Genomic DNA, 57,671 nt, shown 5'->3' with positions numbered 1-57,671 from the left:
CTGGGCCAGAATGTGTACATCGACGCGAGCGTACAGATCGGGAGCGGCGTGAAAATTCAGAACAATGTTTCGGTTTACAAAGGTGTTTCCGTGGCCGACGATGTGTTCCTCGGCCCTTCGGTCGTGTTCACCAATGTAATGAACCCCCGTGCGTTTATTGAGCGGAAGCAGGAGATGCGCCCCACGGTGATCGAAAAAGGGGCCAGCGTTGGCGCCAACGCCACCATTATCTGTGGCATCACCATCGGGGAATACGCGATGATCGGCGCCGGCGCCGTGGTAACGAGGGATGTTCCGCCCTTCGCCCTTATGACCGGCGTGCCCGCGAAAAGGGCCGGAACCGTTGACAAAGAAGGAAACATCACAGGGTAATATCCCTATATTTGCAGCTAGCACGATGAACTTATCCAGGAACTGGTACGCCGTTTACACCAAGCCCCGATGGGAAAAGAAGGTGAATCAACTTTTCCGTCAGAACGGATTTGAAACCTATTGTCCCCTTTCCAAATACCGCCGCAAATGGAGCGATCGCGTCAAGATCGTGGAAGAACCACTTTTTAAAAGTTATGTCTTTGTCCGCCTTGCGGAAAACGAGCATGCCCGGGTGCGCACCATTGATGGGGTGGTGAACTTCGTGTACTGGTGCGGCAAGCCCGCCATTGTTAAAGATGAAGAAATTGTGATCATCCGTAAGTTCCTGAACGAGCACCAGGGCGCCGAGATTGTGCAGGTGCAGTTGAAGGAAGGGGTGAAAGCAGTGGTGCAGCAGGGCATCTTCATGAACGAGGAAGGACTGGTGGTGAAGGTGCGCCACAAAACCGTGGAACTCCGGCTGGAAAGGCTGGGCGTGGCGCTGATCGCCACTTTGGACCGGAATAACGTGCTACCGATGGCGAAATAGCGCGCTTGATATCCCTCAAAACATTTCATTCCGGTGATTTCCAAATACTTCTAATACAATCAATCCGTTATATTTGCGCAAAGTAGCGGGCCTTAACATCTCATTAACGGATATTATTTTTTATCAATATATATAATTGATTAATATTTCTTTGATAGAGAAAAATGGGTCCGGTATTTGCTTACTGGGTCGCAAACTTAGCATGTGACTGAGGTGGCGAAGCTGTGTTTTGAATGTTTTGCATTGAATTGTTGCGCTATCTATTTTTAAGCGTTTGAAATAATTGCACATTATATATGAATATCAGAATTATTGTTGCGGCTTTCGGCACAATGTTGTTGTTGGTCTCATGTGGAGTAAGTAAAAAGGCGCATCAGGAGCGCCTTTATCTGCAAGGGATAGATTCTACTCTTGCAAAAGACGTTGCATTTCCTGAACCGCTTATCCAAAAAGGAGATTTGCTTACGATCATGGTGTATAGTGATAACAAGGATGCTTCTGATATTTATAATCAGCAACAGACCGGGGGCAGCGCAAATGCTAATATGAATGCGGGAAATACTTCTAATTTGCCGGCTACCGGCAGGGGGTATCAGGTGGACAGGAATGGCATGATCTATTTTCACGGCTTAGGCGATATCAAGGTAGAGGGGAAGACTAAACAAGAGGTTGCTGAAATGTTGAAACATTCCCTGGATACCTTATTAAGGAATCCATATGCTGTTGTAAGATTTACCAATAAAAAAATTACAGTGGTGGGCGAGGTTGCCAGTCCTGGGATGATCAATTTGCCCGACCAGCAGGTGTCTATTCTTGATGCGATAGGTTTGTCAGGAGATCTTACCGTTTTTGGGAGAAGGGATAATATTCTTGTTGTAAGAGAAGAAAACGGCGTTCGTACAACTGGCCGGATTGATCTGCGCAGTCCGGATATTTACAAGTCGCCTTATTTTTTCTTAAAGCAGAACGACCTTGTATATGTAGAGCCCAATAGAAGAAAGTCTGCCGGAAATGACCAGATATTTGTCAGGAATGTAAGTATTGCGGCAAGTCTGCTATCCGTTGTAACTGTTGCGATCACATTGCTAACACGCTAATAATTTTATTTAGTTCATGAGTAGTAATATCATAGATAAGAGTCTTGTTAATACCAGACAAACAACTCCTATGGAGTTTTTCCTTCGATACAGAAGGTACCTGCCCTGGATATTGGTTTCCTTGCTGCTGGCTTTTCTAGCATCTTTTCTCTACCTCAGGTATACCCCCAAAAGGTATTCTGCGAAAGGGATGATGATTATAAGGAATGATAATTCAAAAGGGGGAGGTGAAGACAAGTTTGAGAGTCTTATAACCGGATTCGATGGCGGGGTGAACCTTAATAATGAGATTTTGGTGTTAAAATCCGTTTCTCTTGTTAAAGATGTGGTGAAGCGCCTTGGTCTTGAGGTGAATTATTCAGCCGTGGGGGATATTAAATCCACTTTGCTTTACAGGGAGAAACCGATTGCGATTGAAATGCTTAGCCCACTGGAAACCACGGGATTTCAGTTTCAGGTAACTGTTTTGACTGCGAAGGAATTTCAACTTAATAAAGGAAAAACCACCTATTTGTTCGGGCAACCGTTCAAAAATGAAAAAGGAATTTTCCGAATTAATTTTGATTCGTCATGGCTTGCTTCCAGTCAAAACACACGGGAATTCATTATTTCAGGCGCTCCTTTAAATGATGCGGCGGAAAGATATATCTCTTCCCTTTCTGTAGTCAGGTCCAATGAGCGTGCGGACATAGTTGAAGTGTCATTTGTGTCAACTGACAATCTGCTTTCTTCGGATTTTGTCAATATGGTGATGAAAGTATACGCGGAAAGATCAATTGAGGATAAAAACCGGATTGCGTCGAACACCATAAGTTTTATTGAAGACCGCCTTGATTCGATACAAACGGAACTTTCAGGCGTAGAAGGCGATTTACAGGTTTTTCAGGAAAACAGCCAGGCGGTGGGGCTTGATGTTCAAACCAGCCAATACTATTCAAATATTACGGAAATTGATAGTCGTATTAACGAACTGCTGGTAAAGAAAAAAATACTTGCCTGGTTAAAAGACTATGTAGCGAATAAGAAAAATCAGACCGATCCGGTTCCGGTGAATCTTGGCCTGGAAGAGCCTACTATTCTTAGTCTGATTGCCGCGTATAATCAACTTCAGTTGGAAAGGACGGCATTGCTGAATACGGTTCCTGAAAAAAATCCCGTTATAAAAGATGTTGATTCGAGGTTGGAGAAATTGAGAGGGGACATTCTGGAAGGGTTAAAAAGTATCAACAACAGCTATGATATAAGTCTTAATCTGCTACAGCAGAATATGAGCAAACTTCAGGGGAATGCCAGGAGTGTACCCGGCAAAGCAAGAAAGTTATTGAATATTGAAAGGCAACAGAAGATAAAAGAAGAACTTTATTTGCTGCTGCTCTCCAAAAGAGAAGAGGTGGCTATTGGCGCAGCCGGCGTTTTACCAACTTCTGATGTACTCGAAGAGGCTACAGCAAGGCCAAGGGTAGTGGAACCCATTGCTTTGTCTGTTTATTTGCGTTTCCTTCTCGTAGGACTTGTGTTGCCGCTATTGATTATCGCAATAAGGGAAATGCTGAATGATAAGGTAACCACTAGGAACGATGTTAGTAGTAATACATCAACACCCGTGATAGGTGAAGTAGGAAGATCTTCAGAGCAACAGACCTTGATCGTTACGCGGAACAACAGGAGTTATATTTCAGAACAGTTCCGTTCCATCCGGACAAATATGTCGTATGTGCTGGGACAGGTGGATCATTCCGTTATCCTCATCACCTCGTCCATGAGTGGGGAAGGAAAATCATTTATCAGTACCAATGTGGGAGCAGCGTTTGCATTGAGCGGGAAAAAAACTTTGGTATTGGAGTTCGATATCCGGAAACCTAAGGTGGCCGTAAACCTTGGCATCCAAACAAAAAGAGGGTTGAGTTCATACCTTATTACAGAAGAAAATCTGGCATCGTTAATTGTGCCGGTAAAAGAAGTGGATGGGTTGTTTATTCTTCCCTGTGGCATAATTCCTCCGAATCCCGCTGAAATGTTGCTGATGCCTAAAATGCAGGAGTTGTTCAAGTGGGTGAAAAATGAGTTTGATGTGGTGTTGATTGATTCCGCGCCGGTTGGAATGGTGAGTGATGCAATAACCCTTGCACAGTATGCGGATGCGACCTTATACATCGTTCGGCAGAAATATACTTTTAAACGGATGACAGAACTGATTGAAGGGCTGTATTCAGGCAAAAAGCTTCCCAAAATGTCTGTTGTCGTGAATGACGTTAAGGCTGAAGGCGGCTACGGTTACGGCTATGGGTATGGCTATGGTTACGGCTACGGGTATGGAAAGTCATCCGGCTATTTTGATGAAGAGAAGCAACAACGGAAGTTGCGCTGGTCTTTGAGAAGAAAGTAAGTATTAATACACAGCTGAATATATTTTAATTTATGGAGCGGTATTTTTCTTTCATCCGGCGCCTTATCAATAAAAAAACAGGTGGAGAAGGACTCGGCGTATTCAGGATTGTGTATTCAATGGTTTTTCTCTGCGAAGTAGCACAACTCTTTAATTTTCGCCACCTTATTTTCGATAAAGTGCCTTTTATTGAGCCATCAGACATGGATACAACACCAGCTATGATCTGCTGGATGATTGCGATAGTATTCCTGATGTTTGGCTGCTTCACCAGGCAGGCCGCTCTTTTGAATTATTTGTTTTCCATAGTTTTTATAGCGACTTTAAAAACGTATGAGTATCATATGTTTTATCTCTATATGGGGATTAACGCTTTGCTGATCTTTGTTAATACTTCTTCCTGTTATTCGATTGACGTATTAAGAACCCGACTAAAAACTTCCTGGTCGCCAGCTTTTCCACCCAACAACTCCAGGGTTTCAGTCCTCAATTACCATGCACTCGTTTTGATTGGGATCGCATTCGTTTATTTTGATTCCGTGTTCTTTAAATTTGATTCTTCTCTTTGGAGGAATGGCTTAGGTCTTTGGCTTCCCGCATCCGTGCCTCAGGTCGCTTTTTTGGATTATCAATGGCTGCTGGATCAAAAGGCAGTCGTTATTTTTCTTGGATATCTTACCCTTTTCTTCGAAGTCGTTTTTCTCTTCCTGTTTGGATTTAGAAAGTTCTGGCCATATCTTTTTGTGATTGGGATCTGTCTGCATCTGGGCATTTTATTGGTATTCCCTATTCCATGGTTTGCATTAGGCGTTATCGCCTTTTATCTCTTGCTTATTCCGGCTTCATTCTGGAGAAGATTGTTTGCTCGTTTAAAGGCTGATACTCCGAAATTTTCACTCACTTTCAAGGAACAAAATACTTTTTTGCGCAAATGCGCGATTACTTTGTCCTTTTTCGATGTATTTGATGTTTTTAAATTGAATGTGGCGCAAAATGGCGCATCGCAGGAAGTCGATGACGGGGACGGGGGCAAGAGCAACCCTGTTTTTATCCTGTCAACGGTTTCGAATGGTCATACGTTGTCCGGATTCAAGGCATTCAGAAAAGCTTGTCTTTTTGTACCCGGCTTGTTCTTGCCGGGCCTCCTATTATTTCTACCTGGAGTAGCTCATGTTGCCGGTTCGATTTTCTGTAAACTTGGTCAATCTTCCAATCCGCCCGCTGGCAGCAACTTCTCCCGTAAGGAGGTTGTCCCAGCAGATCAAATAGCTGTTGCTGATGTTGCAATATGGAAGACTTATCTGGTAGGATCAGCATTCCTTGTGCTTACAATGCTTCAGGTAATATCCACGTACAGGTCTCCTCTTATTACAAGGGTCGTGAAGAGCGCAGGAATAGAAAATACTTTTGTTGGCAAATTATTAAAGAATATAAGTTGGGAAAGTCAGAAATTTTCGAAAACATATTTCGGTATTACTGGTCATTCCGTTTTTCTGGATAGCCATTTTGAAGGGTACAATCATATTATTGCACTTGAATTTATCGGAGAAAACGGAGAACGGAAATGGCTCCCCATTATCGAAAAAGACGGCAGACCAGGATGTCTACTTTCAGGACCAACATGGGCCAAATGGTCTTTTAGGATCAACGGCCCTTCCGTAAATGAAGACAATCTGTTGAGTGGATTCCGGGATTTTACGGCTTATTGGCTGATTAAAAATGACATGCCGGTTGATGGCGCAAAATTTATTGTATGGGTAAAAAAAATACGTACCCCGCAATCGTGGGAAAAGGGCTTTCTTAAATCGCAAAGAAACCAGCAATGGATAGAGGCTGGAACTGGATTTTGGGAGAAGCAGAAGTTTATTTTAAAAGTAAAAGATGTAGAAAGCATATAGTTTAATGTATAACTCACCTCTTCATGACAATGCGCTCAAAGAAACTGTACTGATTACTGGTGCGGGAGGTTTTCTGGCGCGTAATCTTAGAGCAGCGCTCATAGAGGCGGGCTATACCAATATTCTTACCCTTGGAAGAAAGCCATTGGAAAGCACTGAAACTGATTATGGCCTGCATTTTACAGATATTAAGTTACTGAAAGCCGGTTTTGAACAGATTGATATCATCTTCCACCTCGCTTCTTTTGTACCATACGGAAGGTTTCACTTGCCTGATCCTGAATTTTACTTATCCAACATCTTGCTGACGGGCGAACTGGTAAGTCTTTACCCCGAAGCGCGCTTCGTTTTCGCCTCCAGTGTTTCCGTTTTTGGTCAGCCATTGTATTTGCCGATATCCATCAGTCATCCATTCAACAATCCGGATTATTACGGGCTTTCAAAAATAGCTGGTGAAGTAATTGTAAGAAACCACCGGAATTATGCCGTGATCAGGTTTTCTTCAATTGTAGGAAAGGGAATGAGGCCGGTCTCAATGCTGCCCAAAATGGTGCAACAGGCGAAAGGAAATGGCATTATCAATATCTGGGGCAGTGGTGAAAGGAGGCAGAATTATATTGATGTGCAGGATGCTGTGCGTTTATGTATGAGGTGTGGTACTTCAGCGATGTGCATAGCAACACTTGGAGTGGGTGCCAGGGCTTATTCGAACCTTGCTGTTGCGGAATACATAGCTTCACTAACCGGCGCGGACATTGAATTTTCCGGAGTCGACCATTCTCCTTCCTTTGAGTACGATGCTGAAAAAGAATATGAATTACTGGGCTATAGCCCAGAGATAACACTTGAACAAACCATAACATCTATGTTGGTATGAAAAATATTTTGATTACAGGAATTGGTGGTGTAGTTGGACAGGGAATTCTAAGAAACGTCCTTGATTTGGGTTTAGGGACAAAGTTGATCGGGGTAAATGTTGTTCAGGTTAGTGCGGGCAATTACATGTGTGATCGCGTGTACACGGTTCCCTATGCCTATGAAGAAAGCTATATTCAGGCCATCAAGGATATTTGTCTTAAAGAGGATATTGGTATTATTATTCCTTCAACGGATTATGAGGCTTTCTATCTGGCGGAGGCACAACACGAATTTGATTGTCCTGTTGCTGCTTCACCGGCGGTAGTTACGAAAATGTGTTTAGACAAGTTTCTTAATTTTAAGGCCTTTGAACAGTTCAATATCCCTTTTGCCGCTTCATGTTTGCCTTCTGAATATAAGGGTCAGTTTAAAGGGTGTGTGCTTAAGCCACGGGAAGGACGCGGATCCAGGAACATTTTTGTTAACCCACCTCAGCCTGCAGGGTTTGATGACACCTATGTAGTTCAGGAATACCTGGATGGCCCTGAGATTACCACTACTTTTTACACGAAGAAAGATGGCCAGCTTCATGGGTTTATCACTTTTGTCAGGGAACTGGAACAGGGAAATACCGCGAAAGCGGAAGTGACAACGATGTATGATCCTGAACTCAAGCCTTTGATCGAGAGAATGTTGCGTCATTTCCCTTTCAGGGGTTCGTGCAATATTCAATCCAGAGTAACCGATAAGGGAATCATTCCTTTTGAGATAAACTGCCGGATTTCCGGCACGAATTCCGTAAGATCACAATTCGGCTTTAAAGATGTGGCTTATACTGTTCAGGAATATCTTCTGAACGAGGTACCAGCGCAGCCTGAAGTTGTTGCCGGCACGGCGCTCAGGGTGATCCTCGATATTATCTATCCCGGTATGAAACTCTCGGACATCACGAATAAAGAAGATAAGTTTTATATCCGTTAAGATGAGCAAAGTCGTTTTTTTTGATGTGGCCAATACGCTTCTCTACAAACCTGACCTTTACCCCAGGATGGAAGAAGTATTAAGAAAGCATGGTTATAATGTTTCTCATGAGGAACTTGAGCGAAAGCACAGGTTGCTGTCAGAAGTTATTATTTTTCCGGACCAGACTTCCAGAGCCTTCTATATGCACTTTAACACGGAGTTGCTTTATCTGCTGGGGATCGTTCCCGACGAAAAAATAGTGACGGAACTGTTTGAAGCCTGCACTTACCTGCCCTGGGCAGGATTCCCGGATATTGATGCGCTGCGTGAAATCAATTTGCCCAAAGGGATATTGTCTAACTGGGACATTACGCTTCCTGAAAAACTAAAAGAACACGTAAATTCTCATTTTTCCTGGATACTTGGGTCTCAGCTTAAGGGGATTCGGAAGCCCGACCCTGCTTTCTTTAAAATCATGGTTGAGTCAGCAGGGTGTGAACCCGGGGAACTGGTATATGTGGGGGACTCTGTTCGGTTAGACATTGTTCCGGCCCTACAAATGGGTATCAGGGCCATACTCATTGATCGGCCGGGGATTTACCCCAACAGTGGTTTAACCAGAATTTCAAACATGAAACAACTGATAAACCTGATATGAAAAGACTGGCTATTATAGGATCAGGTGACCTTGGGCAGCAAATCGCTTATCATGCCAGTTCGGATAACCACTACCAGGTAGCAGGGTTTTTTGATGATTTTCAGCAAAAGGGTATCCTGAAGCATGGGTATCCGATATTGGGAGGTGTTGACGATGTTGAACAGGTTTTCAGGGAAAATGGATTTGATGTGCTGATGATAGGAATCGGATACAAACATTTTGCTGTAAGATCTGGTTTATATGACCGGTTTGCGGCATCTGTTCCATTCGGGACAATTATTCACAGCAGTTGTTATGTGGACAGGAGTTGTAAGGTGGGGACCGGCTCGGTTGTTTACCCCGGATGCACGTTGGATATGGGCGTGGAGATTGGAAACAATGTTGTGCTGAATACAGGCTGCGTTATTGCGCATGATAGTAGTATTGGCACACACTCTTTTTTATCACCAGGTGTTCGGGTAGCAGGGTTTGTTCATGTTGAAAGAGGCGTGAGTTTGGGAATAGGTACAATTTTAATTGATAATATCCGTGTTGGTGCAGGCATCAGGACAGGCGCCGGGGCAGTTGTTATCAACGATATATTAACCCCGGGTCTGTATGTAGGCGTACCCGCTAACTTTAAAAAACCAATATGATTCCATTTAACAAGCCATATTTAACTGGGTTAGAAACGCAATATATTCAGGAGGCGGTACAATCGGGCAAAATTTCAGGTGATGGAATATTCACCAAAAAATGCCACCGGTTTTTCGAGGAGCGTTATGGCTTTGGAAAGTGCCTGCTCACTACCTCTTGTACTGATGCATTGGAAATGGCGGCGATATTGATAGATATTCAGCCGGGTGATGAGGTGATTATGCCTTCCTACACTTTTGTTTCCACCGCTAATGCTTTTGCCCTCAGAGGCGCTAAGATCATTTTCGCAGATAGTGGAAGCGAAAATCCTAACATGAATGTTGCCTTACTTGAACCATTGATTTCGGACCGCACAAAAGCCATTGTGCCGGTGCATTATGCGGGCATAGCGTGCGAAATGGACGGCATTATGGATCTGGCGGATAAGTACGGTCTTTGGGTAGTGGAAGATGCGGCGCAGGCCATAGATGGTTACTATAAGGGGAAGCCTTTGGGAGGAATAGGCCACCTTGGCGCTTTCTCGTTTCATGAAACTAAAAATATTATTTCGGGCGAAGGTGGAATGCTGATTATTAATGATGAGCGTTTCAGGGAGAGAGCTGAAATTATCCGGGAAAAAGGGACTAATCGTTCGGCATTTTTCAGGGGTGAAGTGGATAAATACGGATGGGTGGATATAGGCTCCTCGTTTCTTCCTTCTGAAGTGATTTCCGCGTTTCTGTATGCACAGCTTGAACAACTGGATGCCATACAGGAAAAAAGAAAGGCTATCTGGCAAAGGTATTGGGATGGATTGTACGGGCAGTTGCCCCAGAAAGGAATAAAGTTCCCTCATTTCATTGAGGGCAGTACGAACAATGCACATATGTTTTACCTTGTGTGTTCGGACCTGGAGCAGAGAGGGCGGTTAATTGAAGCTTTGAAAAGTGCCGGAGCCTGGGCCGTTTTCCATTACCTGAGCCTGCACAAAAGTCCATATTATACTTCTAAACATACTGGTGCTGAATTACCCTGGTCTGATTTTTATTCCGACACTTTACTCAGGCTTCCTTTATTCTATGAGCTCACCGCGCAGGAACAACAGCTCATTATCGAGACTATATTAAAAGCCGCTTAAGATTGAGTGAGCATAATATAAAAACGAAGGCTGGGATCAAATGGTCTTTGATCGATCAGGTAGTACGGCAGATTGTGGTGCTTGTTATTTCGGGAATACTTTCCCGGTTACTGACCCCTTCGGAATACGGCTTGCTGGGTATGGCTACAGTTGTAATCGGATTTCTTCAGGTGATGAAGGATGCAGGATTAGGAGCCAGTATCATCCAAAGAAGGGAGATTACGGATGCGGAAGTGTCTACCATATTCTGGTTCAATGTAATGGCGGGCTTTGCGCTTGCCATTGTATTGGCTTTGGTATCACCACTGCTCGCGGTTTTTTTTGGGGAAAGCAAGTTGGTAGTGCTTACAGCTGTGCTGGCATTGAATTTTGCCCTTAGCTCATTCGGAATTGTACCCGACATATTAATACGAAAAACACTCGACTTTAAAAGTTTCTTTTTCCGGAACCTGGGAGCTGTCTTAGTCGGAGGAGTTGTTGGTATTGCACTCGCTTTTAAAGGAGCAGGAGTATGGGCTTTGGTCGCGCAAAGTTTCGTAACTACCCTCATCAATATTTTTATAGGCTTCCGGATGATTACCTGGCGACCTTCTCTTGTTTTTAGGATATCCTTACTGAAATCGCACCTGAAGTTCGCGCTGCCCTTACTTGGAGACAGTTCCATTAACTACTGGGTGAGGAACATTGATAATCTTTTGGTGGGAAGAATGCTCGGCTCCACAGCGCTGGGGCTTTACACCAGGGCATACACACTTATGTTGCTGCCGGTTCGGCAGATTTCGGGGACGCTTTCAAGAGTGATGTTCCCGTCGTTCTCTCTTATACAGGAAGATGAACAAAAGATTCGTGACCAATACCAGAAATTGGTAGCGCTGATTGCTGCAATCTGCTTTCCGCTTATGGCGTTCCTCGGTGTTTATGCGCAAGAAGTCATTTTGGTAGTGTATGGAAAGGGGTGGTTGGATGTTGTGCCCATATTCAGGGTGCTTTGTCTGCTTGGAGCGCTTCAGTCAATTGGCACGCTGTCCGGCGCTGTTTTTTCTGCAAAAGGAAAAACGTTATTAATGATGAAAGTAGGGCTGGTAGCCAAAGCCGTGATGATAGCAGGAATTGTTATTGGTCTTGTTAAAGGCGGATTGGTTGGTATGGCATGGGGATATTTATTTTCCAGCATGGCCTCATTTGTAATGGAAACTTTTTTTGTGGCAAGAGTACTTGGCGCATCGCTATGGTCCTTTTTAGGTTGTTTTAAAAAAGAAACGCTTGGCGCGCTAATATTTCTCTTTACACTTATTGGAGGAAAATATTTTTGGACGGGGGATAGTGCTTTATCGCTGATTTTAGTTTTGAAGCAACTGGCGGTATGTGTTGTAGCCTTCTTGCTTTACGTTTTAGCGCTTTCATGGTGCAGGAGTTCAGGATTAAGTATTATTCGAAACAACATATATGGCCGGAGAAAAAAGCATTCTTCACCTGATGCCGGATGACAAGTTTATCGACTATTTCATTGAACAGTCGGAAACAGTGGCGCCAGGGAAAAGTGATTATTGGATTTTATCTGCTTCAACAGACAACGCTTTAAAATATGTTAAGTATCAATCAGCAAAAAGGGTAGTTTCCACAAAAAGCAGTCTTAGGGTACTGAAAAAACAGATCAGGTCGTACAGGAAAATTGTACTGCACAGTTTTCTCATGCCTGATGTAAAAGTTTTAGTCGGACACCTTAAAAAAGAGCAGGAACTCATCTGGATGTTTTGGGGTGCGGATGGATATCGTTTTACCCATGTACGAAGAAGATGGTATCAGCCGCTAACATGGAAACAACAGCGGGCCGGGAAATTAAAGAATGTGGGCGTTCTAAGAAGGCTATACAGGGGAGGATTCGCTTTGTACAAGGCAGTTTTGGCTGAACGCGAAGCGAGGGCTATAATCCGTCGCGTTGATACTTGCGCTACCTGGGTGCAATACGATTATGAAATGTTGCGGTTTATTAATCCGCACATGAAATGGGTGTATTATTCCTACTTTACCGCGAATCAGATGGGGCTTGAGCATGTACCCGTTGTCCGAAACGATTACACTAAATTATGGCTTGGTAATTCCGCGACCGACACGAACAACCATTTTGATGCCATAGATTTTTTGTCAAAGCATTTTGAAGGAGAGGTATTTGTGCCGCTTTCTTATGGAGATGCAGCTTACGCGGAGCGTTTGCAGACATACGCCAAAGAGCGTTTGGGAGATCGGTTCGTTGCGGTAACAGCGTTTATGTCTTTAAACGAGTACCATTTGAAAATGAATTCATGCGGTATTGTATGGATGAACCATATAAGGCAACAGGCGGGAGGTAATGTCCTGGCCGCACTTTACATGGGGAAGGCTGTAATCATGAACAAGCAAAATAACCTTTACAAAACGTTGCAGGGGTGGGGGGCAAAATTGATGGAACAGGAAAGTATCCTCAATATCAAAGAACTGGCTCAACAGGAATTTGTATTAAACAGAAACATTATTACAGAAAACCTCTCAATTGAACGTAGTCTTCAGGGGATAGCTGAATTATATCAATGAAAAAATGTATTTATCTGGTAACCGAAGCGGGGTGCATGAGGCCTACTACCGGTGCTTTCCGGCATATTTCTGTGGGGGTGGAAGAGTTGACGAAGTATTTTGAGGTAAGTCTTTACAGCCCTTCCATTCCTTCAAACAATTATTCTGCAGGAAATGGGAGTAAGTCCAATGTTTCTAAAAGGAGAAAAAGTAAACTTTGGGGCGCGTTACGGGATATAAGGACGTTCATCTCAAATCATTCAAATTTGCTGAAGCTTTACCGCTATGTGAAAAAGGAAAACCCTGATTTTATTTATGAGCGCGCAGCATACCTGAACTTCAGCGGATTGATAGTTTCAAAATTGCTGCGAAAAAAGCATTTTTATGAGTTGAATGGAGCACCCCATTTTGCGATCAGGAAGTTTTATACCTCGTTCCTGAACGGTGTGGTACGTAAAATGGAGCAACTGGCTTTCAGCAAGGCGGATTTTCTTTTTATTGTGGGTTCCTGGCATAAAGTTCTTTCACTAAAAAAAGAAAACTGGATAAGTATTGAAAATGGCATTGAAGAGGAGTTTCTCTCTTACTATGCTGCAAGGCAGAAGCCCATGCCACCGCATAAGATAGAGATTGTGTTTATAGGCCACCTGATGAAAGGAAATCATAATCCTGAACTTCTGATGAATGGTTTAAATAGTCTTGAGGATAAAACAAAAATAAGGTTGAACCTTGCAGGCTCACAAATGGACGCACTTGAAGCCTTCTGCGTGGAAAAAGGAATTGAAGTGGTGAACCATGGATTTTTAAACAGGAGCCAGTTATTACCATTTCTTGAACGAATGCATGTGGGCGTAATACCTGGCGGAGAAGAATACCCATCGTTCATGAAAATTTTTGAGTATGGTGGAAGCAAATGCCTGGTGATAGCACCTGACCTTTACAACCTTAAACACTGGTTTAGCGATGCCGATGTTTTGTTTTTTAAAAAAAATGACCCGGATGATTTCCGTAAACGCCTTGAGCATGTAATGGCGGAAAAAGAACTGATCCGGGAATACGGTGACCAGATATTTGATACCATAAAAAACAATTTCACCTGGCATCATATATTTTCCCAGATTCATTCAAAAATTCTATCCGTATAAAATGACAGTGTTACGTGTGCATGAAAATCCGGGAATTAAAGGGGGGAGTGAGGTATATATAAGGGATGTAATGGCTGAACTGGAAGACCGCGGTATAAGGAATCAGTTATTAATTATTGAACGGAAGGAGTCGGGTTTCCGCTTGCATTTTCAAGGGGAAGAACAGGATTGTAATGGAGGAGAAGAACTCGTTGCCGCATTGGAGAAGATGCTTAAAGGCATTGTGGTGGATCTGGTTCATATTCACGGATTGTCTGAAAGAACAGCGGTGCGTTTTTTTCTTTCCCGGTTTAAGACGGTGAGAACAATGCACGAGCCGAGAATGGTTTGCCCGGGTTATAGTAAGTTCTGGACGGTCTCGGGAGTGCCCTGCACAAAAAAGTTCGGCTTACATTGCTTCTGGCGTGCTTATTCCGAAAAGTGTATGAGAAGCAGGAAACCTGCTAATGTGCTAGATGCATACCTGAATACGGTTTTTGAAGCCAGAGAAGCTTCCTTACAGTATGCGGCGGTGTTAACCATGTCTGAATATATTCGCAATGAAGCTATTATAGGGGGGGTGCCTGAGGAAAAAGTTATTTGTAACCCCCATTTTACGAAATTTAAACTACCTTTTATTCAGTTTAAAGGGGAGAGAAAGAACTTTTTGTTTGTTGGAAGGCTTTTGAAACATAAGGGCGTACTTGAACTTATGCAGGGTATGCTGCCTGTTCTGCAGGCTGAAAGTTCCGTTACGCTTACAATTGTTGGAGATGGCCCGCTATACCGGTATGTACAGGATTTCGTTGACCAGCATAAAGTCCGGTCTAAGGTGGAAGTGCTTAAATGGAAGCCGTCTGACGAAATCAGTGCTCTTATGAAGGAGGCTTATGCGGTCTTGTTTCCTTCAATTTATCCGGAAGCTTTCGGGTTGGTGGGTATAGAGGCCGCGATGCATTCAAAGCCTGTTATCGCATTCAATACAGGTGGGGTGTCAACATGGCTTGAGGATGGGAAAAATGGATTTCTGCTGAATGAGGTGTCTTCATCTGCACTAACAGCGGCAATAAAGAAACTGCTTGATGCCCCGGATGAATACGCGCGTTTGGCATACAACGCATGGGAAAGGGCGAATGCATATTTTACTCCGCAACGCCATGTAGATAGATTGATTGAAGTTTATGCGGGGTGCTTGTCTGCGGCGATTTAAGCACTACATATAAAAACCATCACCACCCAAAAACCCATTTCATGAAAAGAAAGCTTTCCCGCTTAATTAAAAAAATGTTGGTTTCAACAGGTTTGGATAATTATATCGCCGATCTGCATCATAAAACGCACTGGTGGCTCCTTCAAAAGCTACTGCCAGACAGAACATTCTACAATGCGGCCGATAAAAAAACAATTACAAGATATGGTGTGAATTTTGTTGTTGCACCTGCTGATTTTTCCCAATGGTTACTGTTTGTTGACCGGACGGATACCCATGTAAACGCTGCGTTAACTTGTCTAAAAGACGGTGAAAATGCGGGGGTGATTCTTGACGTAGGGGCGAACTGTGGAAATTTCTCGTTGATAATGGCTCAAACAATAAGAAATAAAGGCTGGAATAAGGAGGTGGTAGCCTTTGAACCTAATCCTATTGTATTTTCCAGATTTATGGCTAATCTGGCGCTTAACCCACAACTCACCTCTATTGTTAAGGTCGTGAATAAGGGGGTGGGGCATGAACAGTCCCAACTTGAACTTCAGTTGCCATTAAGAAACAGCGGCGCTGGTTCTCTGGTAAGGAATTATGAGCATGAACCCCATGAGAAGCATCTTGTGGATATTGTTAAATTGGATGCTTTCTTTGAAGGCAACAGCCAGCCGATTGAGTTTATAAAAATAGACGTTGAAAATTTTGAATACTTTGTTCTGCAAGGGGCAAACCAGATTATAGGGAAACATAAGCCTGCCATTTATCTCGAAATGGGAAACGGGCAATTGAATCAGAACGAAATATTCAATTTTTTTCATCAGCACGGCTACCTGCTTTACGGAGAACAAGGTTCCGGGTTTATTAAAATTGCTACTATCCAGGCTTATCAGCCGGATATTCACAGGAATATATTAGCCAGGGCCGAAGGCAGCAATGAACCGGACTCAGGCCGAACGAAAAACCAATTATGAGGATAGCCCTTTTGACGGATGGCATATATCCAAACGTTATCGGAGGAATGCAGAAACATTCCTTTTATCTGGTTAAGTACCTTGCAAAACGTGGTGTTCATGTTGAGCTGTACCATACTTCAAAGAATGCTGATAATCACATCAGGTTAGACCTTTTTTCGGAGGAGGAAGTTAAGTTTATACATCCCCATTTAATTTCATACCCGCGGGTAAAATTTCGGTTTCCAGGCCATTATATACTTGCGTCTTACTTGTACTCCAAGAGAATATGGGACGCGCTGAGCAAAAACGCAGCGGTGGATTTTGTTTACGCCAAAGGGTTATCAGGATGGGAAACCATACGGCAGAAGAAGAAGCTGAACGGAATAAAAGTTGGGCTAAAAGTGCATGGGTATGAGATGTTTCAGTATGCCCCTAATTTAAGGGTTAAGCTGCAACACTTATTGTTACGGCCTTTTTTCCGTTATGTGAACAGGCGTGCGGACCTGGTTTTTTCCTACGGCGGAAAGATTACGGATATTATTACTGAAAAGCTTAATGTGCCGGAGTGGAAGGTCGTAGAGATTCCCACGGCCATCGATAGCGATTGGATTACGAAAGAAGAAGATGCTGATGTGAATGATATCCGGAAATTCGTTTTTGTTGGCAGGTATGAACGGCGAAAGGGGATTGAAGAGTTATCGCGCGTAATAGAACGCAATAACCGGGTAGCGCCCTTCCATTTCATTTTTGTTGGGCCGGTGCCTGAACACCGAAAATTGAACCTTCCTAATGTTTCGTATGTAGGCGCAGTAACAGATACAGAGGTTTTGAAAAATGTTTTGCGAAACGCTGATGTGCTTGTTTGCCCAAGTTTTTCAGAAGGAATGCCAAATGTAATTCTTGAAGGAATGGCAAGCGCCTGCGCCATCATAGCCAGCGATGTTGGCGCCGTTGGGAAAATGGTCGACGACAGGAACGGATGGTTGTTGCAGCCGGATAAGCTGGAAGAAGACCTTGAAGCCGTTTTCAACAAAGTATTGATACTGGAAAAAGCGGAATTGAAAAAAAAGAAAGTAGCCAGTATTGAGCGTGTACAAGAAGAATTTAAATGGGAAAGAATAGCGGAAATGCTGCTGAGTAACTTGGATAAAAATCTTACCAGTGAATAGGAGAATATGGGTGATAGGATTATGGGCGTGCATTTGCAGTATAAGGACTTTACATGCACAGGCTCCAGTCAGTTATTGGACTTTTGATCGTGGTGATGGAACCAAAGATGAGGTTGGCGGTAAAATCGTCAATGTCACCAACTATAAGCCGGCTCCCATTAAAGGAGCCGCTGCAAAGGGTAATGGATGGCTTGGTTCGGGAAACGCTATCATACTCACCAATATTCTAAAAACGAATGCTCCTCTCGGGGACTTTTCAATTGAATTTTTTTTTAAGGGAGAAAGTTTTTCTTTTTCAACATTCCCATCAGTAGATTTTCGTTTCAGGTGTATTCAGGGGGCATTTATAGTTGATTACACCCCCGTGAGAAAAGGAAAGCCTGTAAAGGAACAATGGAAAATTGACTTGAATGGTTCAGGTATTGGCAGTTACAGCAACCTGGCGAATAATGAATGGCATCATATAGTACTTGTAATGAGCAAGACAGGGCAGCTGACTATATGGATTGACGGTCAGACACAACCATTGCTCAATAAGAAAATCGAGCATTATGTTCAACTTTCTGTGAATTCCCCCGATAGGTTTACGTTCAACGGAGCTCTTGACGAACTGGCGTTTTATGATAAGGTACTGGATGCACGCCTGATTGCGCAACACCATTTTGAAGTCCTGCAGGGAAAGTCATATAGCTTTGAAATAAACGGTAATACGTTGCAAAAAGCGGTTAGTAAACAACAGGATGCGGGAGAGGGTAAGCCAGACCCAATGGAATTTGCCCCGGGCTTTCCGAACTACACCATTCAGGCTTATGAACAGCTACGCTCTTTTCCCCTTCCAAGGTATAGTAAAAGCAAGCCTCTCCCCAGGAACTTTCCCTGGATGGATATCAATTATCTGTGCAGAGAATTACCGGGTGCAGGTGGCAAGGGATTTGGTAAACAAATACCCGCTAAGGCTGTGGCTATTTCCCGGGAACTTGCAGTGAATTGGAATTATTTTCTTGAAATACCATGTTTCAGAGTTGATTCAATAGCCGCAATGAACCGGTATACAACCGGCGTGGCTCAGGCATTGATAGCGCATGCAAATGAAAATGCGGCACTTCCCGTTGCCACGATTCTTTTTCACGTTCAGAATAAACCGCTTCATATTGGCCTTGCAGGCGCAAAGCCTAATGTGCTTAGCCAGACACTTCCCAATAAATACTACATCCGGAATGCTTCCGGGCAACCTGTGATTCTGTCTGGTAAAAAATGGCTTAGCCCACTCGCCCCGCAGGATTTTATCGTACAAGATGGTCTCAATGCCGCTTTCTACCTTAAACAACTTAAAAAGCATCTTAAACGTCCGTTCGGTGCCATTAATGAAAATGGAGAGTGGTTCGGGCACATGCGGCCTGCTTCACTTCTGAACAGGGATCCAGCCATTGAAGCGTTTCGCATAAAAAACGGATATACAAATGAACAGCTGAACGGATGGATGCAAAACAGGTTCGACTCTGTTTATAAAGCAACTATTTTAAGAGAAATCGGACAATCTGAAAAAGATTTAATCTTTAGTTTTTATAATGTCAGCGCTTATAATCCCAGCTATTGGCCTGATTACGCCATGCGTATTCGCACCAATAGTAGCGTGAACGGCTCACCGCGTTCCACACCCTCATTCTACCCTGCCAGACCCGATAATTGGAGAATGTCCTCCGGCCCGTTAAACGGATATGGCAGAGTGGCGGAAGGACGAAAACGCGAAATTGAATTAGGGGTGAAGTTCTTTTCTCCTTTTGTTGCTGCCGGTTGGAGTAATGAAGAAAAGAATATCCGACCTGCTCAATGGCTGGGGTTACTGAAGTCGATGGTGATGCTTGGCGCTGATTTCTTTTATACCGGCTATTTTAATGTTACAGGCAAAAATGGTAAATGGCCGGATGGCGTTGGTCCTTATGATCCCAGAGGGTATGCTTACCAGGCTGTAATGCCATCTTATGCGCAAGCGGTAGCTTCATATTTTTCCGATTTTCTGGAAAAAGGAGCGCTGGTAGGTGAAAACAGGCCATTGCCTTACAACCTGAGTGACAATTACGGGCATCTCGTAATGGTGCGGAAATTAGGAGCCAAATACCTTATTTTCGGCGCTGTTCAACCAACTTCAAACCTTAAAGGAAATGCGCCGATTGAAGATGTGGCCTCCTTTAATTTAGACAATAAGACTTACAGGATTAAAATAAGACGACAGGGAAGCATGTACCTGCTGGAAGAAAAAGAAACAGGAAATCCTGTAATATCTCAGTTAGATGAATGGCATCAATATGAGCATCCCTATTTTTGGTCGCCTGATTTGAAGATTGAAGCGGAATCTTCAGAAGAAATAACGAATGGTAAAATTGTGACGGATAGAAACGGTAAACCTGCCAATGACTTTTCAGATTTTGTCACTTTTGTGAAATGTGTGAATGGAGGCCGCATCACCTTTGAGGTTCCTGAAAAAAGGAATACAGCTTACAAATGTGTGGTCCGTATTAAAGGAAACCGGGAAGGCGCTATGCTGAAAATTTCCGCGAATGGCAAAAGCATAGAAAAAATAACAGGAGGATCTGGCTGGACAGAAATAAGTTTGTCCTTTGAAGAACTCCAAAGGCTGGCCATAAAAAAAGGAAGCGAAGTGAGCCTTTCCGGGAGTATGGATATAGATTGGGTGAAATTTTAGCAAACTAAATTCGAGTATGAGAGCGTTGTTCCTCCGTAGTGTTCCTGTATCTGATACCAAGCTCTACCTTGCTTCTTTTGCTGAAGTTATGTTGGTGCTTTCTGTTTTTACCAAGGAGATTGGCTCTTCCAGGGTTTTTGGAATAGATTTCGATTTCGTGGCTTATACATTTGCCATCGGTTACTTCGTCTATAACTTCAGGTCGCTTGTGGCTACAGCAATCGTTCCATGGAAATTGTACTTGTATTTCGTAGTCTCCTCTCTCATTTCAATAGTGTTTTTAAACCTTGGCTACGGAGGTTTTCTTAAACAGATCATCCCTATTGTTATCATATATTCCGTAAATTTTTATGTTATATGGAAATACGACTGGCATTATATTTTCAGGCTTTATGTGAAATTTGCTTTCTTTAGTGCCGTTTTTGGTATTGTACAGGTAATTCTTTCTTTTCAAGGCATCAATGTTCTGGTAAAAATACCGGGAAGGCTCGATTCCATTTCTTATGAACCTTCGCATTATGCGGCTATTCTATTGCCCGCGTTGATCTTTACCTTTTTTCACTATAAAGAATATAAGGCGTATTTTATCACGATGCTGCTCGCCCTGATACTTACTTTTAATCTTACAGGATACCTGACACTTCTATTGGTGTTGAGCATCGCCTATGTGAATATTATTTATCTCGTTATATCGGTTCCGTTATTGTATTACCTCGTTTTTCACGTGTTGGTGAATTTTAATGAAAATTTTAATACCAGAATAGTTGAAACACAGCAAGTGTTCAGCGGAAATTTGAGTGCTTTATCTAGAGATGTTGATGCGAACGGAACAACAACCTCACTTTATTCCAATCTTATGGTTGCGCAAAACAACCTCAAAAACTGGAACATTATTGGGAGCGGAGTGGGGGGGCACGAAGAAATGTACCACCGCTTTTATCAAAATTCTCCCTTTGTATACAATTGGTACTATGGACTAAATGCGCCTTCTGCCCATTCGTTAACCATACGTGTTTTTTCAGAACTGGGAATTGCAGGGCTCCTTTTTTACATTGTGTCCATCGCTAAAAGAATAATACTTCTGGATAAAGGAAAATACAGGAATATTTCGCTTGCGTGTCTTAGTCACTTTATCAGTAAGTCGTTTAAGCTGGGAGGAATAATAGATTATGGGACTCCATTTTTTGTAGCAATGCTTTGTCTTAATTTCTGGCACTACAAATCTCGAAACGCTGAGAGCCATTCATCCTAGGTTTTTAATGTACCTAACGTAAAGAGATTTTTCAAAAAGCCGCAAACATAATTTGAATATAATAGCCTGTACGTTACTATTCGATATCTGATTGTTCCCGCTTAAAGTAGTTGACATTTTTGGTATGAAGAATATCGAAATATATTGTGACGAAATAAGATAGAAACCGACATGAAAAAGTGTTATGGCTAAATGGATTTGTATGACGAACGCTGAACCACGTAATTTTTTGTTTTTGTACACACGGCTTCCGGACTACTTTTTCCAATGTGTCTGTTATCTCGTGAGGAATAGTCCTGCGTCTACGGCCACGGTGGTATACTATAAGGCTGACGAAAATGCACCATACTCTTACCCGGATGTAGAAAGGGTTACTTTACTGGAAAAAAGTGTTTTCCTAAATGAGTTTTCGGCTACTATCGCGCCTGAATTGATCTATGTAGCAGGATGGGGAGATAGGGATTATCAGTCTTTCATGAAAAAATGGAAAGGTAAAATCCCCATTGTTACTGGGCTGGATAATCCATGGAAAGGAACATTAAGGCAGAAATTGGCATCAGTGCTGGCCCCTTTACTTTTAAAGGGGAAGACTGATTATATCTGGGCGGCGGGTTACCCCCAATATGATTTTGCAAGAAAACTTGGTTTTCCGCATGAAAAAATTCTGAGAGGGCTTTATTGTGGCGACATTGGTAAATTCGGCAAATTGAAGAGCAGAAAGGAAAAAATAATCCTGTACGCAGGCAGATTGGTTGAATATAAGCGTCCTGACTGGCTTTTAGAAACTTTTACTACGCTTGCAGAAGATAATCAGTTCCCGGAATGGAAATTGATTTTAATAGGGCGTGGCCCCATGAAAGAAAAGCTAACCAACAAATATGGTAGCCATGCACAGGTGGAAATGTACGATTTTATGGAACCATCTGAACTTGCCCGCTTTTATGACAGGGCTGCTGTTTTCTGTCTGCCGAGTAAACAGGAGCATTGGGGAGTGGTGGTGCAGGAGGCTGCAGCTGCAGGAAGTGCACTTCTGTTGTCTGACACCTGTGGAGCCGCCAGTGAGTTTCTTATTAACGGATACAATGGATATTCCTTTAATTCCGGGAAAAAGGAAGACTTAAAAGGGAAATTACACAAGTTGCTCCTGCAGGATGATATTGGTTTATCTGGAATGAGTGAACGAAGCAGAAGACTATCTGAACGCATAACGCACGCAACATGGGCCGGCACAATTAGAAGCATTGGTGATGAATAACAGACGAAAAATACTCCTCTTCACAGACTGGTACTACCCCGGTTATAAAGCCGGCGGCCCCATCCAATCCTGCATAAATATTGTAGGATTGATGCAGGGAGAGTTCGATTTTTTCGTTTTCACTTCAGATCGCGACCTTAACGATCCCCATACCTATCCCGGCATAACAACCGGCAAGTGGCTGGATGGTATGCACGGAGAACAAGTGTTTTATGCCGACAAAAACAAACTGAATATCACGGCTATAAGAAGTATTGTGGCGCGGCTCAGGCCCGATGTGGTTTATTTTAACAGCATGTTTTCTCTTGCTTTTACAATTTACCCGCGGCTCGCATTAAAAACCTTACGCTACCCCGGAAAAATCATCCTTGCTCCACGAGGCATGCTTCATCCCGGGGCGCTGGAGCTTAAAAGCAGGAAGAAAATGATATTCCTTAGGGCCTTTCGTCTGATGGGACTTCATAAACGTGTCCTTTTCCATGCTACTGACACACAAGAAGTAATGGATGTTCAGAAAGTATTTCCCAAAGCCGCTTTCATTCTGGTGAACAATATCCCGTCTTTACAAGAAATAAACGCGGTAAGGCCGCCTAAGATGCCCGGGCAGTTGAGGTTGGTGTTCATATCCAGGATTAGTCCGAAAAAAAATCTCCGCTACCTGCTTGAATTGCTTTCAAAATACAAGTTCCCCGGGAATATTAGTCTTGATGTTTACGGGGCTGTGGAAGATGTGGAATATGTTTTGGAGTGCCGCAGGCTTATTGCTGACCTTCCACCAAATGTTATGGTGGAAATAAAAGGCGCCCTCCCAAATGCCGAGGTACAGCGGTTATTGCACCACTACCACTGTTTTGTGCTTCCAACTTTGGGAGAGAATTTCGGACATGCGATATTCGAATCTTTATATGCCGGAAGACCTGTGTTGATTAGTGATAAAACGCCGTGGCTGAATCTTGAATCGGTTAGGGCGGGCTGGGATGTTCCCTTAAAACAATCAGCCGTTTTCGCGGAAAAACTGAAAACCCTGCTTGCGATGGACCATACGGAATGGGAAGTATGGTCTTACGGCGCAAAGAAGGTGGCCGCCAGGTACATGGAAGAGGGCGATTTTAAAAACAAATACCGGATGCTTTTTCTATGATGACGAATCTTTCCGCCTATAATAATTCCTGGTTCAAAAGTAAGATCGGCGCTTCCACCCTAAAGCAATTGGTGTGGTATTTCACCAATGTACTTTTTTTCATGAATCCGTTGAACCCGGTTTCAGGTCTTAAAGTAGCGCTGTTAAAACTTTTCGGCGCAAAAATTGGTAAAGGGGTGATTATAAAACCAGGCGTGAATATAAAATACCCCTGGAAACTAAATATCGGGAGCCATTGCTGGATCGGCGAAAACGTCTGGATCGATAACCTGGAATGGGTAACCATAGGCAGCCATGTCTGCATTTCACAAGGCGCCATGTTGCTTACGGGGAATCATAACTATAAAAAATCGACCTTCGATCTGATGATTGCCCCCATTATATTGGATGATGGTGTTTGGATTGGCGCTAAAACAGTAGTTTGCCCCGGCGTTACCGCTGGCGAACACGCTGTACTTACCGTTGGGGCTGTAGCTACAAAAAATATGGACGCTTATGGGATATACCAGGGGAACCCTGCTGTATGGATGAAAAAACGTTTGATCGGATGAAGATATCTATTATCACAGCAACATATAATTCCGCGGCCACTATTGGGGATACTTTAAAGTGTATTGCGGCGCAAACATACCGACCAATAGAGCATCTTATCATTGACGGTGGCTCAAAAGATGATACCCTGAACATCGTGAAACACTTTTCCCATGTTGCCATGGTGGTTTCTGAAAAGGATAAGGGGATCTATGATGCCATGAACAAAGGTGTCGCAGCCGCTTCCGGAGACGTGATCGGTATTCTTAACTCTGATGATGTTTATACAGATGAAAGAGTAATAAGGGATGTGATGGACATCTTTAAAGATGATTCCGTAGATGCCTGCTATGCCGACCTTCAATATGTTCGTGCCGACGACCTGAATAAGGTAACGCGAACCTGGAAGAGCGGAAGCTTCCATCCAAAATCTTTTTATTGGGGATGGATGCCGCCCCACCCCACTTTCTTCGTCAGGAAAAGGGTGTACGACCAGATCGGAGGATTTAACCTCGAACTGAAAAGCGCCGCTGATTATGAACTGATGTTGCGTGCTTGTTTAAAGCACAAAATGAAGGTTAAATACCTGCCCAGAATTATCGTAAAAATGCGCGCGGGAGGAATGAGTAACGCATCGTTGAAAAACAGGATAAGAGCAAACAAAGAAGACAGGCTTGCCTGGAAAATAAATGAATTGCAACCTTATCCCTTTACACTTCTCCTTAAGCCACTCAGAAAGATATTTCAATTCACAAAAAGAAAATAGAATATTCATGTCGGTTTATGCTGAATTAATCGCGAAAGAAACACGGTTGGCCGTAATTGGCCTGGGTTATGTGGGGTTACCGCTTGCCCTCAAGTTCGCAAAAAAGGTTGCCGTAATCGGGTTCGATATCAACCAGAAGCGGGTGGATATGATGAATGATCATATTGACCCCAGCAACGAACTGGAACCCACTGAATTTGAAGGATGCGACATCGTGTTTACCGCTGATCTGGAGAAGCTGAAGGGAGCTACTGTTTTTATCGTCGCAGTCCCTACCCCTGTAGACGAATACAAAGTGCCCGATCTCCGCCCCGTGCTTTCCGCCTCCCAAACCATCGGAAAAGTCATCAAACCCGGCGATTACGTCGTATTCGAATCCACCGTTTACCCCGGCTGTACAGAAGAAGATTGCCTCCCGGTGATCGAAAATCTCTCCGGTCTTAAAATGGGGCGCGATTTCAAACTCGGCTATTCCCCTGAACGCATCAACCCCGGAGATAAAGTGCGCAACCTGACTAATACCATCAAGATCGTTTCCGGTTGCGATGCGGAGTCTTTGGAAGAAATAGCGAAAATATACGAACTGGTGGTGGAAGCTGGTTTGCACAAAGCCACTTCCATTAAAGTTGCCGAAGCAGGTAAGATCGTGGAGAACATCCAGCGCGACCTGAACATCTCGCTGATGAACGAACTCTCCATCATCTTCGATAAAATGGGCATCGCCACCAACGATGTGATTGAAGCGGCAGGCACCAAATGGAACTTCGCCAAATATTATCCCGGACTGGTAGGCGGCCACTGCATTGGTGTGGACCCTTACTACCTTACGTATAAGGCACAACAACTGGGCTATAATTCAAAAGTAATTTCAGCCGGACGCTTCGTGAACGACGAAATGCCCCGCTACGTTTCTAAAAAAATCGTACAGCATATCATTAAAAATTCCCCTGATGCCGCCTCTGCGAAAGTGTTGGTGTTGGGCGCCACCTTTAAAGAGAATGTAAGCGATATCCGAAACTCCAAAGTGGCCGACCTGGTAAAAGACCTGCTCGATTTTTCCCTCCACGTCGATTTTGTGGACCCTTATGCGGAAGCAGAAGATGTGGCCCATGAATACGGCCTGACTCTCAATGACACTATTGGCGAAGATTATGATGCTGTAGTACTGGCCGTGGCGCATGACCCCTACAAGGCGTTTGATGAGGCCTACTTTAAAAGTATTACACGCCCCAACGCGCTGCTCGCCGACCTGAAAGGTATTTTCAGGGGACAGGTAAACAACATGAATTACTGGAGTTTGTAAATATTGAACAAAACGTATTTTTGCGCTTAACGGCAAAATCCAGCTACGAAAAAGAAGCAATCCAAGGCTTCATTGTAAAAATATTAACCGATCAATCTGGTATAACTATGCGAAAAACCGCTCTCGTTACGGGTATTACAGGACAGGATGGCGCTTACCTTACCGAACTCCTGCTTTCAAAAGGCTACATGGTGCACGGTATCAAACGCCGCTCCTCCTTATTCAATACAGATCGCATCGATCACCTCTACCAGGATCCACACGATAAAGATGTGCGCCTGAAACTGCATTACGGCGACCTTACCGACAGCACCAACCTCATCCGCATCATCCAGGAAGTACAACCCGATGAAATTTACAACCTGGCCGCGATGAGCCATGTGCACGTAAGTTTTGAAACACCGGAATATACCGCCAACGCCGATGGTATAGGTACTTTGCGTATCCTGGAAGCGGTTCGCTTGCTGGGGCTCACCAAAAAAACAAAGGTGTACCAGGCTTCCACTTCAGAACTGTACGGGCTGGTGCAGGCCGTTCCACAGTCGGAAACAACACCTTTCTACCCGCGTTCTCCTTACGCGGTAGCCAAGATGTATGCCTACTGGATCACGGTGAACTACAGGGAAGCGTATGGCATGTTCGCGGTGAACGGTATTCTTTTTAATCACGAATCACCGTTGCGGGGAGAAACTTTCGTTACCAGGAAGATCACCCGCGCCGTAGCTAAAATAGCCCTCGGTTTACAGGATAAATTATACCTCGGTAACATGGATGCCCAGCGCGACTGGGGCCATGCCAAAGATTATGTGGAAGCGATGTGGCGCATTCTCCAGCAGGATGTTCCCGAAGATTTCGTGATCGCCACCGGCGTTACCACCCGTGTACGTGAATTTGTACGGATGGCTTTCTCCGAAGTAGGCATCGAAGTAGCTTTCAGCGGAAAAGAGGAAAAGGAGATTGGCACGGTGGTGTCCTGCTCCAATCCCGATTTCCAGGTGGAGATCGGAAAAGAAGTAGTGGCCGTGGATCCCCGTTATTACCGTCCCACCGAAGTGGACCTGCTGATCGGCGATCCTACTAAATCACAAACAAAACTCAACTGGAAACCGAAATACGACCTGGCCATGCTGGTGCAGGAAATGGTAGCGGCCGACGTGAACAACTTCAGGAAGGAAAAACTGTTGATGGAATCGGGCTTCGGCATCAAGAACCAGTATGAGTAATCAATTTTGAAGAATGAACAAACAAGATAAAATATACATCGCCGGCCACCGTGGCATGGTAGGCTCCGCGATCTTCCGGAAACTTACGGCGGAAGGTTTTTCCAACATCGTAACGCGCACTTCAGCCGAACTCGATCTCCGCAACCAGCAGTCGGTAGCCGATTTTTTCGCGGAAGAAAAACCGGCTTACGTGTTTCTCGCAGCTGCGAAAGTGGGGGGCATCATGGCCAACAACATCTACCGGGGCGAGTTCCTGTATGAGAACCTGATGATCCAGAACAATGTGATCCATTCCGCTTACGTGAACAAGGTCACCAAACTCATGTTCCTGGGTTCCTCCTGTATTTATCCCAAACTGGCGCCGCAGCCGTTGAAGGAAGAATACCTCCTCACCGGTGAACTGGAGCCTACCAACGAACCTTATGCCATCGCCAAAATCGCGGGCATCAAAATGTGCGATGCATACCGCTCGCAATACGGCTGCAATTTTGTTTCCGTAATGCCCACCAACCTCTACGGACCCAATGATAATTACGACCTGAATAACTCGCATGTATTGCCTGCGCTGATCCGCAAGTTTCATGAGGCGAAAATGAACGGTGCCGAAAAAGTGGTGATGTGGGGAACAGGATCGCCATTACGCGAATTCCTGCACGCGGATGACCTGGCGGATGCCTGCTATTACCTGATGCAGCATTACAATGAGCCCGGACTGGTGAACATTGGTGTGGGAGAAGACATCGCGATCAAAGACCTCGCGGTGCTGATCAGTAAGATCGTGGGCTTTGAAGGAAACATTGAACATGATCTTTCAAAACCAGATGGTACGCCCCGTAAACTGATGGATGTATCTAAACTCCACGGCCTGGGTTGGAAAGCGAAAACAGGGCTGGAAGAAGGCATCCGTAAAGTGTATGCGGAGTATAAAACAAAGGCTGCCGCGCTGCCCGCGTAGAATGGTTTTGTATCTTTGAACGGCAACGGGAACAAATACTTGAAAATATTACCACACCTTTTGGTAAAATGCTCTTCACCGGTTGTGAAGAGCATTTTTGTTTGAAGGAAGAATGAAGGCTTATGTTTAGTTTGTTTAAGAAAAAAACGCAGACGGAACCTGTAGGAACCCTGCTTCAAACAGATATGCACGCGCACCTGGTGCCCGGTGTGGACGATGGCGCGCCCGACCTTGAAGCCGCGGTGGAACTGGTGAAAGGGCTGTACCAACTCGGTTACCGTAACCTGATAGCGACCCCGCATATTTACTGGGACCTTTACAAGAATACACCGGATACGCTTACGCCCGCCTGCGCTGCCTTGAATACTGCACTTGAAACTGAAATCCCGGGCATGAAAGTGAAACTGGCCGCCGAATATATGATGGATGACCACTTCGAGGAACTGCTGGTCAATAAAACCCCCTTGCTCACTTTGAATGATAACCGCGTGCTGGTGGAGTTTCCGTTTGCATCGCTGTCCATGGGATGGAAGGAAATGCTCTTTTCATTACAGCTGGCCGGTTACCAACCCGTGATCGCCCATCCCGAGCGTTACAATTACGCGCACCGCGATAAAAAATTATACCATGAACTGAAAGATGCCGGCTGCGAACTGCAGGTGAATCTCTTATCTCTATCCGGCTATTACGGACCTGATGTGCAACACGCCGCCAGATACCTCCTGAAGAACGGGATGGTGTCCTTTGCCGGAACCGATTGTCACCACCAGCGCCACCTCGCCGGCCTGCAGGATACGTCTATCGCGAGAGAAGTGGCCGCATATGCCACGTTCCTCAATCATTCATTGTTTTAAACCTTATCCAGTTTGTCTACCATTGCACTCGTTGCCAATACCAGTTGGAGTATGTACAACTTCCGCAGGGGCCTTATCAGGGCGCTCCGCGCACAGGGGCACAAGGTATTGGTAATTGCCCCGCAGGATAATTTCAGCGCAGCGCTCGTAGCGGAAGGCGTGGAGTTTGTGCCTTTGTATATTGACAATTACGGAACCTCTCCGTTAAACGAATGGCGCACCTTCTGGACCCTTGTGCGTATTTACCGTCAGTATGCACCCGGCCTTATTTTTCATTACACCATCAAACCTAATATTTTCGGAACCCTCGCGGCTTCTTTCTGCAAGATTCCTTCCGTAGCGGTAATTACGGGGCTTGGGCATACTTTCAGCAAAAGCTGGATGACCGGTCTTGTGGTACCATTGTACCGTCTGGCCATGAAACGCTCAAAAGGCATCTGGTTCCTGAACGAGCAGGATAAAGCTGTTTTCGTCCAACGAAAAATTGGTGATCCTTCCCGGATGATGGTGCTGCCCGGAGAAGGCGTAGACACAAATTTCTTTTATGCGAGCGGAAAGATACCCGCGCATCCGATCAGTTTCCTGTATGCCGGAAGAATGCTGAAAGATAAAGGGGTGGAAGACTTTGCCGCCGCCGCCGCAATCGTGAAGCGTAAACACCCGGGGGTTACGTTTCGTATGGTGGGCTTCATCGACCAGGAAAATCCCAACTCTATTACCGTACAAAAGCTGCTGGAATGGCAACAGGAAAAAACGGTGGAGTACCTCGGTGAAAGTACCGACATCCGCCCGTTCATTCACGCGGCTGATTGTGTGGTATTGCCCTCTTATTACGGGGAAGGATTATCACGCGTACTGATGGAGGCCAGCAGTATGGCAAAACCCATCATCACCACCAGGAACGTGGGCTGCGAGCAGTTGGTGGATGAGGGAAAAAACGGGTTTTTGTGTAATACAAAAGATCCGGCAGACCTCGCGTTGCAGATGGAAAAAATGGTGGACAAATCACCAGATGAACTGAAAAGTATGGGTTTGCGCAGCAGGGCGATGATCAAAGAAAAGTACGAGGAATCCGGTATCATCAATATCTACCTGGATTTCATCCGGAAAATGCTCCGCTAGTTCAGATCATCCTCAACTGGTTCTTCACACCGGCGCGCATCACGATCATCATCTTATGATAAGAGGGTATCCTTACCCGTTGTTCCAGGATACACTTCGGCTTCATCGCTTTTATCTTCCTGAAGAGAGAGAGATAATATTTATAAGCCACATACACGCCAAAACGCGCCTTCATGGGCAGTTGCAAAATCCCTTCATAGGCTTTGGCGAAATCCTGCGCGATGTCCGCTTCAATGGCGCGTTTGTCTTCTTCCCGGAAATTACTGAAATCGCAACCGGGGAAATACACCCGGTTCAGTCCGTTGTAATCCGCCTTCAGGTCGCGGAGGAAGTTCACCTTCTGGAAAGCAGCACCCAATGCCTGCGCATAAGGTTTCAGTTTCTCATAGCGTTCCCTGTTCCCATCACAGAATACGAGTAAACACATCAATCCCACCACTTCAGCGCTGCCGTAAATATATTCCTGGTAACCCATGGTATCGTAGGAAGTGCGGTCAAGGTCAAGTTCCATGCTGTGGAAGAAAGCTTCAATGAGGTCGTGGTCCAGGTTGTAATGCCTTGCCGTGAGTTGAAAACTGTGCAGCACAGGATTTAAGCTGATGCCTCTTTCGATGGCCAGGTAAGTTTCTTTTTTGAACTCTTGCAGCAATTGCGCTTTATCGTGGTCGTGAAAAGTATCCACAATCTCGTCTGCCAGCCGCACGAACCCATAGATGTTAAAAATGGGCTGACGCAGGTCGGCGTGCAGCAACCTGATGGCCGAGGAAAAAGAAGTGCTGTACTGCTCGGTAACCGACCGGCTGCACAGCCCGCTCACATGGTGAAACAATTGCATCATAACTTACAAGTTAATCTGGTTGATCGTAATTCAGGAATAATGTTTAAGTACCTCCCGTGCAACCACCTCCCCACTAATTAAACTGGGTGGCACACCGGGGCCCGGAACCGTAAGTTGCCCGGTATAAAACAGGTTCTCCACTTTCTTACTCCGGCAGGCGGGTTTTAATACCGCTGTTTGCATCAGCGTATTCGCAAGTCCGTAGGCGTTCCCTTTAAACGCGTTGTAATCCGCCACAAAATCCGACAGCGCGAAGGAACGTTGGTACACAATGGCCGATGCTACTTCCTGGCCAATCTTCTCTTCTAGTCTTTTCACCACTTTCGAGAAATAATGCGCCCTTCTTTGTTCGTCATCATTCTCCAGACCCGTAGCCGTGGGGATGAGGAAGAACAGGTTCTCACAACCTTCCGGCGCCACCGTGGGATCGGTTACGGAAGGAGCGCTCAGGTAAAAAAGCGGCTCCTCGGGCCATTTCCTGGTGGTATATATTTCTTCCGCATGCTGCTCAAAGGGTACGTCAAAGAAAAGGGTATGGTGCGTGAGTCCTTCCAGTCTTTTGTTCAGCCCAACATAATAAATGAGACAGGAAGGCGCCATTACGCGACTGTTCCAATACGCTTCGGAATAGCTACGGAAAGCGGGTTCCAGCAGTTTTGTCTCCATAAAATGGTAATCCGCCCCGCCAATCACCACATCGGCTGTGTATTGCCGCAAGTTGCCCCTTTCATCCCTGGCTGTTACTTCTTTTACTCGGTTCCCATTGATGGAGATGTGCTCCACATTGCGCGAGAACTCGAACGATACGCCCAATTCCAGCGCCAGTTTATACATACCTTCCACAATACTGTACATGCCTTTTTCCGGGTACCAGGTGCCGAGTTTTATATCGGCGTAATTCATCAGGCTGTACAAGGCTGGTGTTTTCTCGGGTAACGCACCCAGGAAAAGTACCGGGAATTCCATGAGCTGGCGGAGCCATGGGTGTTTGAAATATTTGGCCACATGGCTTTTCATGGAATTGAACACATCCAGTCTGAACATACCTTTCATCAGGTCCCAATCCACAAACTCTCTTAGCGACTGCCCTGGTTTGTACACCAGTTTGTGAATGCCCACATCATATTTGTAAGCGGCTTCTTTCAGAAAATCATCCAGCTTCGCACCTGCACCGGGTTCCATCTTGTTGAACAGTGCCTTCAATTCATTGTAATCCGCTGGAATATCTACCGGCCCATCGGGCCAGAAAACCCTGTAAGACGGGTCCAGCCGCTGAAGCTGGTAATAATCGGCGGTCTTTTTTCCGAAGCTGGCGAAATACCGGTCAAAAACATCCGGCATCCAGTACCAGCTTGGTCCCATATCAAATGTGAAACCTTCGGCGCTGAACCGGCGTGCTCTTCCGCCGGGCATATCATGTTTTTCCAATACAGTTACCTGCCAGCCTTCCCGTGCCATGAAACTGGCCGCTGATAGTCCGGCAAAACCACTTCCGATCACGATTACTTTCTTATTCAAAGGAGTGATTTTTAGGCATTAAGAGGTAATTCACCATTAAGGTAACGCTTTCTTAGGGTCGAAATATTTTGTTTAAGATTATTTGCTGCGGCTGATCTGTGCTTTCAACAATTTCCGGGCGAAATGTATCCTGCTTTTAATGGTTCCCAACGGTTCTCTCAGCATTTCAGCGATCTCATGGTACTTAAAGCCATCAAAATACAACAGGAAGGGGTTCCTGAATATTTCCGGCAGGTTGTGGATGGCGGCCTGAATATCTTTGATGCGCAGGTTGCTTTCAGCTGCGTTGGCTACGGTTGTTTGGTTGTAGTCCAGCAGAAAATCATTCGGCGTACTGTCGAAAATAGTATTCTGTTTCGCCTTCCTGCGGTAATTGTTGATGAAGATGTTCCGCATGATGGTGTACAGCCACGCCTTAATGTTGGTGCCTACGTTGTATTTATCCTTGTTGGCCAACGCTCTGTACAGGGTTTCCTGAAACAGGTCCTTGGCTGATTCCGAATCCCGGGTAAGGGTGATCGCAAACGGTTTCAGAAAATCCGCGTTGCGTTCCAGCATTTGGTTGAAGTCGAGCGTTGACATATTAGTTGTTTATGAATTGACTATATAAAGTTAAACAAGAAAGTCGAAAAGTGGTTCGGTTTTGTTTAAAATTTTTATATAAAAAGTGAAACAAAAAATCGAGCCACCAACCTTTAAGGCAACAAAAACCACACCTTATAAACGGAACCGACCAAGTGACAGATTGAATAAAAAGATATTGGGGTTTGATTTGCGGGGAGAAGGGGTAAGTAGAAGTTATGCCAAAAAAACGGATTATGCAACAGCGCGACTGCGCAATTCGGAAACTTAACATTTGAGCTTTGGGGATTTTATTCCCCTGTTTGCCCAATGCACCACAGTATTGAAACTTAATAAAAAATGTATCTTTCTGCCCAATCAAGATTTTAACGCGTGTTGCCCTTTATTTTAGGAACTTTTTACTTACTAATCGCAATCTGGTGGCTCCGCCGGCATTCTTTCGTATTGAATACAGGGCTTTCTAAACGGGCCATTACCATCCTGTTTCTGGCAAAATGTCTGGCAGCTTTGGCATACGGTTATATTGGTGGTCCATTGTATAATTATCGTTTCGACACCTGGCAACAGTACCACGAGAGCCTTTTGGAAACCGACCTGCTGCTGCGCGACCCTTTAGAATTTGTCATTTCGTTGTTTCGTTTCAGTGAAGGACAAACTTTCCTGAGCCTGAGCACAGGTATGAATTTCGTCAACAATTTCCAGTTTAATTTCCACAATAAAGTAGTGGCCGTTTTTAACCTGTTTTCCGGCAGCAACTATTATATCAATACAATTTTCTTTTCGTTCCTGACCTTTTATGGCATCATCTGCTTTATTAAACTGGTGAAAGTGTATTGGCCCGACGCATCGAAACTGTTGCTGTATGCGGCTTTCCTGCTGCCCGGCTTTATTTTTTGGGGAAGTGGTATGTACAAGGAAGGCTGGATATTCACTGGGATATGTGCCTGCATGTACGGAGCAGACAGGCTTGGGTCCGGCGCCCGTTATGGTTGGCTGATCCTCGCCGGATTTTTCCTGTTGTTGGTAACGCGCATGTTCACGGTACTCATGTTTACTCCGTTCTTGGTGTATTACATCATGTGGAAGAAATGGCGGTTCACGCAAAGGCCACTGGCCCTGTTCCTGGCATTGCTTGTTGCAGCGCTGCTGCTGGCTTCCTGGCTGGGCTGGTACCATTTTCCAGCGGATATTGCCGGTAGAAGAAATGAATTCCTGCTGCTCAAAGGGGACTCTTTACTGGATACCCGTGTACTTGATCCAACCTGGCAAAGTATCCTGGCCTATATGCCGGGCGGGTTGGTAAACGCGCTATTGCGGCCCTTTCCCTGGGAAGTCGCCGGTAAATTGGTGTACCTCCCTTCGGCGCTGGAAATATTATTGCTGGAAATAGTCTTTTTATACTGGATCGTAAAAAAAGGCTGGCGTTTTAGGGTACCGGTACCTTTCCGGTTACTCTTCGCCTTCGCCGCGCTGAATTTTATAGTAATCGGCCTTACCATACCCTTTCTCGGAGCTATTGTGCGATACAGGAGTATTTACCTTCCATTTGTCATTGTTCCGCTGATTTTCGGGGCATTTGAAAAAAAATCCAACAATATCCCGGCATTACACGTTAAGTAATTATGTTTACCTAAATTGGTAGAATAATTAAACAACTCCGATGAATGCCTTTACCATTAAAGACCTGGAAAACCTTTCAGGCATCAAGGCGCATACCATCAGGGTTTGGGAACAGCGTTATACTTTCCTGAAGCCGCAGCGCACTGATACAAACATCAGGTATTACAGTAATGAGGAGCTGAAAATGCTGCTCAACATCTCTTTATTGAATAAATATGGGTACAAGATATCCCATATCGACAAGATGACGGAAGAGGAGATGGCGGATAAATTACTGATGTTGTCACAGGGGCAGGCACAGCAGGAGCGCCTGGTGAATGAGCTGATCAGCTATATGGTGGACATGGATATGACCAGGTTCGAAGCTTTGCTGAATAAGTTCATCGCGGCACGTGGCATTGAAAGGGCCATCACACAAATTATTTTCCCTTTCCTTGAAAAGATCGGGGTATTGTGGCTCACCAGCAATATTAACCCGGCGCAGGAGCACCTTGTCACCAATATAGTAAGGCAGAAACTCATCGTGGGCATCGAAAACTGTGTCACCCACCTTTCAGTGGATAAAAATGTTTTGCTCTTTCTTCCGGAAGGAGAACACCATGAACTTGGTTTACTCTATGTCCATTATATCCTCAAAAGTCGTGGCGTAAAAACATTATATCTTGGAGCGAATGTCCCTATAAAGGACCTGGAATATGTGGTGAAACTCAAGTGCCCTGATTTCTTATATACCCACCTCACTTCAGTGGCCGGGCATTTCAATTTCGACCGTTTTCTGAATAACGTTTACCAGAAATGCCCTGATACACCCCTTGTCATTTCGGGGTTAATCACCCAGGCTTACCGGAAAAGTGTGCCGGGAAAAATCGTTTTAAAACGATCCTTGCAGGAGGTGATGGAGTTCGTTTCCGGCATCTGATCCGCAACATTATTTTTCCTATCTTCCACCTCTTAACCCTCCCCGGGGTAAGGGGAATGAACTTGTCATGGAAAAATTTATACTGGCGCTTGACCAGGGAACCACCAGTTCCCGGGCCATCGTATTCAACGGGAAAGGAGCCGTGGTGGCCGTTGCACAGAAAGAATTCAAACAACATTATCCGCAGCCAGGCTGGGTGGAACACGATCCGATGGAAATCTGGAGTACCCAGGCGGGCGTTACCGCCGAAGCCGTGGTAAAAGCCGGGATCACCGGCGCTCAGATCGCGGCCATGGGCATCACCAACCAGCGGGAAACCACCGTGGTGTGGAACAAAGAAACCGGTAAGCCGGTATACAACGCCATCGTTTGGCAAGACAGGCGCACGGCCGCATTCTGCGATGAACTGAAAGCGCAGGGACGCACGAAAACCATCAATGAAAAAACCGGGTTATTGCCCGATGCCTATTTCTCCGGTACCAAGATCCGCTGGATCCTCAACAACGTGGAAGGTGCCCGCGAACTGGCCAACCAGGGCAAACTGCTCTTCGGAAACATCGACTCGTGGCTGATCTGGAACTTTACTAAAGGCGCCGTGCATGTAACGGATGTAACCAACGCCTCGCGTACCATGTTGTACAATATCGCCACACTGCAGTGGGATGAAGAACTCCTCCGTATGCTGGATATACCCGCTTCCATGTTACCGGAAGTAAAATCCAGCAGTGAAGTGTATGGGGAAACACACGCCAGCATTTTCAATTTTAAAGTCCCCATCGCCGGGATAGCAGGGGATCAGCAGGCCGCGCTCTTCGGGCAGATGTGTCTTGAACCCGGCATGGTGAAAAACACGTATGGTACCGGGTGTTTTATGGTGATGAACACCGGGGATAAAATCATCCCTTCTTCCAACAATTTACTCTCTACCATCGCCTGGCAACTGAACGGCAAAACCACGTACGCGCTGGAAGGCAGCATCTTTATTGCCGGAGCGGTGGTACAATGGCTGCGCGATGGTTTAGGCATCATCAGAAATGCCGCTGAAATTGAAGCTTTGGCTACAAGTGTATCGGATAACGAGGGTGTTTATGTAGTGCCGGCCTTTGCCGGACTGGGCGCCCCGCATTGGAACCAGGATGCACGAGGTTGCATCTTCGGCGCTACCAGGGGCACCACTTCGGCGCACCTGGCGAGGGCCGCGCTGGAAAGCATAGCGTACCAGACCAGGGATGTCCTGAAAGCGATGGAAGCTGATTCCGGCATAAACATCAAAGCTTTGCGCGTAGATGGCGGCGCCACCGCTAACAACCTCCTCATGCAATTCCAATGTGATGTATTAGGCGTTGAAGTGGTGCGGCCCAAAGTAGTTGAAACCACCGCGCTGGGCGCGGCTTTCCTCGCCGGACTCGCTACCGGGTTCTGGGATTCAGTGGATACGATCCGGGAATTATGGGAAGAAGCGGCGCATTTCCGGCCGCAGATGCCGGAAGAAAAAGTAAACAAATACGTCTCGGGCTGGAACCGTGCCGTGAAAGCCGCTATCGCCTGGGCCGATAACCATGAATCAAATGCCTGAACCCACTAAATGAATTGAGATGAACGTGACTTATTCTTATATCCACGAATTTTTAGGGGCCGCCATCCTGCTGCTGCTGGGCAGCGGCGTGGTGGCCAATGTACTGCTCCGCGAATCGAAGGGGCGCGAAGGCGGTTGGATCGTGATCGCTTTTGGCTGGGCGATGGCCGTGTTCGCCGGCGTCTTTATCGCGGCCCCGCACAGCGGGGCGCACCTGAATCCTGCGGTAACCATCGCGTTGGCGGCCATGGGCAAATTCCCATGGGAACTCGTGCCCGGTTATATACTGGCCCAGGTGGCAGGCTGCGCCACCGGTTCGGCGCTCGGATGGCTCACTTACAAAAAGCATTTCGATATCCCGGGCGACGGCGGCCTCAAAATGGCTGCATTCTGCACCAGTCCTGCCATACGACACTACGGGTACAACCTGGTGTCGGAGGTGATCGGCACCTTTGTGCTGATACTGGGTGTGTTGTTTATTGTAGGCCCCGATACGAAGCTCGGTGCCCTGGAAGCTTTACCCGTGGCGCTCCTGGTGCTGGCCATCGGGTTGTCGCTGGGTGGTCCTACCGGGTACGCCATCAATCCCGCGCGGGACCTTGGTCCGCGGATCATGTACAGTTTGCTGCCCATACGCGACAAACAGCCGTCAGACTGGTCGTATGCCTGGGTCCCCGTGTTGGGACCCGTGATTGGCGCATTGCTCGCCGTGGGTATTTTTAAGTGTTTGTAGTTTTTTCCGAACGGCTTCAGTTTCTGCCGATTTTTTTCAACCTTCGCACCGTTAATTTGTAAATAGGAAACGCCTGCCCGCTTTTCAATACTGGAAGCAAAAAAGGCATTAAAAAAAGAAGGATGAAGGAAATAGTTCTGGTAAACGAAAGGGACGAACAGACCGGCACAATGGAAAAAATGGAAGCGCACCGCCAGGCGCTGTTGCACAGGGCCTTCAGTGTATTCATTTTCAACAACAACGGAGAACTCCTGTTGCAACAACGCGCACCTGGAAAATACCACTCCGGTGGTTTGTGGACCAATACCTGCTGTAGTCATCCCGAACCAGGTGAATCAGTGGAAATGGCCGCTGAACGCCGCTTGAAAGAGGAAATGGGTTTCTCCGTAAAACTGGATAAAGCATTCGATTTTATTTATAAGGCTCCGTTCGATAACGGCCTCACCGAACATGAATTCGATCACGTTTTCGTGGGGAATTACGATGGCGAAGTGCACCCTGATCCCAACGAAGTTTCCGCGATTCGCTACGCCTCGCTCGAAGCCATCGAAGAAGCGCTGAAACAAGACCCGGCTGCCTACACCGCCTGGTTCCATATCGCGTTTCCGAAACTGCTCGAATGGATGCGCGAGTAAACTTCAACCAAATGCCCGATCGATTGTTTTAATCAAAACCTGACGCATGAACTGGATGGTACTGATAGGTATTACGCTCGCCACATTCGCCGTAATGGAAGGCATCACCTGGCTCACCCACAAATACGTGATGCACGGATTTCTATGGTACCTGCATGAAGATCACCACAAAAAAGGTCCCGGTTTCTTCGAAAAGAACGATGCGTTCTTCCTGATCTTCTCCATCCCCAGCTGGATGAGTATATACATCGGGGTAACGAAACATATTTACTGGCTGGCCGCCATCGGCTTCGGCATCGCCCTATATGGGTTCGCTTATTTTCTTGTGCACGACGTGATCATCCACCAGCGGATAAAAATATTCTCCCGCAGCAACAGTCTTTATGTGAAGGCTATCCGTTGGGCCCATAAAATGCACCACAAACACCTGGAGAAAGAAGAAGGAGAATCTTTCGGCATGCTGCTCGTGCATAAAAAATACTGGGAGAAAGTGAAAAAGGACCTTCGCTTCAAGTCCGCTCAAAAGAAAGAATCCATTTCCTGAGTGGAAAAAGATTTCGATTATATCATCGCGGGCGCCGGTTGCGCCGGACTTAGTTTGCTGATCCATTTACAGGAAGCCGGTCTTACCAAAGGGAAGAAGATATTACTGGTCGACAAAGCCCCGAAGCAGGGCAACGACCGAACCTGGTGCTTCTGGGAAACAAAGCCCGGTTTATTTGAGCCCGTTGTGGCGCATACCTGGCCAACCGTTTCTTTTTTCAGCAATACTTGGAAAGGTGGTGAGCTTGATATCAAGCCTTATCAATATAAAATGATCCGCTCCGCCACGTTTTACGCGTATTGCATGGAGAAGATCGCGGGTGATCCGGCCATAACAGTACTTTACGCGCCTATAACTGCTATTTATAACGCCCCCGCAGGAATGGCTTCCGTAATTGCGGGGGGAGAGGCGTTCACCGCAAGGTATGTGTTCAACAGTATTCTTCCGGCACAACCTGAAGTTTCGGATAAGCAACACTACCTGTTACAACATTTTAAAGGATGGATCATTGAAGCCGCCAGTCCGGCTTTCCATCCGGCAAAAGCTACGCTGATGGATTTCCGCGTGGGGCAGGAAGAAGGGTCTACTTTCGTTTATGTGTTGCCGTTAACGGAAACAAAAGCGTTGGTGGAATACACTTTGTTTACGGCCAGTTTATTGGAGCCCGAAGTGTATGATGAACAGCTCCGCAACTACATCGCTTCCTTTCTGAAACTGAATGATTATACAGTGGAAGAAGAGGAGTTCGGGGTAATCCCCATGACCAATTTCAGGTTTCCCGTTTCCGAAGGAAACATCATTTATACCGGTACCGCGGGCGGACAAACAAAAGCATCCAGCGGATACACTTTCCGTTATATTCAGGAACACAGCCTGCGTTTGGTGGAAGCACTACGGGACAATGTTCATCCTTCCGCCGCAGGCGGAATGCCCGCCAGGTTCCGTTTTTACGACAGCGTGCTGCTGCATATCCTCCGGCACCGTACATTAGAAGGAGCCGATATTTTCACCGATCTTTTCAAAAAGGGCAATGCCGCCAGGGTACTGCGTTTCCTGGACAATAAAACTTCTTTCCCGGAGGATTTGGACATCATGCGCAGGCTACCTACAATGCCTTTCCTTCGGGCCGCCTTGAAAGAATTATTTTAAAAACAGGAAGGCGTATCAATTGGGATGATACGCCTTATTTCCTGGGTTTTCGTGGAACCTATCCTGCTAGTTTCTTAATATAATCTTCGTGTTCAGTAATTGTTCCCCGTTTCCTCCGACCACATGAATGGAGTACAGTTGCGCGGAAAGTCCGTTCGTGGAGATGGGCAGTACATCGCCTGGCCGCATAACCCTGTTCACCTGTTTCACCACTCTTCCGTTCAGGTCCGCGATGCGTATGGTGACCTGTCCGCTGAAATTGCCGGTGGTGAGCTGGAAGCTTCCATTGGTTACCGGGTTGGGGAATACCACCGCCGTACCGGCGTTTCCGTTGTAGATCGTCCTTACCGGGGAATAAGTGAACGTGCCATCAAGATCGGCCATTTTAAGGCGATACTTTATTACGCCGGCTCCCGGGGCATCATCGGTGAATGTGTAATCGATTGGGGTTTCACTGTTGCCGGCGGCCTGCACTTTTCCAACCTGTCTCCAGTCGTATTCCCTGGTTTTCTTTTCTATATTGAAGTGACTGCTGTGTTGTTCGTAGGTGGTGGTCCATTGCAGCACCGCCGTATTGTTTTTAAGTGCAGCGGTAAAGTTGACGAGCGTAACCGGCAATATGGTGCCGCCTGGAGAGCCGAATACGGTATCGTTCCTGTCTGTGGCGTCCATGATGCCATCGCCGTCGGCATCGTTGGTGTCGTCAATTTCGCCATCGTTATTGGCATCAAGGTTGCTTCCTCCTGCTTCCACGATATCGAATGTGCCGTTGTTGTCGCTATCAAGGTCCAGGTAATCGGGGATGCCGTCGGCATCGGATTGTTGTGGTGCGGGATGTGCGGGTGAGCCATACACGGAAGGCGCCTGGTCCACGCTGTTCATGATGCCATCGTTGTCGTCATCGGGGCCATCCAGCACACCATCGTTGTTCAGGTCCGCCGCGCCAGATATGCCATTTTCAGTGAGGTCGAATAACCCGTCATTGTCGCTGTCGAGATCGAGGAAGTTGGGAACGCCGTCTCCGTCTGTATCAGCGGCGGTTTCCACCGCGTCCAGAATGCCGTCGTTGTCACTGTCCAGGTCTATATAATTGGGGATGCCATCTCCATCGGCATCATCGTTGGTGGGATCGCCGTCTCCGTTGGTGTCTTCCGTGGCATCTGGAATACCATCACCGTCAGAATCCGTGTCGCAGGCATCCGGACTGGTATCACCATCGTGGTCAATATAGGGTGATTTGGGATTTACGGTATTGCAGGCATCGCAGGCATCTGGTGTGCCATCTCCATCGGAGTCCACCGCATCATCTCCTGCCGGGCAAACTTCCAGACAGTCGGCGGTGCCGTCTCCATCGGTATCTAATTGAGCATATGCGTAATATACTTTGATATCCGGCCCCGCTGAGATGAGCGACTGGTATTCGATTTCTATTTCATCGAAGGCTACTGTTGATTCTCCTCCAATGAAATTGATGCTGCTGCCGCCAGTGAGTAAGCCCAGGTTTACAAGTGATCCGCCGCTGATGGTTTGAACAGGGCTTACGCTGTTGTCTCTGTATAATTTGATGGTAAAGCCGCCAATTACATTGGCTTCCAATAACCCACTTCCAACGGATACCGCGAACCCTGCTACCGTGCCGGCAGGATAATCTGCGCCGCCGGTAACGCCAACGGTCATGCGAAATCCTGCACCCACGCCAACTACCGCATCATAGTGAACGGAGTCTGTGAGCGATGGTGTCACAATATTGCCAGGATTATCAAGGGAGGCTCCGATCGTAATGCCCAGTAATGTCTCCCGCTGGTAAACGCCCAGACCAGGATCCCGGTCTCCCGTGAGCCGGTTGCCCAGATAAGGCGCGGCGGCGCCCGTGGTGATGGCTGTTCTGCAATCGGTACAGGAAGGGCCGCTTTCAAAAGCCTCGAATATCCTGAGCGTATTGATGGCTGCTGAGGTCCCGGTTTGAACAAGCCTTACCTCGTTGAATGGTTTTCCAATGGTGGTGGTAATAGCCACTTCCTGAACTGCCGTGGGGCCGGCCAGCAGGTTTACGTTTACCAGCCCTGATGTTCCCACCACTGCCTGGTCCTGCAACACGCCATGGAGATAAGTTTGAATGCTTAGGCTATTCAATAGTGTGGCATCAAGCAGGCCGGTGCTGGTTTGCACGCGGAAGCCCGCTTTGTGCCCGCCGGGATACACTTCCTGTAAACTGGTAACGCCCACATAGGGTGATGTGGTGAGCAGGCTGGCGCGTACGGGAAGTACCATGGTGGCGTAGGTTTCCCGGTTGCCATCGGTCAGGTTGCCCGGATCGGCCAGTGTTGCCAGCGTTGTAAGCAGTCCGCCGTTAAAGTTTACGATGGAGCCGTTCCCGGCGATCTGGTCGTAACAGATGGTGTTGTTTTCGTTGTAGCCACAGGCCGGATCAAAGGCCATGGCATAATAGATGCGGAGTGTGGTGCCCACGGAAAGATTGGCCAGCGTGCCCTTGATCAGCCTTATTTCGTCGAAGGCCTGTGTAGTGGGGAAACTGAGGTAAATCTTTCCCGGGATGCTGCCATTCAGCAGGGTCACGGAGGTGCCGTTTACTACCGTGAATGTTTCGGCGGCAGCGCCATTGTTATAGGTCTGGATCTGCATCCCGTTCAACACATCAGCGTTTAACAACGCGTCGTTTCCGGTTTCCACCACGAAGCCGGCGTGCCACCCGGCAGGATAAGTGTTTAACGAATCGGTCACCGCAACACCTTTTCCTGAAACAAGGGCCAGTAGATCGTCTATTTCAGCGTAGTCTGCTGTATTGCCGTTGATGAGTTTGTCCGGTGTATTTCCGGAGGTGAAACCAATGCTCACACCCGCATCTATTGAAGCGAATCCTTTCGCTGCGCCAATTACCGGTTTGTAACATGGGGCGCCATTCTGCGCCTGGGAAAAGTGGAAAAATGCAAGGCAAAGTACTGATGTAATAATTTTAAACGTGTAAAACTTTTTCATTCGAATCAGGTTTTCGTTAAGGCAATAGTTGTCCTGTCCGGTTTGTCCGGAAAAAAGCGCACGATAGAATGGGGAAAGAGGTTAGAGAATTTTTTGACCGGAAAAGAATACCGGTGCTTTTTTCAGATTTACTTCTTTAATTTTAAGATAAGGATCAACCACTCTTTTTAGACCGGTGTCATCTTCCGGACCATTTAGCGGCTACTTGTTGCTGTTATGAAATTATGTAAAAGATCAGGTCACATCATACCTGATTCCGTTCAAAAAATACCGCTATTGGGTCAATCGAAAAAAACCTTGTGCTATGGAATGGAACATCCCGTCTGTATTCAGGGAGCATTGTGTTCCCGGGAATTTTATGCATACTATTGGTACGCAGTACCACCCTCATTATTTTCATCTTCATCATTCATTGGGCCATGGATATGTATTTGTGAAAGAAGCGGAGCCTGGCTTACTGATCCGGAATTGGAACTACGAGCTAAGCGAAGCTGTAAGCTTTCATCTTCCCGGGATAAAAACCGGCGCGGAAAGATCGTTCAGTATCCTATGCCTGCAGAGTATTCCGCTGTTGCGGATGAATAACGGTTCTGCTGAAATCATACAGTCTGATGTGAATGAGCTCTTCATTTTCGCCAATACTTTCCGCGGTACCATTCACCTTGAGGGCGGCGCGGAAGTAAGGATAATAGAATTACTGGTAACCGAAGAATGGTTCCGGCTTCAGTATGATAATCCGGAAGAAATAGCACTGCGTGAAGCCTGGATGCAACTGTTCAATGAAAACAGTGCCAGAAAGATGCAGGTGGGGAACAGCGTTTTTTACCATGCCTTGCTGAACGCGATCGCTTCTGATGTGCACAGAGGTGCAGGGGGTAGTATTCTGGTAAAATCGCGGACGTTTGAACTGCTTGATTTCGTGGTGCACCAGTTGTTGCCGGAGCCTGCGTCTCAACCGGCGGATGAACAAATGGACGCGCTGAAAGAAATCCTCGACACCAGCGTCTTCGGAAAGTTACCCGCTATTGAAACAATGGCCCGCAAATTCGCCATGAGTGAATCCACGCTTAAAAGAAGGTTCAGGAAAGCCTTTGGCTCCGGTATTTATGAATACTATATCAAAAAGAAAATGGAGGCCGCAAGGGCATTGCTCTCCTCCGGCGACCTGCGTGTGTCGGAGGTGGCGTTCCGCCTGAATTATGAAAAGGTGAGCCATTTTATAGAACTGTTCACCCGGCACCATGGTGTTTCTCCCGGTCAGCTCCGTTCCCGTACGGGCGGACAATAACCCCCCTTTTAGTGGTATTGACAAACCCACCTTAACCTGTTATCTTTAGCGTCATTCAATCCCCTCTCCCTGGAAATTACACCGTTCCGTTCTGTTTGGTAGCACCGGCGTATGTATATCCTGCGCCTCACCCTAACATGTCCATACATGGAACAGGTAAAAAAGGACCTGGCGAATTACGCGTCCGACCGCTACTCCGCGAGCTTACAGGAGATAGAACTCATCAGGAGCGGCATCTACCATAACCGGAAGGGTAGTATTCCCCTCACGGAAATTCCGCACAACCGCGACCGACTTGCGTTGCGTATGGAGCGGGAAGGCCTGCCGCCCGACCAGGCCATTGAACGCATCAACGGGGTGCCCAATTTCCAGGATGTGTTTATCATCCGCGAACTGCTCCGTCTATCTGAATCGGTATGCAGAATCACCATTTCGAGTCCTTTCGGCGGTTCCGGCTTCGGAACGGGTTTTCTCATCGCGCCCGGACTGCTCATTACCAACCACCATGTTTTTCCCGATGCCGCCGCGGCCGCGCATTCCGTGGCGCAGTTCTCCTATGAACTCACCGGTAAAGGTGGTGTTACGGCGCCGGTAAGTTTCAGGCTGAAGCCTGAAAAGTTCTTCATGAGCTCTTCGCTTGAAAAGAACATCATGGTGCCCTATAGCGGCCTCGATTTCACGATCGTGGCGGTGGATGAGATTTCCGACAATGGTATTCCCATCACGGATTTTCCCTATACCCGCTTCGATGAAACCCTCGGCAAAATTGTGGAAGGAGAGAACTGCATTGTGATCCAGCACCCCGCGGGCGACTACAAAAAGATCGTGCTGAAAGATATCCGGATGATCACGCTGACCGATAATTTCCTTATCTATGAATCCGATACACTGCCCGGCTCTTCCGGTAGCATGGTGGTGGGATTGGGTACCGGTCAGGTGGTGGCGCTGCACCACAGCGGCGTGCCGCGGAGAAACGACAAAGGACAGTGGCTCCGCAAAGATGGCCTGCCCGTGCAGGCTGGTGATACAGACGATGTGATAGACTGGATCGGCAATGAAGGCATCCGCGTAAGCAGCATCGTAAAAGCAATTCGTTCAATCTCAATTCCTCCTGATATGGAACCCTACCGCCAGCAATTATTGGGTGTGGCCCAGACTGAGCCCGCACCACGCAGTACGCAACCCGCCAGGTCCGTTAAAACAGAAAGCGCTCCCGCCGATGCTTTGCCGCCTGCACAAGGTGGTACACTGTATTTTGAAATGGAACTTTCCGGCAACGATGCTTTGTTCGATGATTTTATAGAAGATCCCGGCAAATACATTGATGGTTTTGTGCAACTGGAACCGTTGTTCCCGCTCAGTTCTGATCCCGAACTGCGGCGCTACAAATACCTCACGGTGCGGAGTGCCACGCCTCCGTATGAACTGGCCGCAGCACTGGAGGCCCTGCCGCAGGTGGAAAGCTGCACACCCGACCTTCCGGCCTATACCGATGTTGGACTATCGGAAACAAATATGGGAGGAATGGCCACCGGGCAGGAGGAGAGTTTCATTTTCAACGATGGCTCCGCGAAGGAAAATGAACCAGAGTTTATAAAACGATGGAAAGATGCGAAGTTGAGCAAACCACATATCGACAACAACGACCTGGCGCGGCTGCGCCGCTGGAACTGGGATGCCGTTTATCCACCTTTCATAGTGAAAAATGAAACGGAAGCCGAGCGCGTCGAACGGGAACTCCGGGAGAAAAAATGCTGGGATAATGTGGACCAGTTACTCCCTTTCATGAAGATCGCGCAACTTGATACCGGGTATTCTCTGCATGGCAAAGTTAAGAACGGGTACAATTTCCTGGAAGACATGGACTTCATTGATGAAGATGATGATGCCGTTGATTCACACAGTAAATGGCTGCTTAAGTTCCCGGGTCATGGTACCCGCACCGCCAGCCTGGTAATCGGAGGTGTGAATGCACAGTATACCGGAGACGGTAACCTCGGGATGCTGGTGCGCAATGGTAAATTACTTCAAACCCTTATTCCCTATCGCATAGCCAAATCCGTTATATTGATCGGAAGGGGAAAAGAATTGGCCGATGCCATCAACCATGCCGTATTGAACGAGGTGGATGTGGCCTTCATGTGCATGGGAAGTTATCCCCGCCCCATGATCGCGAGGGTGGCGAAGATGGCTTATGATGCCGGACTGATATGGGTATGCGCCGCCGGCAATGAAGTGGAAATGGTGATAGCTCCAGCGCTATATCCCGGAACCATTGCCGTGGCCGCCGTAAACCCCGATGAGCAACCCTGGAAGGGTTCCAGTTATGGGAAAGAAGTGGATGTGGCCGCCCCCGGCGAAGATGTTTATGTGCCGTTCATTGATAAGGATGGCCGGGAAATTATGGTGTATGGCAGCGGAACAAGTTACGCCACCCCGCATGTGGCCTCCGCCGCGGCCATGTGGAAAGCCGCCCACCATGAAAGACTCGCCGCTTATTCGGAAAAATGGATGATACCCGAAGCGTTCCGGTATTGCCTGCGGCAAACAGCGCGTGCGCCCGCCGCGGATTGGAAAGAAAATCTTTATGGAAAGGGTATTCTGAATATTCCGGCGCTTATCGCATTCGAACCACCTCACGAAGATAAACTTACGAATGCGTACAAAGATAAAAACGTGCACCCCAAAGATGATCTCGGTATCCGTGAAGGCATCGCCTTCTTATGGAACCTCGGCAAAAGACTCACCACGAAAGGTACGGTGGAATCCATGCAGGGCGGCGTTTCCAGCAGGGGACGCACCGCGTTGGAAGCGTTGATGAAACCACAAAATACCGGCGCCCTGGAAGCTACTCCCATGGCCGACGCCGCCAAAGCGCGCCAGGCGCTTTCAGCTTATTTCCATGCCTATTCCGAATAAACAAACGAATTGCCATGTCAACAGCCTCCTACTTCGATTTTCATTTTCACCCCGCTTTCAAACAGTTCATCACCGTTTTTGATGAGCCGCGCTCCTCGCAAAGAAAGGCCGCGGAAATAAGACAGGAAATGGACCTGCGCAATGCGGTGCTTGATTTCCTTGACGAGAATATGCTGCACATCCTGGAGAGCCAGTGTTCTTACAACCAGATGCACCGCGGCGGGGTTAAACTCGGCATCGCGAACATCATCGCCATCGAACACGGCATCGCCGATGGGAGAAACCTCATTGGAAAAGTACTGCGCTCCGACCTTACAAGGCCCATGGATCCGGCTTTGTTACAGTCGATCAGGAAGGGGCAAACATCTTACTATGCTCTTTTTAAGAAAGAACTCGAAATGTACCGCATCCTTTCTGATGTGAACGATGGTGCGTTGGTAGAGATACTGACACGCAAAGCGCCGGTGCAATTCGATCAGAACAAGTTCTACCTCGCGATTGGGATGGAAGGCGGACACAACCTGAGCCGCTACTTTATCGCGCAGCCCGGTAAACCTGAATTCAGCGGAGATGCAACTAAGGATCATCGTGATGTGGTGTCCAGTTTTCATGCGCTTTTCCACGAGCTCTGGAACCGGAATATGGACCTTTTTTACATCACGCTCACGCACATGTCGTTTATCCCGGAGCAACATCTCGCCAACCATGCCTATGGGATGAAGTTGCTGAAGCACCCCGCTTTCATGCCCATCCGCAGCGGCTTGCACGAAGACGGGAAAAAACTGGTTTCGGCGGCATACGACATGCAGATGCACGGGGTACAAACACCGGTGCTCATCGATATAAAACACATGTCGTTGAAATCAAGACTGGATTTTTACGAATACCGGAACAGTAATGGCTATTCCGATATTCCCATCATCGCCACACACATGGGGGTGACCGGTTATTCCATCGCGGAATGGACGGCGGCACTGGAAGAACACGGGCTCGTGAAGCAGGATGGGTTGCAGGGCGTAAGCGTGGTGACGGAAAGAAAACCCGCGGGGGAGTGGGGCAAACTGCTCAACAAGGAATTTACGTTCAACCCCTGGAGCATCAACCTGATGGATGAAGACATCATTGAAATACTGCGCTCCGGCGGACTGATCGGGATGTCGCTTGATGTGCGGATACTGGGTTATGAACCCATGATCAAACTGAAAAAAGCGGAAGCCGAAGAGTTTTTTTCCGTGGCGGAATTCCGTCATTTTTTCCCGCACCTGCAGTTACCGCCTTCGGCGGCGGAGCCTGAACCCCTTACCGAGTCTGAACTCATCCCCACCAAAAAAGAAAGGCACCCGATTTGTTTATGCCTCAACATCATTCATATCCTTTCCGTGGCCGCCTGGAACAAAGACATTATCGGTAACAACATGCAGGATGCCTGGGACCATATCTGCATCGGCAGTGATTTCGACGGGCTTATAGACCCGGTGAAAATTTGCCGCGACGCTTCACAGATGCCCGCGCTGGAACAGAACATCTTCCGCTGGCTTCCGGTCGCGGAAACGGCGTACCGTAAAGTAAACGAAGGGCCTGCGGTGTTGCCGCGCAGTAATAATACCATCGACCTGGCCGCTTTGCGGCAGTGTGCACAAAAGATCATGTTCGGTAACGGGAAGCGGCTGGTGGAAAACTGGCTGCTTGGAAAACTACGGTAATGCACCGCCCCAACCTGTCAAAAGGCAAACGCTCCATCTATTTTATCGTGGCGCTCACCGCGTTGCTGGGCGCATTTTTCCTGCTGCTTTATTTTAATATTCTGCCTTCCAACCGGGAGCGCGTGAACAGGGATGTGTTCAGCATTCTCCGCTCCAGCGCCGCGAATATTTCAGCTGAAACGGAGAACTATCTATACCTCTGTAATGAATATACGAAGCGCGCCATAGATACGCAGCAATTACGCAGATGGTCAATAGATACCGTACCCAATATCATCAACGATTGGTTGAAGCGGAACAAATTAAGCCATACTGTGCAGCGGGTTCCGATTCCGGGAAAAGAAAAGCGGGAAGCTGAGGTCTTCAGTGCCGATACATTCCGGCTCACCAGTGTACGGTACAACAGTTTTTATTTTGAAAAGCAATGGGCAGAAGGTGTTCGTTTTCGTTACCGCCTTGCACTCGATAGTTTTATGCTGCGCATGGAAATGGACCAGCAACAGGAGTTTCTGGACCAGTACCTGCTGGTGGCCGACGCGGACGTGGTTTTTAAAAGTGCCGGCGTTTCCATCGCGAAGGATTTCGTGCTGGATTCTTTTCTGAAAAAAGAAAACAGGTTCACATCCGGCACTACCGTTCTTTCCATGGATGAGACACCCAGCCGCATATTTTATTATCCCTTTGAATTGGGGGGAAAGAATATGTTCCTCTGCGGCGTGGTGAAAGAAGCGGATTACAAAGCCGAATTGTACCGGCTTCCGGATGGGTTCATTTACATCATGGTGACCCTGCTGGTATTGCTCATCATTACACAACCCATCCTGAAACTCCCCTTAATGAGTATGCACGAGCCCGTGCGCTTTTCAGGCTTCGTATTGTTCGTGGGCGCTTTGTTCACAGGTGTTTCCGCCATTACCTTACTTACAGTACATATCCTGATGCTAACGGGCAGCAGTGTACGCTCGGAGGCTAATCTTCGGGAGCTATCGGCACAAATGAAACGTGGCTTCAACTATGAAGTCTGGCGTACACTCAAAGTGATGGATGCACTGGACGTGAATGTGGGGGAAAGTTTCGCGAAGGTTAACCCCGATTCCGCAATGATCTTTCAGAAAGAAAAGGAGTTGAAAGCGTTGCTGGACACTATGGAGAAAAGGGAAACCGCTACCGAAACCGACCGTGTTTTCTGGATCAGCGAAAAAGGATGGCAGGAGATGAAAGTGGAGAAGGGCATGGAAGGTGTTGGCAACCTGGACGTAAGCGATAGGGCCTATTTCAGGGATGTGGCGGACGGCAGGATGAATATGCTCCGCTTCTTCAGCCCGAAAAAATTTGCGATGGAAGCGTTGCGCAACCGGGTGAACGGCGCGTTCAGGATGGTGGTCAGTAAGAAGAGCCTCTGGCAGGGAAGGGTGATGGCCATTTCCACCTGCATGGGCACCTGGTGCGATCCGCTGCTTCCGCTCGGCTATGGATTTGCGTTAGTGGATGCGGATGGGGTGGTGCAGGTGCATGAGAAGGAAAGCAAAAATTTAAAGGAGAACCTCTTCAACAGACTTCCCGATCCCGGCATGTTGAAAGAAGTAATAAAGGGGCGGAAAACGGTGTTCCGGGCGGACGTACATCTTTACGGCCGGAAAGTGGACATGCTGATGACGCCGCTGGAAGGGTATCCTTATTTCCTGGTTACGTATTACAAGAAAGATTTTATGATGCCGGTGGTGCTGAAGATTCTGGTGTTTACCATTGCGCACGTGGCCATCATTTACCTCGTGTACATATTGGGCTGGTTGTTGTACTTCGGGAAAAGAATGGGTACGCACCCCAGGTTGTTCGCGCCGATACACCTGGTGGGCTGGGCGATTCCCGCAGAGAAGTTGTGGTCGTTCTACCTGAAAGGATCGGTGTTTTTACTGGTATCCCTGGTGGGGATCATCACGGCGATGGCGTGTGCGCCCAAACTGGAACACGGCAACGCGTTGGTGTTCACGCTGATCATGGTATCGCCGTTCCAGGTCGTTTCGGGGCTGGCGCTGGTCTATGCCTGGGAGCGGAAGGTGCGGAACGTGGGGCGCTGGATGCGCTGGTCCTTTTTCTCCGGGCATACATTGCTTACCATGAACCTCCTGTTGCAAGCCGGTATTTTTATCCTGAACTGTGTGGTGTTCTGCGGGATGGTGTACGAATGGATGCTTGTTTTCTGTTTGCAATTCTTTCAATGGATCGTGATTGTTTTTCCACTGAAAGTATTGCCGGGAAAGTTTCTTTTTCAACTGGTCCGGAAGCAACCGGAAAAGCCACCCTTAAAACAAAAGGGTTACCGACTGTTCTATTTCACCTACTTGTTCCTTCTGGTACTGATGGTGGGCGCATTGCCGCCTTCCTTGCTTACCTGGATGAGCCACAATATTGAGATTGAACAACAGATCAGGAAGCAGGAACTGAACCTGGCCGAAAGGGTAGGAGAAAGGTTGAGCAGGGATACGACTTATCACGCATTGTTTCCCATTGGAACATTGCTGGATGCCATGCCACGGGAGCAGCAGGCTGCCGCGCGGCCTTCCGCCCGGCGCATCACGGAATCGTACGGTTATTTTTCACCCACGCCTTTCCGCATCCGTCTTTTCACCGGTGCCGCCCCCGTTCCAGCCCCACGCATCACGGAACCACATTATTATGCGCTTTCAGCGAAAGTGGCCAACCGCGCTTACGATCCCATGTTCTACCCCGTTCTCCCCGATCTTGCCTCGGGTGCACAATGGAGTTTCGACCGCCAAAGGGACACCGTGATGCTTTGGTACAAACCACCCTTTCCTACACGCAATGCAGAAGGCGTTTTCGTTAAAATGGAAACGGGCCCGAGGTTCGTGTATTTCGATATGGGGGCCGCGGGTATTGCTTTAACGCTATTCGTCCTAATTATCCTTTACCTCCTGGCCCGCGTAATAAAGTATGGGACATTTTCGCTTTTTCTTTGGAAGTACCTGGCTGCCGCAGGCAAAAAGGGCAATGCCACCAGCCTGCTGGCACGGTGGAAAGAACAGGAATCATTCGATGCGTTCCTGAACACCGGTAGCCCGGAATACCGCATCGATGACCGTGAAAGAGCCATCATGAAAAATGTGGACAGGCACCGCAGCTTCTTCGAGTTCCTTTGGGAAAACTGCTCAGATAAGGAAAAATTCCTCTTGTTCGATTTCGCTTTAGATGGCTTGATGAATTACAAGAACAGCTACGAAATCACCAAACTGGTGGAAAAGGGCATCCTGGTGCCACACCGGAGACTGGATATACTCCGTTTGTTCAGCGCCTCGTTCCGGCTGTTCGTGCTCACCAAAAAGAATTCCCTGCAAATGGCGGAGATCACCCGGAAATATAACCGTGCATCGCCATTGGGCGTGTTCCGCTTCGTGCTCGTGGTGGTGGCTGTGGCGTTTTTCACTTTTATCTTCTTCACCCAGAATGATGTATTTGATAAGATTCTCGCTTTAACCGGGGGTATTGTTTCCGTGCTGGCTAATCTTTCCCGGATCACAGGAGCAGCAGCGGAAAAACAGGCGGGATAGAAAATTTCCGCATCTCGTAAATGGATTTCCCGATCGCGTAGATGGAATGGGCGGTTTTGCAGCAAATTTGCGCAAATTTCAAAAAGGTGCAAAAATCACTACTACTCATTGCGTTTATTTTCAGTTGCCTGGTATCCTTAGGGCAAGCCACATTAAAAGGAAAGGTCACCACTTCAGACGGTATCCCCGCCTCCGGCGTGAATGTGTTGCTGAAAGATGCCCGTAAGGGCGTGGCTACGAACGAAGAAGGACTGTTCATATTGAAGAACCTGAAACCCGGTACTCATTTGCTGGAAATCTCTTTTGTCGGTGCGAAAACCATAAATAGGGTGGTGGAACTGAAAGATGCCGGGATGACCGAAATACTGGTGGAACTGGCCGAAGCTTCCACCGACCTGGAAGAAGTAGTGGTGAACGGAAAGAAGACCATAAATAATACTTCCGTTTCCGTTGGTAAATTCCAGGCATCCCCGCGTGAATTGCCCCAAAGTGTTTCGGTGATCGGCCAGCAGGTGATCGCCGATCAGCAAATGGGCAGACTGAGTGACGTTATGAAAAATGTGAACGGCGTGGCCATAGGCACCGCGAGAGGTTCCGTTACTGAAACATTTTACGCGCGTGGATACAGCCTGGGTTCAAATAATATACTGAAGAATGGCTCCCGTACCAATACAGGCAGTATGCCCGAAGCGTCCACGCTTGAGTCGGTGGAAGTATTAAAAGGAAGCGCCGCGCTGTTGTATGGCGGTGTATCCGGTGGCGCCGTAGTGAACCTGGTGACCAAGCAGCCGAAGTTCCACCATGGGGGTGAAGTAATGTTGCGCGTGGGAAGCTACGATCTGTACAAGCCCACGATCGACTTATACGGACCGCTTTCTCAAAAGCTGGCTTACAGGCTGGTAGGCACTTACGAAAAAGCCGGGAGCTTCCGCGATGGGGTACACTCGAAAAGAAGTTACCTGAACCCCTCCCTGTTGTACAAACTCTCGGATAAAACGACCTTGAGGTTGCTGGGAGACTACCTCGCCACTGATTTCACCCCCGATTTTGGTTTGGGTTCAGTGGATGGAAAAATTCCTTCGGAAGACATGATTCCCCGCAACCGTTTCTTCAACACCGTTTGGGCCTACAACAAAATAAAACAACTGACCTCTTCCTTCGAAGTGGAACACAAGATCAGCGAGCACTGGAAAGTGAATTTCATCGGTTCCTATCAGCAATACAACCGGAACTATTTCGGAACGGAAAGAATACAGGCCGCCGCCAATGGCGACTGGAGCAGACCACTCACCAGGACCAAACAGGAAGAGGATTATTACACCGCGCAAATGAACCTGACCGGGGATTTCGCTACGGGAAAAATCAATCACAAAATACTGTTGGGTGTGGACGGCGACCAGAATACTACCGTCAATACGCAATTCAGGATTGCCGGAGGAACCGCATACGATAAGATCAACCTGCTTGATCCCGCCAAATTCACCCCGCGCACCGATATGCCCGTGACCACCGATACCGCTACCAGCCAGGCGCCCAGCTACCGGTTTGGTGTTTACCTGCAGGATATGGTGGCCATCACGCCCAAACTCCGTCTGCTCGCAGGTATGCGCTGGTCGTACCAGGAAACCGCTAAAACTACGGTCAATTATTTGCTGAAAGATAGTGTGGCATTTGGTGGAACTCCACGCACCGATAAAGCTTTTTCTCCCAAGGTCGGGCTGGTATATCTCCCGCTGAAAACAACTTCCGTTTTCATCAGCTACTCCAACAACTTCGTGGTGAACTCCGGTGTGGACATCTACAACCAGGCTTTGAAACCTTCCATCATCGATCAGTTTGAAGCCGGCGTGAAGAATGACTTCTTCGATGGGAAACTTTCCGCGAATTTTTCAGTTTACCGCATCATCAACAACAACCTCGCCCAGATGGCCGAACTGGATGCGAACGGAAATGTAAACAGCAATACCAACATCAAAGAGTTTACGGGGCAGACCACCAGCGATGGTTTTGAAGTGGACATTACGGCGTCTCTTTCAAAAAATATCTATTTCATTGGTGGTTACAGCAACAACTACATGCGTTATACCCGCACTTCAGGCGCTTCCAACAGCTTTGTAACAGGGGAACGTCTGGTGAACAATACGGCGCAAACGGCAAACGGAACCGTTTTTTATACCTTCAGCGGAACCAGTCTGAAAGGATTGAAGATCGGGGCTTCCACGTTTTACACAGGGAAGAGAGTGGCGGGATGGAACAATACGCAGGCGAACAAGGCTTCTAATGTAAACCGGAACATTCAATTGGGCGACTTCACCACTTTTGATGTATCGCTGGGGTATTCATTCAGGAAACTCTCGCTGCTGGCCAAATTGTCCAATATTACCGATGAACTGGATTACATCGTACATGAGAATTATAGCGTGAATCCTATTGCTCCGCGACAATTCAGCACCACACTCTCCTATAAATTCTGATCCTGCAAAACATACCGTCCGGGCCGTTCCGCAAGGAGCGGCTTTTTTTATGCCTGTTAACCGCTGGTTAAGTACGCCCTTTCATGTGGTGATTTCAAAAAGAAAACTGAACCTTTGCACATCAATAAAAGCTACGGCTTCGAAACGGCCCCTCATCCCTGTACCATAGAGAAGTTGAGTTTTTCATAAGCAGTATGTTTTGGTTAAGAAGCTCCCGCTCCAAAGGCGGGCTTTTCTTTTTTAGCCAGGCTCCGTTGTCCGCTCCACAATACCAGCAGCGCAACGAATGCGGCGCCCGCCATTACCGCCGCCAGGGGAACGATGGTGCCGTTGCTGAAGATGCTGATGGCCACGGATGCGAGCGAACCGATCCCCATTTGCAATGCGCCCATCAATGCCGAGGCGCTGCCTGCATTTTTCGTAAACGGGGCCATGGCCAGTGCGGAGGTGTTGGGGTTAATGCAGCCCAAACAGCAAAGCAATACGAACAGGAAGGCGATGGTGCTGTAAAGGCCCAGCCAGCCCGAAAGGGCCGCGATGGTAAATACCGTTCCCGTAATGGTTTGGCACACAATGGCGGCCGTAACAATCTGTTTGCTGGAAAAATGCAGCAGGAACAACCTGTTCAGCTGGCTCGCGCCGATAAAGCCAATCGATAAGAACGCGAATATCCAGCCATATACTTTATCACTTACCTTAAAGATGGTCATGAAAACGTAGGGTGAACCGGCCACATAAGCGAACAACGCGGCGAAAGCGATGGCGCCGGTGAGTACGTACACGAGGAAGCGGGGTTCGCGCAGCACGCCCGCAAAACCCAATAGTATAGGTTTGGGTTTCAGGGAAACGGAAGGATCGGGTTTGCGGCTTTCCGGTAAACCGAATATGCATCCGGCCAGCAGTGCGATGCCCATTAGTGTGAGCACGAAAAACACAGCGTGCCAGCCGAAGGCACTGGTCACATAACCGCCTGCCGTGGGCGCAATAAGCGGAGACGTGCCCAATACCAGGATCAGCATCGAGAATATTTTCGCGTTCTCCTCAATCGGGAAAAGATCGCGCACCATAGCTATGGACACCACACCGGCGGCGCAACTGCCTACCGCCTGGATGAACCGCAACGCGATCAGGCTTTCAATGCTGTTGCTGTACATACAACCCGCGGAAGCCAGTATATACGCGGTGAGCCCGATGTACAACGGGTTCTTCCGTCCAAACCGGTCAATGAGCGGACCGTACAGCAATTGGCCGGCCGTAATGCCGATGAAATAACTGGAAAGCGTGAGGGAAACCTGTGCCTCGGTGGTGTTCAGATCGGCCGCGATGGCCGGGAAACCGGGCAGGTACATGTCTATGGAGAAAGGCCCCAACGCCGTGAGCGCGCCGAGGATGAGAATAAGCGAATAATACCGGGAGCGGGAATATGTGGTGTTCAAGAGAAATTTTTTGCAAAGATGGGGTATTTGAAGAAATCCTTACCTTCAAACCGTTAAGGCTTTAAAACCAAATTAACTGTCCCCGTCCCGGTAAAGTTTATGCAGTCAGGAAATGAACATAGTGAGCAGGAACTGCTGTTGCGCATGGCGGAAGGCGATGCCGACGCTTTCAGGGCTATGTACGACCTGTATTACACCAGGCTTTGTTTTTTTGCGGCCAGTTATACAGGGGATCTTGCAGAGGCCGAAGACCTGGTGCAGGAACTCTTTATCCGCCTTTGGAGAAAAAGAACGGACCTTCCCCAGGTAAGTCACGTTAAAACTTATTTGTACACTTCCGCACGCAATGCAGCCTTCGATTTCCTGAAATCGAAGAAAAGGCAACACCTCCGACAGGAAACGCTGGAACTGGCCGATCAGTTAGAGGTGCTGGAGGAAACGGCACTGGTACGCGAGGAAGTGCTTCAACAGGTGATCGCTGAACTGGAAGCGTTACCCGACAAATACAAAACGGTGCTGAAGCTGTTGTTTATTGAAGGGAAAACTTACACTGAAGT

45 protein-coding genes (2 of these 45 cut by a window edge) are annotated in these 57,671 nt (G+C 47.2%); 40 read left to right on the top strand and 5 right to left on the bottom strand.

Annotation, left to right across the window (positions count from 1 at the left end; translation table 11 throughout):
• The 27 genes from M4J38_RS04245 to M4J38_RS04115 form a co-directional block, all read left to right on the top strand.
• Nucleotides 1-372 carry the 3' portion of an acyltransferase gene (locus tag M4J38_RS04245; protein ID WP_251758287.1) on the top strand. Its footprint begins 138 nt before the window's first position, so the window shows 372 of its 510 coding nt (coding positions 139-510); its start codon lies beyond the left edge, outside the window; its stop codon occupies nucleotides 370-372.
• Between the two features lie 25 nt (nucleotides 373-397).
• A complete protein-coding gene (locus M4J38_RS04240; protein WP_251758286.1) occupies nucleotides 398-901 on the top strand; it encodes a UpxY family transcription antiterminator in 504 nt (167 codons plus the stop codon).
• A gap of 296 nt (nucleotides 902-1,197) precedes the next feature.
• Nucleotides 1,198-1,998 (top strand): polysaccharide biosynthesis/export family protein, encoded by an 801-nt coding sequence (locus M4J38_RS04235; RefSeq protein ID WP_251758285.1) that lies wholly within the window; start codon nucleotides 1,198-1,200, stop codon nucleotides 1,996-1,998.
• Between the two features lie 70 nt (nucleotides 1,999-2,068).
• Nucleotides 2,069-4,384 carry a polysaccharide biosynthesis tyrosine autokinase gene (locus M4J38_RS04230; protein ID WP_251758284.1) on the top strand — a complete coding sequence of 772 codons (2,316 nt, stop codon included), beginning with the start codon at nucleotides 2,069-2,071 and terminating at the stop codon, nucleotides 4,382-4,384.
• Between the two features lie 32 nt (nucleotides 4,385-4,416).
• Nucleotides 4,417-6,282 (top strand): HTTM domain-containing protein, encoded by a 1,866-nt coding sequence (locus M4J38_RS04225; RefSeq protein ID WP_251758283.1) that lies wholly within the window; start codon nucleotides 4,417-4,419, stop codon nucleotides 6,280-6,282.
• A 4-nt stretch (nucleotides 6,283-6,286) separates the two neighbouring features.
• Nucleotides 6,287-7,159, top strand: coding sequence for an NAD(P)-dependent oxidoreductase (locus tag M4J38_RS04220; RefSeq protein ID WP_251758282.1), 873 nt, complete (start codon nucleotides 6,287-6,289; stop codon nucleotides 7,157-7,159).
• Nucleotides 7,156-8,121 carry an ATP-grasp domain-containing protein gene (locus M4J38_RS04215; RefSeq protein WP_251758281.1) on the top strand — a complete coding sequence of 322 codons (966 nt, stop codon included), beginning with the start codon at nucleotides 7,156-7,158 and terminating at the stop codon, nucleotides 8,119-8,121. The genes M4J38_RS04220 and M4J38_RS04215 overlap by 4 nt, the downstream gene beginning before the upstream one ends.
• A 1-nt stretch (nucleotide 8,122) precedes the next feature.
• Complete coding sequence (locus M4J38_RS04210) at nucleotides 8,123-8,761, top strand: HAD family hydrolase (RefSeq protein ID WP_251758280.1); 639 nt, start codon at nucleotides 8,123-8,125, stop codon at nucleotides 8,759-8,761.
• The gene (locus tag M4J38_RS04205) at nucleotides 8,758-9,396 is read left to right on the top strand and encodes an acetyltransferase (RefSeq protein WP_251758279.1); all 639 of its coding nucleotides are present in this window, start codon (nucleotides 8,758-8,760) and stop codon (nucleotides 9,394-9,396) included. Before M4J38_RS04210 ends, M4J38_RS04205 begins: the two co-directional genes overlap by 4 nt.
• Nucleotides 9,393-10,514 carry a dTDP-4-amino-4,6-dideoxygalactose transaminase gene (gene rffA / locus M4J38_RS04200; RefSeq protein WP_251758278.1) on the top strand — a complete coding sequence of 374 codons (1,122 nt, stop codon included), beginning with the start codon at nucleotides 9,393-9,395 and terminating at the stop codon, nucleotides 10,512-10,514. Before M4J38_RS04205 ends, rffA begins: the two co-directional genes overlap by 4 nt.
• A 2-nt stretch (nucleotides 10,515-10,516) precedes the next feature.
• Nucleotides 10,517-12,001, top strand: a complete 1,485-nt coding sequence (locus M4J38_RS04195; protein WP_251758277.1) for an MOP flippase family protein — start codon at nucleotides 10,517-10,519, stop codon at nucleotides 11,999-12,001.
• A complete protein-coding gene (locus M4J38_RS04190; RefSeq protein ID WP_251758276.1) occupies nucleotides 11,961-13,085 on the top strand; it encodes a TDP-N-acetylfucosamine:lipid II N-acetylfucosaminyltransferase in 1,125 nt (374 codons plus the stop codon). The genes M4J38_RS04195 and M4J38_RS04190 overlap by 41 nt, the downstream gene beginning before the upstream one ends.
• Before the next feature lie 245 nt (nucleotides 13,086-13,330).
• On the top strand, nucleotides 13,331-14,209 hold the full coding sequence (locus M4J38_RS04185; RefSeq protein ID WP_251758275.1) for a glycosyltransferase: 879 nt from the start codon (nucleotides 13,331-13,333) through the stop codon (nucleotides 14,207-14,209).
• 1 nt (nucleotide 14,210) lies between these two features.
• Nucleotides 14,211-15,398: a glycosyltransferase family 4 protein gene (locus M4J38_RS04180; RefSeq protein ID WP_251758274.1), complete on the top strand. Its 1,188-nt coding sequence runs from the start codon at nucleotides 14,211-14,213 to the stop codon at nucleotides 15,396-15,398.
• 41 nt (nucleotides 15,399-15,439) lie between these two features.
• Entirely contained in the window at nucleotides 15,440-16,360 is a 921-nt protein-coding gene (locus tag M4J38_RS04175) for an FkbM family methyltransferase (protein ID WP_251758273.1), read from the top strand.
• Nucleotides 16,357-17,511, top strand: coding sequence for a glycosyltransferase family 4 protein (locus M4J38_RS04170; protein ID WP_308217810.1), 1,155 nt, complete (start codon nucleotides 16,357-16,359; stop codon nucleotides 17,509-17,511). The genes M4J38_RS04175 and M4J38_RS04170 overlap by 4 nt, the downstream gene beginning before the upstream one ends.
• Complete coding sequence (locus M4J38_RS04165; RefSeq protein WP_251758271.1) at nucleotides 17,504-20,215, top strand: LamG domain-containing protein; 2,712 nt, start codon at nucleotides 17,504-17,506, stop codon at nucleotides 20,213-20,215. Before M4J38_RS04170 ends, M4J38_RS04165 begins: the two co-directional genes overlap by 8 nt.
• A gap of 16 nt (nucleotides 20,216-20,231) precedes the next feature.
• Nucleotides 20,232-21,467 carry a hypothetical protein gene (locus M4J38_RS04160; protein WP_251758270.1) on the top strand — a complete coding sequence of 412 codons (1,236 nt, stop codon included), beginning with the start codon at nucleotides 20,232-20,234 and terminating at the stop codon, nucleotides 21,465-21,467.
• A 202-nt stretch (nucleotides 21,468-21,669) separates the two neighbouring features.
• Nucleotides 21,670-22,722: a glycosyltransferase gene (locus tag M4J38_RS04155; protein WP_251758269.1), complete on the top strand. Its 1,053-nt coding sequence runs from the start codon at nucleotides 21,670-21,672 to the stop codon at nucleotides 22,720-22,722.
• The gene (locus tag M4J38_RS04150) at nucleotides 22,715-23,863 is read left to right on the top strand and encodes a glycosyltransferase family 4 protein (RefSeq protein ID WP_251758268.1); all 1,149 of its coding nucleotides are present in this window, start codon (nucleotides 22,715-22,717) and stop codon (nucleotides 23,861-23,863) included. Before M4J38_RS04155 ends, M4J38_RS04150 begins: the two co-directional genes overlap by 8 nt.
• Nucleotides 23,860-24,414, top strand: coding sequence for a WcaF family extracellular polysaccharide biosynthesis acetyltransferase (locus M4J38_RS04145; protein ID WP_251758267.1), 555 nt, complete (start codon nucleotides 23,860-23,862; stop codon nucleotides 24,412-24,414). Before M4J38_RS04150 ends, M4J38_RS04145 begins: the two co-directional genes overlap by 4 nt.
• On the top strand, nucleotides 24,411-25,160 hold the full coding sequence (locus M4J38_RS04140; protein WP_251758266.1) for a glycosyltransferase family 2 protein: 750 nt from the start codon (nucleotides 24,411-24,413) through the stop codon (nucleotides 25,158-25,160). The genes M4J38_RS04145 and M4J38_RS04140 overlap by 4 nt, the downstream gene beginning before the upstream one ends.
• A 7-nt stretch (nucleotides 25,161-25,167) precedes the next feature.
• On the top strand, nucleotides 25,168-26,463 hold the full coding sequence (locus M4J38_RS04135; protein WP_251758265.1) for a nucleotide sugar dehydrogenase: 1,296 nt from the start codon (nucleotides 25,168-25,170) through the stop codon (nucleotides 26,461-26,463).
• Between the two features lie 107 nt (nucleotides 26,464-26,570).
• On the top strand, nucleotides 26,571-27,686 hold the full coding sequence (gene gmd, locus M4J38_RS04130; RefSeq protein ID WP_251758264.1) for a GDP-mannose 4,6-dehydratase: 1,116 nt from the start codon (nucleotides 26,571-26,573) through the stop codon (nucleotides 27,684-27,686).
• Nucleotides 27,687-27,699: 13 nt separating this feature from the next.
• Nucleotides 27,700-28,641, top strand: coding sequence for a GDP-L-fucose synthase (locus M4J38_RS04125; protein WP_251758263.1), 942 nt, complete (start codon nucleotides 27,700-27,702; stop codon nucleotides 28,639-28,641).
• Between the two features lie 122 nt (nucleotides 28,642-28,763).
• Nucleotides 28,764-29,495, top strand: coding sequence for a tyrosine-protein phosphatase (locus tag M4J38_RS04120; RefSeq protein WP_251758262.1), 732 nt, complete (start codon nucleotides 28,764-28,766; stop codon nucleotides 29,493-29,495).
• A gap of 12 nt (nucleotides 29,496-29,507) precedes the next feature.
• Nucleotides 29,508-30,617: a glycosyltransferase family 4 protein gene (locus tag M4J38_RS04115; RefSeq protein WP_251758261.1), complete on the top strand. Its 1,110-nt coding sequence runs from the start codon at nucleotides 29,508-29,510 to the stop codon at nucleotides 30,615-30,617.
• A 1-nt stretch (nucleotide 30,618) separates the two neighbouring features.
• On the opposite strand, the gene M4J38_RS04110 is transcribed toward M4J38_RS04115, so the two are convergent.
• The 3 genes from M4J38_RS04110 to M4J38_RS04100 form a co-directional block, all read right to left on the bottom strand.
• Nucleotides 30,619-31,455, bottom strand: a complete 837-nt coding sequence (locus M4J38_RS04110) for a phytoene/squalene synthase family protein (RefSeq protein WP_251758260.1) — start codon at nucleotides 31,453-31,455, stop codon at nucleotides 30,619-30,621.
• A 30-nt stretch (nucleotides 31,456-31,485) separates the two neighbouring features.
• The gene (locus tag M4J38_RS04105; protein WP_251758259.1) at nucleotides 31,486-32,973 is read right to left on the bottom strand and encodes an NAD(P)/FAD-dependent oxidoreductase; all 1,488 of its coding nucleotides are present in this window, start codon (nucleotides 32,971-32,973) and stop codon (nucleotides 31,486-31,488) included.
• A 78-nt stretch (nucleotides 32,974-33,051) separates the two neighbouring features.
• Nucleotides 33,052-33,555, bottom strand: a complete 504-nt coding sequence (locus tag M4J38_RS04100; protein WP_251758258.1) for an RNA polymerase sigma factor — start codon at nucleotides 33,553-33,555, stop codon at nucleotides 33,052-33,054.
• Between the two features lie 507 nt (nucleotides 33,556-34,062).
• Here M4J38_RS04100 and M4J38_RS04095 point away from each other — a divergent pair.
• The 7 genes from M4J38_RS04095 (at nucleotide 34,063) to M4J38_RS04065 (ending at nucleotide 40,731) form a co-directional block, all read left to right on the top strand.
• Entirely contained in the window at nucleotides 34,063-35,175 is a 1,113-nt protein-coding gene (locus M4J38_RS04095) for a hypothetical protein (RefSeq protein WP_251758257.1), read from the top strand.
• 40 nt (nucleotides 35,176-35,215) lie between these two features.
• Nucleotides 35,216-36,094, top strand: coding sequence for a MerR family transcriptional regulator (locus M4J38_RS04090; protein WP_251758256.1), 879 nt, complete (start codon nucleotides 35,216-35,218; stop codon nucleotides 36,092-36,094).
• 67 nt (nucleotides 36,095-36,161) lie between these two features.
• Nucleotides 36,162-37,670 carry a glycerol kinase GlpK gene (glpK, locus tag M4J38_RS04085; RefSeq protein ID WP_251758255.1) on the top strand — a complete coding sequence of 503 codons (1,509 nt, stop codon included), beginning with the start codon at nucleotides 36,162-36,164 and terminating at the stop codon, nucleotides 37,668-37,670.
• Nucleotides 37,671-37,689: 19 nt separating this feature from the next.
• Nucleotides 37,690-38,403: an MIP/aquaporin family protein gene (locus tag M4J38_RS04080; RefSeq protein WP_251758254.1), complete on the top strand. Its 714-nt coding sequence runs from the start codon at nucleotides 37,690-37,692 to the stop codon at nucleotides 38,401-38,403.
• Nucleotides 38,404-38,525: 122 nt separating this feature from the next.
• The gene (idi, locus tag M4J38_RS04075) at nucleotides 38,526-39,038 is read left to right on the top strand and encodes an isopentenyl-diphosphate Delta-isomerase (protein ID WP_251758253.1); all 513 of its coding nucleotides are present in this window, start codon (nucleotides 38,526-38,528) and stop codon (nucleotides 39,036-39,038) included.
• A 46-nt stretch (nucleotides 39,039-39,084) separates the two neighbouring features.
• Nucleotides 39,085-39,582: a beta-carotene hydroxylase gene (locus M4J38_RS04070; RefSeq protein WP_251758252.1), complete on the top strand. Its 498-nt coding sequence runs from the start codon at nucleotides 39,085-39,087 to the stop codon at nucleotides 39,580-39,582.
• A complete protein-coding gene (locus M4J38_RS04065; RefSeq protein WP_251758251.1) occupies nucleotides 39,583-40,731 on the top strand; it encodes a lycopene cyclase family protein in 1,149 nt (382 codons plus the stop codon).
• A 66-nt stretch (nucleotides 40,732-40,797) separates the two neighbouring features.
• On the opposite strand, the gene M4J38_RS04060 is transcribed toward M4J38_RS04065, so the two are convergent.
• Nucleotides 40,798-43,728 carry a hypothetical protein gene (locus M4J38_RS04060; RefSeq protein WP_251758250.1) on the bottom strand — a complete coding sequence of 977 codons (2,931 nt, stop codon included), beginning with the start codon at nucleotides 43,726-43,728 and terminating at the stop codon, nucleotides 40,798-40,800.
• 304 nt (nucleotides 43,729-44,032) lie between these two features.
• Between M4J38_RS04060 and M4J38_RS04055 the strand changes: the two genes are divergently transcribed.
• The 5 genes from M4J38_RS04055 (at nucleotide 44,033) to M4J38_RS04035 (ending at nucleotide 55,678) form a co-directional block, all read left to right on the top strand.
• Nucleotides 44,033-45,016 carry a helix-turn-helix transcriptional regulator gene (locus tag M4J38_RS04055; protein WP_251758249.1) on the top strand — a complete coding sequence of 328 codons (984 nt, stop codon included), beginning with the start codon at nucleotides 44,033-44,035 and terminating at the stop codon, nucleotides 45,014-45,016.
• Nucleotides 45,017-45,163: 147 nt separating this feature from the next.
• Nucleotides 45,164-47,935: a S8 family serine peptidase gene (locus tag M4J38_RS04050; RefSeq protein ID WP_251758248.1), complete on the top strand. Its 2,772-nt coding sequence runs from the start codon at nucleotides 45,164-45,166 to the stop codon at nucleotides 47,933-47,935.
• Between the two features lie 14 nt (nucleotides 47,936-47,949).
• Complete coding sequence (locus M4J38_RS04045) at nucleotides 47,950-49,638, top strand: hypothetical protein (RefSeq protein ID WP_251758247.1); 1,689 nt, start codon at nucleotides 47,950-47,952, stop codon at nucleotides 49,636-49,638.
• A complete protein-coding gene (locus tag M4J38_RS04040) occupies nucleotides 49,638-53,204 on the top strand; it encodes a hypothetical protein (RefSeq protein WP_251758246.1) in 3,567 nt (1,188 codons plus the stop codon). The genes M4J38_RS04045 and M4J38_RS04040 overlap by 1 nt, the downstream gene beginning before the upstream one ends.
• Before the next feature lie 86 nt (nucleotides 53,205-53,290).
• The gene (locus M4J38_RS04035) at nucleotides 53,291-55,678 is read left to right on the top strand and encodes a TonB-dependent receptor (protein WP_251758245.1); all 2,388 of its coding nucleotides are present in this window, start codon (nucleotides 53,291-53,293) and stop codon (nucleotides 55,676-55,678) included.
• Nucleotides 55,679-55,881: 203 nt separating this feature from the next.
• On the opposite strand, the gene M4J38_RS04030 is transcribed toward M4J38_RS04035, so the two are convergent.
• Nucleotides 55,882-57,114 carry a multidrug effflux MFS transporter gene (locus M4J38_RS04030; RefSeq protein ID WP_251758244.1) on the bottom strand — a complete coding sequence of 411 codons (1,233 nt, stop codon included), beginning with the start codon at nucleotides 57,112-57,114 and terminating at the stop codon, nucleotides 55,882-55,884.
• Between the two features lie 99 nt (nucleotides 57,115-57,213).
• Between M4J38_RS04030 and M4J38_RS04025 the strand changes: the two genes are divergently transcribed.
• Nucleotides 57,214-57,671, top strand: partial view of an RNA polymerase sigma factor gene (locus M4J38_RS04025; RefSeq protein WP_251758243.1) — the 5' portion only. 157 nt of this gene lie beyond the right edge of the window; only the first 458 of its 615 coding nucleotides appear in the window; the start codon lies at nucleotides 57,214-57,216; its stop codon lies beyond the right edge, outside the window.

The organism is Parasegetibacter sp. NRK P23 (assembly GCF_023721715.1).
GTDB lineage: Bacteria > Bacteroidota > Bacteroidia > Chitinophagales > Chitinophagaceae > Parasegetibacter.
The sequence above is the reverse complement of the archived record's forward strand: the minus strand, read 5'-3'. Positions and strand labels throughout refer to the sequence as shown.

What these genes read in the sequence shown, in the direction of transcription:
- M4J38_RS04240 (WP_251758286.1), top strand. Translation starts at nt 398, where the DNA reads ATGAACTTATCCAGGAACTGGTACGCCGTTTACACCAAGCCCCGATGG.
- M4J38_RS04235 (WP_251758285.1), top strand. Translation starts at nt 1,198, where the DNA reads ATGAATATCAGAATTATTGTTGCGGCTTTCGGCACAATGTTGTTGTTG.
- M4J38_RS04230 (WP_251758284.1), top strand. Translation starts at nt 2,069, where the DNA reads ATGGAGTTTTTCCTTCGATACAGAAGGTACCTGCCCTGGATATTGGTT.
- M4J38_RS04225 (WP_251758283.1), top strand. Translation starts at nt 4,417, where the DNA reads ATGGAGCGGTATTTTTCTTTCATCCGGCGCCTTATCAATAAAAAAACA.
- M4J38_RS04220 (WP_251758282.1), top strand. Translation starts at nt 6,287, where the DNA reads ATGTATAACTCACCTCTTCATGACAATGCGCTCAAAGAAACTGTACTG.
- M4J38_RS04215 (WP_251758281.1), top strand. Translation starts at nt 7,156, where the DNA reads ATGAAAAATATTTTGATTACAGGAATTGGTGGTGTAGTTGGACAGGGA.
- M4J38_RS04210 (WP_251758280.1), top strand. Translation starts at nt 8,123, where the DNA reads ATGAGCAAAGTCGTTTTTTTTGATGTGGCCAATACGCTTCTCTACAAA.
- M4J38_RS04205 (WP_251758279.1), top strand. Translation starts at nt 8,758, where the DNA reads ATGAAAAGACTGGCTATTATAGGATCAGGTGACCTTGGGCAGCAAATC.
- rffA (WP_251758278.1), top strand. Translation starts at nt 9,393, where the DNA reads ATGATTCCATTTAACAAGCCATATTTAACTGGGTTAGAAACGCAATAT.
- M4J38_RS04190 (WP_251758276.1), top strand. Translation starts at nt 11,961, where the DNA reads ATGGCCGGAGAAAAAAGCATTCTTCACCTGATGCCGGATGACAAGTTT.
- M4J38_RS04180 (WP_251758274.1), top strand. Translation starts at nt 14,211, where the DNA reads ATGACAGTGTTACGTGTGCATGAAAATCCGGGAATTAAAGGGGGGAGT.
- M4J38_RS04175 (WP_251758273.1), top strand. Translation starts at nt 15,440, where the DNA reads ATGAAAAGAAAGCTTTCCCGCTTAATTAAAAAAATGTTGGTTTCAACA.
- M4J38_RS04170 (WP_308217810.1), top strand. Translation starts at nt 16,357, where the DNA reads ATGAGGATAGCCCTTTTGACGGATGGCATATATCCAAACGTTATCGGA.
- M4J38_RS04160 (WP_251758270.1), top strand. Translation starts at nt 20,232, where the DNA reads ATGAGAGCGTTGTTCCTCCGTAGTGTTCCTGTATCTGATACCAAGCTC.
- M4J38_RS04155 (WP_251758269.1), top strand. Translation starts at nt 21,670, where the DNA reads ATGACGAACGCTGAACCACGTAATTTTTTGTTTTTGTACACACGGCTT.
- M4J38_RS04150 (WP_251758268.1), top strand. Translation starts at nt 22,715, where the DNA reads ATGAATAACAGACGAAAAATACTCCTCTTCACAGACTGGTACTACCCC.
- M4J38_RS04145 (WP_251758267.1), top strand. Translation starts at nt 23,860, where the DNA reads ATGATGACGAATCTTTCCGCCTATAATAATTCCTGGTTCAAAAGTAAG.
- M4J38_RS04140 (WP_251758266.1), top strand. Translation starts at nt 24,411, where the DNA reads ATGAAGATATCTATTATCACAGCAACATATAATTCCGCGGCCACTATT.
- M4J38_RS04135 (WP_251758265.1), top strand. Translation starts at nt 25,168, where the DNA reads ATGTCGGTTTATGCTGAATTAATCGCGAAAGAAACACGGTTGGCCGTA.
- gmd (WP_251758264.1), top strand. Translation starts at nt 26,571, where the DNA reads ATGCGAAAAACCGCTCTCGTTACGGGTATTACAGGACAGGATGGCGCT.
- M4J38_RS04125 (WP_251758263.1), top strand. Translation starts at nt 27,700, where the DNA reads ATGAACAAACAAGATAAAATATACATCGCCGGCCACCGTGGCATGGTA.
- M4J38_RS04120 (WP_251758262.1), top strand. Translation starts at nt 28,764, where the DNA reads ATGTTTAGTTTGTTTAAGAAAAAAACGCAGACGGAACCTGTAGGAACC.
- M4J38_RS04110 (WP_251758260.1), bottom strand. Translation starts at nt 31,455, where the DNA reads ATGATGCAATTGTTTCACCATGTGAGCGGGCTGTGCAGCCGGTCGGTT.
- M4J38_RS04100 (WP_251758258.1), bottom strand. Translation starts at nt 33,555, where the DNA reads ATGTCAACGCTCGACTTCAACCAAATGCTGGAACGCAACGCGGATTTT.
- M4J38_RS04090 (WP_251758256.1), top strand. Translation starts at nt 35,216, where the DNA reads ATGAATGCCTTTACCATTAAAGACCTGGAAAACCTTTCAGGCATCAAG.
- glpK (WP_251758255.1), top strand. Translation starts at nt 36,162, where the DNA reads ATGGAAAAATTTATACTGGCGCTTGACCAGGGAACCACCAGTTCCCGG.
- M4J38_RS04080 (WP_251758254.1), top strand. Translation starts at nt 37,690, where the DNA reads ATGAACGTGACTTATTCTTATATCCACGAATTTTTAGGGGCCGCCATC.
- idi (WP_251758253.1), top strand. Translation starts at nt 38,526, where the DNA reads ATGAAGGAAATAGTTCTGGTAAACGAAAGGGACGAACAGACCGGCACA.
- M4J38_RS04070 (WP_251758252.1), top strand. Translation starts at nt 39,085, where the DNA reads ATGAACTGGATGGTACTGATAGGTATTACGCTCGCCACATTCGCCGTA.
- M4J38_RS04060 (WP_251758250.1), bottom strand. Translation starts at nt 43,728, where the DNA reads ATGAAAAAGTTTTACACGTTTAAAATTATTACATCAGTACTTTGCCTT.
- M4J38_RS04055 (WP_251758249.1), top strand. Translation starts at nt 44,033, where the DNA reads ATGGAATGGAACATCCCGTCTGTATTCAGGGAGCATTGTGTTCCCGGG.
- M4J38_RS04050 (WP_251758248.1), top strand. Translation starts at nt 45,164, where the DNA reads ATGGAACAGGTAAAAAAGGACCTGGCGAATTACGCGTCCGACCGCTAC.
- M4J38_RS04045 (WP_251758247.1), top strand. Translation starts at nt 47,950, where the DNA reads ATGTCAACAGCCTCCTACTTCGATTTTCATTTTCACCCCGCTTTCAAA.
- M4J38_RS04040 (WP_251758246.1), top strand. Translation starts at nt 49,638, where the DNA reads ATGCACCGCCCCAACCTGTCAAAAGGCAAACGCTCCATCTATTTTATC.